This window comes from Janthinobacterium sp. PSPC3-1, assembly GCF_049896105.1.
Lineage (GTDB): Bacteria > Pseudomonadota > Gammaproteobacteria > Burkholderiales > Burkholderiaceae_D > Janthinobacterium.
Genome location: NZ_JAFCTQ010000017.1, coordinates 1 through 55,292, shown reverse-complemented (window position 1 = coordinate 55,292; position 55,292 = coordinate 1). Strand labels below are relative to the sequence as shown.

General features: G+C 64.8%; 53 protein-coding genes and 1 pseudogene (1 of these 54 running past the window's edge). 30 read left to right on the top strand and 24 right to left on the bottom strand.

The window, feature by feature from the left end:
• Together ACP7B7_RS18120 and ACP7B7_RS18115 are read left to right on the top strand one after the other, a co-directional pair.
• Positions 1-1,996: the 3' portion of a methyl-accepting chemotaxis protein gene (locus ACP7B7_RS18120; RefSeq protein WP_426077565.1), read on the top strand. The gene continues 233 nt to the left of window position 1, outside the view; 1,996 of the gene's 2,229 nt are visible here — the last part of the coding sequence; its start codon lies beyond the left edge, outside the window; its stop codon occupies positions 1,994-1,996.
• Between the two features lie 55 nt (positions 1,997-2,051).
• Positions 2,052-7,394, top strand: coding sequence for an Hpt domain-containing protein (locus ACP7B7_RS18115; protein ID WP_426077564.1), 5,343 nt, complete (start codon positions 2,052-2,054; stop codon positions 7,392-7,394).
• Here the strand turns inward: ACP7B7_RS18115 and ACP7B7_RS18110 are convergent.
• On the bottom strand, positions 7,361-8,827 hold the full coding sequence (locus ACP7B7_RS18110) for a cryptochrome/photolyase family protein (protein ID WP_426077563.1): 1,467 nt from the start codon (positions 8,825-8,827) through the stop codon (positions 7,361-7,363). The genes ACP7B7_RS18115 and ACP7B7_RS18110 overlap by 34 nt on opposite strands.
• A 289-nt stretch (positions 8,828-9,116) precedes the next feature.
• Between ACP7B7_RS18110 and ACP7B7_RS18105 the strand changes: the two genes are divergently transcribed.
• From ACP7B7_RS18105 to ACP7B7_RS18080, 6 genes are read left to right on the top strand one after another with little or no spacing between them, the layout of a single operon-like run.
• The gene (locus ACP7B7_RS18105; RefSeq protein ID WP_374694251.1) at positions 9,117-9,764 is read left to right on the top strand and encodes a YqgE/AlgH family protein; all 648 of its coding nucleotides are present in this window, start codon (positions 9,117-9,119) and stop codon (positions 9,762-9,764) included.
• Entirely contained in the window at positions 9,761-10,159 is a 399-nt protein-coding gene (gene ruvX / locus ACP7B7_RS18100; RefSeq protein WP_308924496.1) for a Holliday junction resolvase RuvX, read from the top strand. Before ACP7B7_RS18105 ends, ruvX begins: the two co-directional genes overlap by 4 nt.
• Before the next feature lie 27 nt (positions 10,160-10,186).
• Complete coding sequence (pyrR, locus tag ACP7B7_RS18095) at positions 10,187-10,708, top strand: bifunctional pyr operon transcriptional regulator/uracil phosphoribosyltransferase PyrR (RefSeq protein ID WP_426077562.1); 522 nt, start codon at positions 10,187-10,189, stop codon at positions 10,706-10,708.
• Positions 10,701-11,666 (top strand): aspartate carbamoyltransferase catalytic subunit, encoded by a 966-nt coding sequence (locus ACP7B7_RS18090; protein ID WP_034746695.1) that lies wholly within the window; start codon positions 10,701-10,703, stop codon positions 11,664-11,666. The genes pyrR and ACP7B7_RS18090 overlap by 8 nt, the downstream gene beginning before the upstream one ends.
• A 23-nt stretch (positions 11,667-11,689) precedes the next feature.
• Complete coding sequence (locus ACP7B7_RS18085; RefSeq protein WP_426077561.1) at positions 11,690-12,991, top strand: dihydroorotase; 1,302 nt, start codon at positions 11,690-11,692, stop codon at positions 12,989-12,991.
• A 60-nt stretch (positions 12,992-13,051) separates the two neighbouring features.
• Entirely contained in the window at positions 13,052-13,798 is a 747-nt protein-coding gene (locus tag ACP7B7_RS18080; RefSeq protein ID WP_426077560.1) for a lysophospholipid acyltransferase family protein, read from the top strand.
• On the opposite strand, the gene ACP7B7_RS18075 is transcribed toward ACP7B7_RS18080, so the two are convergent.
• From ACP7B7_RS18075 to ACP7B7_RS18045, 7 genes are all read right to left on the bottom strand, one after another.
• Complete coding sequence (locus ACP7B7_RS18075) at positions 13,788-14,552, bottom strand: ABC transporter permease (RefSeq protein WP_426077559.1); 765 nt, start codon at positions 14,550-14,552, stop codon at positions 13,788-13,790. The two genes, ACP7B7_RS18080 and ACP7B7_RS18075, sit on opposite strands and share 11 nt — an antisense overlap.
• 2 nt (positions 14,553-14,554) lie before the next feature.
• On the bottom strand, positions 14,555-15,799 hold the full coding sequence (locus tag ACP7B7_RS18070) for an ABC transporter substrate-binding protein (protein WP_426077558.1): 1,245 nt from the start codon (positions 15,797-15,799) through the stop codon (positions 14,555-14,557).
• A 16-nt stretch (positions 15,800-15,815) separates the two neighbouring features.
• Positions 15,816-16,601, bottom strand: coding sequence for an ABC transporter ATP-binding protein (locus ACP7B7_RS18065; protein ID WP_426077557.1), 786 nt, complete (start codon positions 16,599-16,601; stop codon positions 15,816-15,818).
• Positions 16,598-17,680: an acyl-CoA dehydrogenase family protein gene (locus ACP7B7_RS18060; protein ID WP_426077556.1), complete on the bottom strand. Its 1,083-nt coding sequence runs from the start codon at positions 17,678-17,680 to the stop codon at positions 16,598-16,600. The genes ACP7B7_RS18065 and ACP7B7_RS18060 overlap by 4 nt, the downstream gene beginning before the upstream one ends.
• A 13-nt stretch (positions 17,681-17,693) precedes the next feature.
• Positions 17,694-18,248 carry a carboxymuconolactone decarboxylase family protein gene (locus ACP7B7_RS18055; protein WP_426077555.1) on the bottom strand — a complete coding sequence of 185 codons (555 nt, stop codon included), beginning with the start codon at positions 18,246-18,248 and terminating at the stop codon, positions 17,694-17,696.
• Between the two features lie 118 nt (positions 18,249-18,366).
• Entirely contained in the window at positions 18,367-19,287 is a 921-nt protein-coding gene (locus ACP7B7_RS18050) for an AraC family transcriptional regulator (RefSeq protein WP_426077554.1), read from the bottom strand.
• A gap of 78 nt (positions 19,288-19,365) precedes the next feature.
• The gene (locus tag ACP7B7_RS18045; RefSeq protein WP_308924505.1) at positions 19,366-20,211 is read right to left on the bottom strand and encodes a symmetrical bis(5'-nucleosyl)-tetraphosphatase; all 846 of its coding nucleotides are present in this window, start codon (positions 20,209-20,211) and stop codon (positions 19,366-19,368) included.
• 276 nt (positions 20,212-20,487) lie between these two features.
• Between ACP7B7_RS18045 and ACP7B7_RS18040 the strand changes: the two genes are divergently transcribed.
• The 5 genes from ACP7B7_RS18040 (at position 20,488) to waaA (ending at position 25,732) form a co-directional block, all read left to right on the top strand.
• Complete coding sequence (locus tag ACP7B7_RS18040) at positions 20,488-21,582, top strand: MraY family glycosyltransferase (protein WP_426077553.1); 1,095 nt, start codon at positions 20,488-20,490, stop codon at positions 21,580-21,582.
• Positions 21,583-21,691: 109 nt separating this feature from the next.
• Positions 21,692-21,961, top strand: a complete 270-nt coding sequence (locus ACP7B7_RS18035) for an H-NS family nucleoid-associated regulatory protein (RefSeq protein WP_426077552.1) — start codon at positions 21,692-21,694, stop codon at positions 21,959-21,961.
• A 73-nt stretch (positions 21,962-22,034) separates the two neighbouring features.
• A complete protein-coding gene (locus ACP7B7_RS18030) occupies positions 22,035-23,417 on the top strand; it encodes a phosphomannomutase/phosphoglucomutase (RefSeq protein WP_426077551.1) in 1,383 nt (460 codons plus the stop codon).
• Positions 23,418-23,450: 33 nt separating this feature from the next.
• Complete coding sequence (gene waaC / locus ACP7B7_RS18025) at positions 23,451-24,431, top strand: lipopolysaccharide heptosyltransferase I (protein WP_426077550.1); 981 nt, start codon at positions 23,451-23,453, stop codon at positions 24,429-24,431.
• Positions 24,432-24,457: 26 nt separating this feature from the next.
• A complete protein-coding gene (waaA, locus tag ACP7B7_RS18020) occupies positions 24,458-25,732 on the top strand; it encodes a lipid IV(A) 3-deoxy-D-manno-octulosonic acid transferase (protein ID WP_426077549.1) in 1,275 nt (424 codons plus the stop codon).
• Between the two features lie 109 nt (positions 25,733-25,841).
• Here waaA and ACP7B7_RS18015 read toward each other — a convergent pair whose 3' ends face one another.
• From ACP7B7_RS18015 to ACP7B7_RS17975, 9 genes are all read right to left on the bottom strand, one after another.
• Positions 25,842-26,786 (bottom strand): M48 family metallopeptidase, encoded by a 945-nt coding sequence (locus ACP7B7_RS18015; protein WP_426077610.1) that lies wholly within the window; start codon positions 26,784-26,786, stop codon positions 25,842-25,844.
• Positions 26,787-26,830: 44 nt separating this feature from the next.
• Positions 26,831-27,571: a lysophospholipid acyltransferase family protein gene (locus ACP7B7_RS18010; protein WP_308924511.1), complete on the bottom strand. Its 741-nt coding sequence runs from the start codon at positions 27,569-27,571 to the stop codon at positions 26,831-26,833.
• A 14-nt stretch (positions 27,572-27,585) separates the two neighbouring features.
• Positions 27,586-28,164, bottom strand: coding sequence for a D-glycero-beta-D-manno-heptose 1,7-bisphosphate 7-phosphatase (gene gmhB, locus ACP7B7_RS18005; protein WP_426077548.1), 579 nt, complete (start codon positions 28,162-28,164; stop codon positions 27,586-27,588).
• 14 nt (positions 28,165-28,178) lie between these two features.
• Positions 28,179-30,281 (bottom strand): glycine--tRNA ligase subunit beta, encoded by a 2,103-nt coding sequence (glyS, locus tag ACP7B7_RS18000; protein ID WP_308924513.1) that lies wholly within the window; start codon positions 30,279-30,281, stop codon positions 28,179-28,181.
• A 26-nt stretch (positions 30,282-30,307) separates the two neighbouring features.
• Positions 30,308-31,240, bottom strand: a complete 933-nt coding sequence (gene glyQ, locus ACP7B7_RS17995; protein WP_426077547.1) for a glycine--tRNA ligase subunit alpha — start codon at positions 31,238-31,240, stop codon at positions 30,308-30,310.
• Between the two features lie 156 nt (positions 31,241-31,396).
• Positions 31,397-32,971: an apolipoprotein N-acyltransferase gene (gene lnt, locus ACP7B7_RS17990; protein ID WP_426077546.1), complete on the bottom strand. Its 1,575-nt coding sequence runs from the start codon at positions 32,969-32,971 to the stop codon at positions 31,397-31,399.
• 16 nt (positions 32,972-32,987) lie between these two features.
• Complete coding sequence (locus tag ACP7B7_RS17985; RefSeq protein ID WP_308924516.1) at positions 32,988-33,866, bottom strand: HlyC/CorC family transporter; 879 nt, start codon at positions 33,864-33,866, stop codon at positions 32,988-32,990.
• 107 nt (positions 33,867-33,973) lie between these two features.
• Positions 33,974-34,405 (bottom strand): DUF4259 domain-containing protein, encoded by a 432-nt coding sequence (locus ACP7B7_RS17980; protein WP_426077545.1) that lies wholly within the window; start codon positions 34,403-34,405, stop codon positions 33,974-33,976.
• 30 nt (positions 34,406-34,435) lie between these two features.
• Positions 34,436-35,371: a LysR family transcriptional regulator gene (locus ACP7B7_RS17975; protein WP_426077544.1), complete on the bottom strand. Its 936-nt coding sequence runs from the start codon at positions 35,369-35,371 to the stop codon at positions 34,436-34,438.
• Between the two features lie 71 nt (positions 35,372-35,442).
• Between ACP7B7_RS17975 and ACP7B7_RS17970 the strand changes: the two genes are divergently transcribed.
• Positions 35,443-36,402, top strand: a complete 960-nt coding sequence (locus ACP7B7_RS17970; RefSeq protein WP_426077543.1) for an MBL fold metallo-hydrolase — start codon at positions 35,443-35,445, stop codon at positions 36,400-36,402.
• Positions 36,403-36,438: 36 nt separating this feature from the next.
• On the opposite strand, the gene ybeY is transcribed toward ACP7B7_RS17970, so the two are convergent.
• Genes ybeY through miaB form a run of 3 tightly spaced genes read right to left on the bottom strand, consistent with a single transcriptional unit; the run spans position 36,439 to position 39,327 of the window.
• Complete coding sequence (gene ybeY / locus ACP7B7_RS17965; RefSeq protein ID WP_426077542.1) at positions 36,439-36,909, bottom strand: rRNA maturation RNase YbeY; 471 nt, start codon at positions 36,907-36,909, stop codon at positions 36,439-36,441.
• Positions 36,893-37,963 carry a PhoH family protein gene (locus ACP7B7_RS17960; protein ID WP_426077541.1) on the bottom strand — a complete coding sequence of 357 codons (1,071 nt, stop codon included), beginning with the start codon at positions 37,961-37,963 and terminating at the stop codon, positions 36,893-36,895. Before ACP7B7_RS17960 ends, ybeY begins: the two co-directional genes overlap by 17 nt.
• Positions 37,960-39,327, bottom strand: coding sequence for a tRNA (N6-isopentenyl adenosine(37)-C2)-methylthiotransferase MiaB (miaB, locus tag ACP7B7_RS17955; RefSeq protein WP_426077540.1), 1,368 nt, complete (start codon positions 39,325-39,327; stop codon positions 37,960-37,962). Before miaB ends, ACP7B7_RS17960 begins: the two co-directional genes overlap by 4 nt.
• A gap of 529 nt (positions 39,328-39,856) precedes the next feature.
• On the opposite strand from miaB, the gene ACP7B7_RS17950 reads away from it, so the two are divergent.
• Positions 39,857-40,186, top strand: coding sequence for a hypothetical protein (locus ACP7B7_RS17950; protein WP_308924523.1), 330 nt, complete (start codon positions 39,857-39,859; stop codon positions 40,184-40,186).
• 160 nt (positions 40,187-40,346) lie between these two features.
• Here the strand turns inward: ACP7B7_RS17950 and ACP7B7_RS17945 are convergent, their stop codons facing one another.
• Together ACP7B7_RS17945 and ACP7B7_RS17940 are read right to left on the bottom strand one after the other, a co-directional pair.
• On the bottom strand, positions 40,347-41,210 hold the full coding sequence (locus ACP7B7_RS17945) for an HDOD domain-containing protein (RefSeq protein WP_308924524.1): 864 nt from the start codon (positions 41,208-41,210) through the stop codon (positions 40,347-40,349).
• The gene (locus ACP7B7_RS17940; protein ID WP_308924525.1) at positions 41,207-41,539 is read right to left on the bottom strand and encodes a hypothetical protein; all 333 of its coding nucleotides are present in this window, start codon (positions 41,537-41,539) and stop codon (positions 41,207-41,209) included. The genes ACP7B7_RS17945 and ACP7B7_RS17940 overlap by 4 nt, the downstream gene beginning before the upstream one ends.
• Positions 41,540-41,757: 218 nt before the next feature.
• Between ACP7B7_RS17940 and ACP7B7_RS17935 the strand changes: the two genes are divergently transcribed.
• From ACP7B7_RS17935 to ACP7B7_RS17920, 4 genes and pseudogenes are all read left to right on the top strand, one after another.
• Entirely contained in the window at positions 41,758-43,374 is a 1,617-nt protein-coding gene (locus ACP7B7_RS17935; protein WP_426077609.1) for a sensor histidine kinase, read from the top strand.
• Positions 43,355-43,918: a DUF1697 domain-containing protein gene (locus ACP7B7_RS17930; protein WP_426077539.1), complete on the top strand. Its 564-nt coding sequence runs from the start codon at positions 43,355-43,357 to the stop codon at positions 43,916-43,918. The genes ACP7B7_RS17935 and ACP7B7_RS17930 overlap by 20 nt, the downstream gene beginning before the upstream one ends.
• A 34-nt stretch (positions 43,919-43,952) precedes the next feature.
• A pseudogene (locus tag ACP7B7_RS17925) lies at positions 43,953-44,123 on the top strand (DUF3224 domain-containing protein); the annotation flags it as partial.
• Positions 44,071-44,352 carry a DUF3224 domain-containing protein gene (locus ACP7B7_RS17920; protein ID WP_426077538.1) on the top strand — a complete coding sequence of 94 codons (282 nt, stop codon included), beginning with the start codon at positions 44,071-44,073 and terminating at the stop codon, positions 44,350-44,352. The pseudogene ACP7B7_RS17925 and the gene ACP7B7_RS17920, both read left to right, overlap by 53 nt.
• Before the next feature lie 7 nt (positions 44,353-44,359).
• Here the strand turns inward: ACP7B7_RS17920 and ACP7B7_RS17915 are convergent, their stop codons facing one another.
• Positions 44,360-44,734, bottom strand: coding sequence for a hypothetical protein (locus ACP7B7_RS17915; protein ID WP_426077537.1), 375 nt, complete (start codon positions 44,732-44,734; stop codon positions 44,360-44,362).
• 353 nt (positions 44,735-45,087) lie between these two features.
• Between ACP7B7_RS17915 and ACP7B7_RS17910 the strand changes: the two genes are divergently transcribed.
• The 4 genes from ACP7B7_RS17910 to ACP7B7_RS17895 are packed head-to-tail and all read left to right on the top strand — an operon-like array spanning position 45,088 to position 47,177.
• Complete coding sequence (locus ACP7B7_RS17910; RefSeq protein WP_426077608.1) at positions 45,088-45,396, top strand: ArsR/SmtB family transcription factor; 309 nt, start codon at positions 45,088-45,090, stop codon at positions 45,394-45,396.
• A 4-nt stretch (positions 45,397-45,400) separates the two neighbouring features.
• On the top strand, positions 45,401-45,832 hold the full coding sequence (locus ACP7B7_RS17905) for a YeeE/YedE family protein (RefSeq protein ID WP_426077536.1): 432 nt from the start codon (positions 45,401-45,403) through the stop codon (positions 45,830-45,832).
• A 3-nt stretch (positions 45,833-45,835) separates the two neighbouring features.
• Positions 45,836-46,267: a DUF6691 family protein gene (locus ACP7B7_RS17900; RefSeq protein WP_426077535.1), complete on the top strand. Its 432-nt coding sequence runs from the start codon at positions 45,836-45,838 to the stop codon at positions 46,265-46,267.
• A gap of 43 nt (positions 46,268-46,310) precedes the next feature.
• A complete protein-coding gene (locus ACP7B7_RS17895; RefSeq protein WP_426077534.1) occupies positions 46,311-47,177 on the top strand; it encodes a ChaN family lipoprotein in 867 nt (288 codons plus the stop codon).
• Here the strand turns inward: ACP7B7_RS17895 and ACP7B7_RS17890 are convergent, their stop codons facing one another.
• Positions 47,178-47,987, bottom strand: a complete 810-nt coding sequence (locus tag ACP7B7_RS17890; protein WP_426077533.1) for an IclR family transcriptional regulator domain-containing protein — start codon at positions 47,985-47,987, stop codon at positions 47,178-47,180.
• Positions 47,988-48,149: 162 nt separating this feature from the next.
• Between ACP7B7_RS17890 and ACP7B7_RS17885 the strand changes: the two genes are divergently transcribed.
• The 7 genes from ACP7B7_RS17885 (at position 48,150) to ACP7B7_RS17855 (ending at position 55,165) form a co-directional block, all read left to right on the top strand.
• Positions 48,150-48,848 (top strand): 3-oxoacid CoA-transferase subunit A, encoded by a 699-nt coding sequence (locus ACP7B7_RS17885; protein WP_426077532.1) that lies wholly within the window; start codon positions 48,150-48,152, stop codon positions 48,846-48,848.
• Between the two features lie 11 nt (positions 48,849-48,859).
• Positions 48,860-49,501, top strand: a complete 642-nt coding sequence (locus ACP7B7_RS17880) for a 3-oxoacid CoA-transferase subunit B (protein ID WP_426077531.1) — start codon at positions 48,860-48,862, stop codon at positions 49,499-49,501.
• Between the two features lie 32 nt (positions 49,502-49,533).
• Positions 49,534-50,736 carry a 3-oxoadipyl-CoA thiolase gene (gene pcaF, locus ACP7B7_RS17875; protein ID WP_426077530.1) on the top strand — a complete coding sequence of 401 codons (1,203 nt, stop codon included), beginning with the start codon at positions 49,534-49,536 and terminating at the stop codon, positions 50,734-50,736.
• Positions 50,737-50,879: 143 nt separating this feature from the next.
• A complete protein-coding gene (locus ACP7B7_RS17870) occupies positions 50,880-52,172 on the top strand; it encodes an MFS family transporter (RefSeq protein ID WP_308924538.1) in 1,293 nt (430 codons plus the stop codon).
• Between the two features lie 81 nt (positions 52,173-52,253).
• Complete coding sequence (locus tag ACP7B7_RS17865; RefSeq protein ID WP_426077529.1) at positions 52,254-52,949, top strand: fumarylacetoacetate hydrolase family protein; 696 nt, start codon at positions 52,254-52,256, stop codon at positions 52,947-52,949.
• Positions 52,950-53,027: 78 nt separating this feature from the next.
• Positions 53,028-53,348 carry a thioredoxin family protein gene (locus ACP7B7_RS17860; RefSeq protein WP_426077607.1) on the top strand — a complete coding sequence of 107 codons (321 nt, stop codon included), beginning with the start codon at positions 53,028-53,030 and terminating at the stop codon, positions 53,346-53,348.
• A 506-nt stretch (positions 53,349-53,854) separates the two neighbouring features.
• Positions 53,855-55,165, top strand: a complete 1,311-nt coding sequence (locus ACP7B7_RS17855) for an MFS transporter (protein ID WP_426077528.1) — start codon at positions 53,855-53,857, stop codon at positions 55,163-55,165.
• Positions 55,166-55,292: the final 127 nt, after the last annotated feature.

The window sequence follows — 55,292 nt, the reverse complement described above, 5'->3', positions numbered from 1 at the left end:
TGTCGGCCTCAATACCCGCAGCGGCAATATCGCCTCGGCCCAGACGCAGCTGGCCGGCGACGCCCTGATGCACTCGCAGCGCCTGGGGAAAGCGGCGCCGAACGCGGTGCAGGGCAATCCCGAGGCCTTCCGCCAGCTGGAGGAAAGCCGCAATGAACTGAACCAGGATTTCCGCCTGATGGTGCGCGGCGGGACGTATCACGGCCGCGATATCGGCGAGTCGCGCGCCAGCCTGCTGGCGGCGGTGGCCGACGCGCGTAAAAAATGGGCCAGCAGCGACCGCGCGGCCGGCACCATCCTGCGCCTGAAGGCGGAACTGGGCCAGTTCGACCAGACCTTGCAGCAGTTGAATGCGCGCACGCCGGCGCTGCTGGCGCAGACCGAGGAAATCGCCGCGCTCAAGGTGCAGCGCGGCGGCAACGGGCGCGAGCTGGCCGTGATCGGCCGGCTGATGATGCTGACCCAGCGCATGAGCCGCAGCGCCAGCGGCTTTATCGGTTCCGGCAGCATCAGTTCGGAAACCGCCTTCGCGCTGGGCCGCGACACCACGTATTTCCGCGCCGCCGTCGACGGCCTGCTCAATGGCAGCGGCACCTTGCAGCTGGCGCCCACGCGCGACGCGCAGTTGCGCGAGCAGCTGGTGGCGCTCAAGGCCGGCTTCGACAGCTACCAGAAGCTGGTCTCTTCCTTGCTCGACGGGCTCGACAAATTCAGCGCGGCGAAAAGCGCCGAGCAGCTGATCTTCAGCGAAAACGAAGACCTGCGCCAGCGCCTGACCCTGCTGCAGCAGATGTACCATCTGAACCAGGAAACCTTGGGCGCGGCCTTCTGGCTGATGGTGGGCGGCGTGCTGCTGACGCTGGTGGCGGCGGCCGGCATGGGCCGCGTGCTGCTGCAGGACTCCGTCAACCGCACGCGCGACGCCGAGCGGCGGCGCCAGGAGGCCGAGATCCGCCGCCTGCTGTCGCAGGAAAAAGAGGAGGCGGCCAAGGCGCAGAACGACCAGAACCAGGCCGCCATTTTGCGCCTGATGAACGAACTGCAGAAGGTGGCCGACGGCGACCTGACGGTGCAGGCGACGGTGTCGGAAGACATCACGGGCGCAATCGCCGATTCGGTCAACTACACGGTCGAGGAATTGCGCGGCCTGGTGGGGCGGGTGACGGCGACGGCCGAACAGGTCAACCGCGCGTCGACCCAGGCCCAAAGCATCTCGAGCAAACTGCTGATCGCCTCGCAGCAGCAGTCGCGCGAAATCCAGGGCGTCAGCGCCACGGTGGTGAAGATGGCCAATGCGATTACCGAGGTGTCGAAGTCGGCCAGCGTCTCGGCCGACGTGGCGCGCCAGTCGGTGGCGGCGGCCCTGCAAGGCTCGACGGCGGTTGAAAACGCCATCAAGGGCATGCATGAAATCCGCGACCAGATCCAGGACACTTCCAAGCGCATCAAGCGCCTGGGCGAATCGTCGCAGGAAATCGGCGAGATCACCGAACTGATTTCCGACATCACCGAGCAGACCAATGTGCTGGCGCTGAACGCCGCCATCCAGGCGGCATCGGCCGGCGAGGCGGGGCGCGGCTTTTCGGTGGTGGCCGAGGAAGTGCAGCGCCTGGCCGAGCGTTCGGCGGGCGCGGCCAAGCAGATCGGCGCGCTGGTGCGCACCATCCAGGCCGATACCCAGGATGCGACGCGGGCGATGGAAAAATCGACCCAGGGCGTGGTCGAAGGCGCGCACCTGTCCGACGCGGCTGGCGCCGCCCTGAACGATATCAGCAAGGTGTCGAAACACCTGGCCGAACTGATCCAGGGCATGTCGTTCGCCACCGGCACGCAAGCCGGTTCGGCCAGCGGCGTGGCCCTGAATATCCAGCATATCCTGAGCGTGACGGAACAGACCCAGGATGGCACGCAGCAAACGGCGCAGTCGATCCACAAACTGTCGCTGCTGGCGCAGGAGCTGAAAAATTCGGTGTCGCGCTTCCGCGTCGCCGCGTGAGCCAGCGCCCGGCGCGTGCCGATTTTTGCGTTATGAATTCTTTACCGAGGCAGGCATGAGCACACCAGATAATCCGCAGCAGTCCAGGCCGCAGCAGTCCAAGCCGTTTGACAGCGAGCCCTTGTCCTGGGTGATGGTGGAAATCCGCGAAGCGCTGGCCCGTTCCCGCACCGCCTTGTTCGAGGCGGGCGGACGCGAGCGCGAGGAACGCGCCACCGCCCTGCAGCATGCGCGCTCGCACCTGCATCAGGCGCATGGCGCGCTGGTGATGGTCGACGTGGCCGGTGCCGGCCTGCTGACGGCGGGCGCGGAACAGGCGCTGACGCGTTTTCGCGACGGCACGCTGGAATATACGGTCGACCATGCGCAAGTGGTGGCCGAGCTGTACCAGGCCCTCACCGAATACCTGGAAGACCTGCTGGCCGGCACGCCGCCGCAGCCCACCCGCCTGTTCCCGTATTACCGCGCGCTGCAGACCATGCTGGGGGTGGAACGTGTGCATCCGGCCGAACTGTTTTTCCCGCCGTCCGTGGACCGGCACCACGCCATCGCGCTGGCCGAGCCGGTGATCGCCGCCGACTATCCGGCCTGGCGCAGCCGCTTTGAAAAGTCGCTGCTGCCGTTCCTGAGGGCGCCGGATGCCGAGGCGCGTCAGCCGCATGCGCAAGCCCTGCACGACACCTTGCAACTGGTGGCCGACGCGCAGGGCGAAGCGTCGGCGCGCACCTTCTGGTTCACCATGCAGGCCGTGGCCGGCCTGGCGGCCCAGGGCCATGGCGGCGACAGCCTGTACATGAAGCAGTTGTTCGGCCTGATCAACCTGCAATTGCGCCGCCTGGCGCAAGGCACGGCCGGCCTGCCCGACACCTTGCTGCGCGATGCGCTGTACCTGATCGCCGCCGCTGGCGAGCCCACGCCGGCGGCGCGCCAGCTGCGCCAGGCGTTCGAGCTCGATGGCCTGGTGGCCGAGGATGTGGAGGCGCGGCGCTATGGCCAGGTCGATCAGGCCGCCTTGCAGGGCGCGCGCGAGGCGCTGGTCCGCGCGCGCGCCAGCTGGCGCGACGCCGCGCCGGGCGAGGCTTTCAGCGAGGCGCTCGATGAGGTGGCGGCGCAGGCGGAGACCTTGAAAGTGCCGGCCCTGGCCAGCCTGCTGCGCCAGGGCGCCGACGTGGCGCGGCTGGCAGCCGCCAGCGGCCGCCACGCCGCGCTGGCGCAGGAAATGGAGACGGCGCTGCTGTTTGCCGAAACCGGCCTGGAACAGTTGCGCAGGCTGCCCGACGATTTCGCCAGCAATGCCGAAACCATCGCCGCGCGCTTGCAGGCGCTGCAGGACGGCGAGGCGCCATCGGCGCCGGCGCAGGGCGAATTGTCGCGCCAGATCGAACAGGGGCAAGTGGCGGGCGCGCTGGCCGAGTCCATGAAAGCGGGCTTGCGCCAGGTCGAGCAGCTGCTCAACGCCTATTACGCCGATATTGGCCGCCGTGCGGAACTGGCCGGCGTGGCGCCGCTGCTGCAGCCGATGCGGCAGACGCTGGAGGAACTGGGGCAGGCCGCCGCCAGCGCCGGCATGCAGCAGGTGGTCTCCAGCGTCCAGCTGCTGCTGGACGGCGACAGCCAGGCGCCGATGGAAGCGCTCGACGAGATCGCGCAAAACGTCAGCGCGCTGGGCTTTTTTGTCGACATGCTGGGGCGTAATCCCCAGGGGGCCGGCGCACGCTTCCATTTCGATGCCGCCAGCGGCGCCTTCCGCGCGCTGCCGTTTGAAAAAGTGGCGGCGGCCGGCGGCGTGCCGGTGCCGGTGCTCGATCATGCTTTGCCGCCGCAGTCGATCATGCCGCCAGCGGACAACGGCACAGCGGCCGGCGGCGATCTCGACGCCGAGATGCTCGATATTTTCCTGGCTGAGGCGCGCGAGGTGCTGGCCTTTGTGGAAACCAGCCTGGCCGCGCTGCGCGCCGAGGCGGGCGCCGGCAACGGCGAACACCTGGCCATGCTGCGCCGCTCGTATCACACCCTGAAGGGCAGCAGCCGCATGATCGGCCTGGCGCAGTTTGCCGAAGCGGCCGGCGCCATCGAAAAAGTGCTCAATACCTGGCTGGCCGAGGCGCGCCCGGCCAGCGATGATCTGTACACCCTGCTCAATTACGGCTGGTACCAATTGAGCGAATGGGTGGCCGAGCTGGAGGGGGGCGGCGCGCGCGGGCGCGAAGCGGGCATGTTGCCGGATGCGGCCGAGCGGGTGCGCGAAGGCGGGCCGTTCGAACTGCGCAAGCGGCGCCCTGCGGCCAAGGAGGCGCCGGCGCCGGCCACGGGCGGCAACGGCAATGTGATCGGCTTTCCGCCGGCCACCGCGCCAGCCCAGCACGAGGCGCCGGACGATAACCTGAAACATGTGGGCGAGCTGCGTATCAGCCTGCCGCTGTATAACATCTACCTGGCCGAAACCGACGAACTACTGCGCGTGCTTGAGCGCGACTTCGGCGAATGGCGCCATGAAGCGCGCGCCGTCAGCGCCGACGCGCTGCAGGCCGTGCATACCCTGGCCGGCAGCTCCGGCACCGTCGGCTTTAGCGCATTGCGCGACCTGGCGCACGCGCTGGAAATCGCCATCGAAACCGTGGTGGCGCCGCGCGCCGGGCTGGCCGACGCGCAGCACGACGTGCTGGAACACGCCACCGATGGCATCCGCCAGATGCTGCAGGCGTTCACCCTGGGCGACCTGGCGCCGGCGCAGCCGGCACTGATCGAGGAACTCAATACCCTGTGGCGCGCGCTGACGGCGCCGCCAGGGGAGACTGCGCCTGCACCTGAAAACAGCCTGGATGCCCTGTTCGCCGCCACCTATGCCAGCATCATGGACGACCGCGGCAAACCTGCCGAGAACGGCCTCGATGCGCTGTTTGCCGCCGCCTACGCCAGCATCGTCGCCGATGGACCAGGGCAGGGCCCCACCACGCTGGAGGAAACACCGCCAGCGCGCATGAAATTGCCGCCGGCGCCCGATACCAGCGCCATCGACGACCTGTTCGACTCCGTGTTCGATACGCCGCCAGCGGCAGCCGAGCCGGGACCGGAACCGGGACCGGAACCGGGACCGGAAACCGAACCGGAGACCGAGGCGCCGGCGATGGTGCCGGCCGACGCGCAGGCCCTGCTGGCTGCCAGCGCCGGCATTAGCGACGAGCTGGACCTGGACTTGCTGCCGGTGTTCCTGGAAGAGGGCGCCGATTTGCTGCCGCAGATCGGCGCGGCGCTGCGCAACTGGCAGCAGCAGCCGCAAGACAGCGGCCAGGCGCAGATGCTGCTGCGCACCCTGCACACGGTCAAGGGCAGCGCGCGCATGGCCGGCGCCATGCGCCTGGGCCAGCACGCGCATGAAATCGAAACGCATATCGAAAACATGCTGCACGCGGGCACGGCCACGCCGCAGGCTTTCGAGGAATTGCTGGCCCATTACGACCATGCGCTGCATCTGTTCGAGCAGTTGCAGCAACCTTTGCTGCCGCTGCCGGGCATGGAAGACATGCCGCCGCCGGAACCGAAGGCGGCGCTGGTGCGCGTGCGCGCCGACATCCTCGACCGCCTGGTGAACCAGGCCGGCGAAGTGTCGATCACGCGCTCGAAAATCGAAAACGAAGTGGGCGTGCTGGGCGCCTCGCTGGGCGAGTTTTCCGACAACCTGGCGCGCTTGCGGCGCCAGCTGCGCGAAGTGGAAATGCAGGCCGAATCGCAGATCGCCTCGCGCATGGCGGTGGGCAGCGAGCGCGATTTCGATCCGCTCGAATTCGACCGTTTTACGCGCCTGCAGGAACTGACGCGCATGATGGCCGAAAGCGTCAACGACGTCGCCTCCTTCCATGAACACCTGAGCCAGAGCGTGGGCACGGTGGGCGACGACCTGGTGCTGCAGGCGCGCCTGACGCGCGAACTGCAGCGCGACCTGATGCAGATCCGCATGGTGCCGTTTGCCAGCATCGCCGAACGGCTGTTCCGCGTGGCGCGGCAAAGCGCCAAGGAAGTCGACAAGCGGGTCAACCTCGATATCCGTGGTGGCAATGTGGAGATCGATCGCAGCGTGCTCGAACGCATGGCCGCACCGTTCGAACACCTGCTGCGCAACGCGATCGCGCATGGCATCGAACCGCGCGAGGCGCGCCTGGCGGCGGGCAAGAGCGAAACGGGCGAGTTGCTGGTGCAGGTCAGCCAGCAGGGCAATGAAGTGGCGATCGCCTTTTCCGACGATGGCGCCGGGCTGGACCTGGACCGCATCCGCGCCAGGGCGCGCAGCGCCGGCCTGGTCGCGCCGGACGCCGAGGTCAGCGATGCGCAGGCGGCCGAACTGATCTTCGCGCCCGGCCTGTCGACCGCCGACAGCCTGACCGAACTGGCGGGCCGCGGCTTCGGCATGGATATCGTGCGCTCGGAAGCGCTGGCGCTGGGCGGGCGGGTCGACACCGCGACCGAAGCGGGCCAGGGCATCCGTTTTACCATCCATTTGCCCCTGACGCTGGCGGTGACACAGGTGGTGCTGCTGGCGGCCAATGGCAAGACCTATGCCTTGCCGTCGGTGCTGGTCGAGCAGGTGCTGCACCTGAAGGGCGAGCAGCTGGAGCAGGTGACAGCATCGGGCCAGATCGATGCGCACGGCCAGCTGCTGGCGCTGCACCAGTTGTCGACCATGCTGGGCGACCCGCCGGTGGCGCCCGCTACCCAGCGCCATGCGCCGGTGCTGCTGCTACGCAACGGCAACGACAGGCTGGCGCTGCAGGTCGACGATGTGCTGGGCAACCGCGAAGTGGTGGTCAAGCATGTGGGGCCGCAACTGGCGCGCATGCCGGGCATTGCCGGCGCCACCGTGCTGGGCACCGGCGACATCGTGCTGATACTGAATCCGGTGGCGCTGGCGCAGCACCTGGCCCACCACCCGGAACTGCTGGCGCAGTATGCGGCCGCCGCCGGCGAAGGCCGCGTGGCGCTGCCCGCGCCGCGCGCCTGCGTGATGGTGGTCGACGATTCGCTGACCGTGCGCCGCGTGATGCAGCGGCTGTTCGAGCGCGAAGGCTACCTGGTGCTGCTGGCCAAGGACGGCGTCGACGCGCTCGAGCAATTGCATGAACTCGAACCGGCCGCGCTGCCGGCGCTGCTGCTGGTCGACGTCGAAATGCCGCGCATGGACGGTTTTGACTTGACGCGCAATGTGCGCAGCGACGAACGCACGCGCGCCATTCCCCTGATCATGATCACCTCGCGCAGCGCCGACAAGCACCGCCAGCACGCCCTGGAACTGGGCGTGAATGCCTATTTCGGCAAACCGTTCCAGGAAGAGGAGTTGCTGGCGGAGGTGGATCGGCTGCTGACGGGGAATCAGGCGACCTTGACGACTTTGACCACCTCGTAACGCTCGAGCGTCTCTTTCCTCGCCTCGTCATGCTGCACGATGGGTGCCGGATAATCGCGGCCCAGCACGATGTTTTTTTGATCGAGCAGCATGCGCGGCACCAGCCACGGCGCGTGGATTTCCTTGTCGCCCAGCGCTTTCAGCTGCGGCAGGTAACGGCGGATAAAGCGGCCGTTGGCGTCGAATTTTTCCGACTGGGTGATCGGGTTGAAGATGCGGAAATAGGGCTGGGCGTCGCAGCCCGACGACGAGGCCCACTGCCAGCCGCCGTTGTTCGAAGCCAGGTCGAAGTCGTTCAGGTGCAGCGCGAAATAGGCTTCGCCGCGGCGCCAGTCGATGCCGAGGTCCTTGATCAGGAAGCAGGCCGTGACCATGCGCAGGCGGTTGTGCATGTAGCCGGTCTGGTTCAGCTGCAGCATGGCCGCGTCCACCAGCGGATAGCCGGTGCGGCCCTCGCACCAGGCGGCAAATGCGTCGTCGGCCAGTGTTCCCGTTTCCCAGGCGATGGCGTCGTAGGCGGGCTTGAAGGCGCCATGTTCCACGTGCGGATTCTGGTACAAAATCATGGCGTAGAAGTCGCGCCAGATCAGTTCGGCCAGCCAGACGGGCGCGCCGTCGCCACCGCCGCCGCGTTCCATCAGGTCGACCATGGTGCGTACCAGGTAGCGCAGCGACACGGTGCCGAAGCGCAGATGCAGCGACAGGTAGGACGGCCCTTTCAGCGCAGGAAAATCGCGCGCCACATCGTATTTGTCGACGCGTTTCAAAAAGTCGTCAAACAGCTGCGCGCCGCCCGACATGCCGGTGGGAATCGCCAGCTCGGCCAGGTTGCTGGGTTCGAAACCCAGCTGCTCAAGCGTGGGCAGGGCGGCCTGCTTGCCGCGCGGCGGCGCCAGCGTGGCCGCGTGCGGCTCGATATCGTACGGCGCCAGGCACGATGGATCGGCGCGCATTTTTTTCAGCCAGGCATTTTTGTATGGCGTGTAGACGGTATACGGCTTGTCGGACAGGGTCAGCACTTCGTCTTTTTCAAAGATCACCTGGTCCTTGAAGCTGAACCACAGGCGGGCGTCCGCCGTCAGCGCGTCGGCAACTGCGGCGTCGCGGGTGATCGCCTGCGGCTCGTAGTCGTGGTTGGCGAACACGGCGTCGGCCTTCAGTTCGGCCGCCAGGCGCGGGATTTCGGTGGCGGCATTGCCGTGCAGCACGATCAGGTCGCCACCGAGCTGGCGCAGTTCGGCGGCCAGTTCGGCGATGCTGGCGTGAATGAAGTCGACACGGCGGTCGCGGCGCGGCAGGCTGGCCAAAATGGCCGTGTCGTAGACGAAGACGCAGTGCACGGCCTGGCTTTGGCGCAACGCATGGTGCAGTGCAGCATGGTCAAACGCGCGCAGGTCGCGGCGGAACCAGACCAGGGAGGTAGGAAGTGTCATGGTGGCGGATGGGCGTATTGTCGTTGTAAAAGGTCAAGAAAGGGCGATTTTTCGCCGCTTGCGGCGCATTATGCCTGCCCGCGCCGCGCCTTGGGCGTCGCCGGCATGGCAATTCAGTGTAAACTAGCGCCTGATTTCGCAGTGCTTACGCGTGCGCCAGCAGAACGGTAACGATTTTACAATCGACCTCCCCACGCAAGCCACGCGCACCGGCAACCGCATCTTACAAATAATAACGACAGCAGGGGTAAAGTGTCTTGCCAGCAAGCCCACAGAGAGAGCAACGCGTATGAAAAAGAGTAAAATCGACCACACGCTCCCGGGACATCGTTTGATGCAGAGCGCCAGCGAAGGCGCCGCCACCGGTTCGTCCACCTTGAATCTGGCCAACCATTTTCTGATCGCCATGCCGGCGATGCAAGACCCGATCTTCGGCGGCACCGTTGTGTATGTGTGCGAACACAATGAAAACGGCGTGCTGGGCGTGGTCATCAACAAACCGACCGACATGACGATGGATGTGCTGTTCGAACGCATCGACCTGAAACTGGCGGCCGGCAGCGACGCACCCATCGTCAATGAACCGATCATGTTCGGCGGCCCGGTGCAAGACGACCGCGGCTTCGTGCTGCACACGCCCGGCGCGCGCTATTCCTCGTCGCTGACGGTGACCGACGAAGTGGCGTTTACCACCTCGATCGACGTGCTCGAAGCCGTCGCCAAAGGCGAAGGCCCGCAGCGCATGCTGGTCTCCATCGGCTATTCGGGCTGGAGCCCGGGCCAGCTGGAAGACGAGATCGGCCGCAATGGCTGGCTGACGGTCGGCGCCTCGGCCGATATCCTGTTCGATTTCCCGATCGCCGAGCGCTACGTGGCGGCCATCAAGCTGCTGGGCATCGATCCGCTGATGCTGGCGAGCGAGGCTGGCCACGCATGAACGGTGAGGCCATCGACACCATCCTCGCTTTTGACTTTGGCCTGAAACGCATCGGCGTGGCCATCGGTAACACCATGATCTGCCAGGCCAAGCCGCTCAGCGTGATCACGGCGATCGCCAACGAACCGAAGTTTGCCGCCATCGCCGCCTTGATCAAGGAATGGGGCGCGACCCGCATCGTGGTGGGCTTGCCCAGCCACCCGGACGGCACCGAACACGAGATGAGCGCGCGCTGCCGGCGCTTCGCCAACCAAATGCACGGCCGCTTCGGCCTGCCGGTGGAACTGGTCGACGAACGCTATTCCTCGGCCGTGATTGCCGCCAAACGCGGCGAGGTGATCGATGACCGCGCCGCCGCCGTGATCCTGCAGCAATATTTCGACGCGCAGTCCTGAACCGTTTTTTTGACTACTTCTCCACTTATGTCCAATCTTGTGAATCCCTCCCAACTCGACGCCGAGGCCCTGTACGGGGTCCTGCTGGAGCAAGTGCGCAGCGGCCTGGCCGGCGCCAGCAACGTGGCCATCGTCGGCATCCACTCGGGCGGCGCCTGGCTGGCCGAGCGCCTGGCGCGCGACCTGGACCTGACGGCCCGCCTGGGCGTGCTCGACGTGTCCTTCTATCGCGACGACTTCGCGCAGAAGGGCCTGCACGCCGACGTCAAGCCGACGCAAATCGCGTTTGACGTGGCCGGCGCCACCATCCTGCTGGTCGACGACGTGCTGTACACGGGCCGCACCACGCGCGCGGCCATCAACGAGTTGTTCGATTACGGCCGTCCGGCCAAGATCATGCTGGCCGCCCTGGTAGACCGGGGCGAGCGCCAGTTGCCGGTGGCCGCCGATTTCGTGGCCGCCTTTACCGCCGTGCCGCCGGGCCAGGCGCTGGTCCTGAAGCAGGCCGGCGATAAATTCACGCTCACCATAGATACCCACCATGCTTAATCCGCAACTGAATAAACACGGCGAACTGCAGCATCTGTTGACTATCGAAGGCTTGCCGAAGTCTATCGTCAACCATATCCTCGACACGGCTTCCTCGTTCGTCGGCATCTCCGACCGCGATGTGAAAAAAGTGCCGCTGATGCGCGGCAAAAGCGTTTTCAATCTGTTTTTTGAAAACTCCACGCGCACCCGCACCACCTTCGAGATCGCCTCGAAGCGCCTGTCGGCCGACGTCATCAACCTGAACATCCAGGCCTCGTCGGCCAGCAAGGGCGAGTCCCTGCTCGACACCATCGACAACCTGTCGGCCATGCATGCCGACATGTTCGTCGTGCGCCATGCGCAGTCGGGCGCGCCGTACCTGATCGCCAAGCACCTGATCGACACCAAACAGCCGCATGTCCACGTGGTCAACGCCGGCGACGGCCGCCACGCGCACCCGACCCAGGGCCTGCTCGACATGTACACGATCCGCCACTACAAGAAGGATTTCACCAACCTGACGGTGGCCATCGTCGGCGACATCCTGCATAGCCGCGTGGCGCGTTCCGACATCCATGCCCTGACCACCCTGGGCGTGCCCGAAGTGCGCGCCATCGGCCCGCACACGCTGCTGCCGGGCGGCCTGGAGCAGATGGGCGTGCGCACCTTCACCAACATGGATGAAGGCCTGAAAGGCGTCGACGTGATCATCATGCTGCGCCTGCAGAACGAGCGCATGAGCGGCGCGCTGCTGCCGTCGGCGCAGGAATACTTCAAGAGCTACGGCCTGACGCCGGAGCGCCTGGCGCTGGCGAAACCGGACGCCATCGTGATGCACCCGGGGCCGATGAACCGCGGCGTCGAGATCGATTCGGCCGTGGCCGACGGCCCGCAGGCGGTGATCCTGCCGCAGGTGACCTTCGGTATCGCCGTGCGCATGGCGGTGATGAGTATTTTGGCTGGTAATCAGGGCTGATGGCCCAAGGACGAGAAGCAAGCATGACGACACTACATATCAAGAATGGCCATCTGATCGACCCTGCCAACGGCATCGACGGCCTGCAGGACCTGTTTATCGCCGACGGCAAGGTCCTCGCCGTGGGCAGCGCACCGGCCGGCTTCGTGGCCGACACCACCTTTGACGCGGCCGGCCTGGTGGTTTCCCCTGGCCTGGTCGACCTGTCCGCGCGCCTGCGCGAGCCGGGTTACGAATACAAGGCCACGCTGGAATCCGAATTGCAGGCGGCGCTGCAGGGCGGCGTGACCAGCCTGGTGTGCCCGCCCGACACCGATCCCGTGCTCGATGAGCCTGGCCTGGTGGAAATGCTGAAATACCGCGCCAAGACGCAGGACAAGGCGCATGTGCACCCGCTGGGCGCGCTGACCATGGGCCTGAAAGGCCAGTCGCTGACGGAAATGGCGGAACTGACGGAAGCGGGCTGCATCGGCTTTGCGCAGGCCGAGGAACCGATCGAAGACACCACCGTGCTGCTGCGCGCGATGCAGTATGCGAACACCTTTGGCTACACCGTGTGGCTGCGCCCGCAGGACCCGCATATCGGCCGCGGCGGCATCGCCCACAGCGGCCCGCTGGCCTCGCGCCTGGGCTTGTCGGGCGTGCCGGTGATGTCCGAAACCATCGCGCTGCACACGATTTTCGAACTGATGCGCGCCAGCCGCGCGCGCGTGCACCTGTGCCGCATTTCGTCCGCCGCCGGCCTGGAGCTGATCCGCGCCGCCAAGGCCGAAGGCCTGCCGGTCACCTGCGACGTGGGCGTGCACCATGTGCACCTGACCGATGCCGATATCGGCTTCTTTGATCCGAACGCGCGCGTCACGCCGCCATTCCGCAGCCAGCGCGACCGCGACGCGATCCGTGCGGCCCTGTTCGACGGCACCGTCGACGCCATGTGCTCGGACCATACGCCGGTCGACGACGATGAAAAACTGCTGCCCTTCGGCGAAGCGTCGCCTGGCGCCACCGGCCTGGAACTGCTGCTGTCGCTGGCCCTGAAATGGGCCGACGACTACGCGCTGGCCCAGCCGCAAGCCGGTGCGCGTCCGCTGGCGCGCGCCGTGGCCAAGGTCACGGCCGATGCCGCCAAGGTGGCCGGCATCCCGGCCGGCAGCCTGGCCATCGGCGCAGCGGCCGATATCTGCGTGTTCGACCCCGCCGCGCGCTGGACCGTGTCGTCGTCCTCGCTGGCCAGCCAGGGCAAGCACACGCCCTTCCTCGGCTATGAACTGAGCGGCGTCGTCAAGGCAACCATCGTGGCTGGACGGGTGGCGTTTCAGCGTTAATCTGTAGTTTGATTGCCGGCGGGCGGCTGCGGCTGCTCCCGGCACTTGATTTGGTGTCATTTGAAACTTCTGCTTACCTGGCGCCTCGCGCGCGTCGCCCTGCATCTTGCCATCGGCATGACCAAGAGCCTGCTGCTGTTTCCCTGGCTGGACGTGGAGGGGCGCAACCGGCGCATCCGCGCCTGGTCGCGCCAGCTGCTGGTTATCTGTAATGTCACCGTGGAGGCGTCCGCCAGCCATGCGCTGGCGCTCGACCATTGCCTGGTGGTGGCCAATCACGTTTCCTGGCTCGATATCTTTGTCATCGACGCGGTTCACCCTTGCCGCTTTGTCGCCAAGGCCGAGATCCGCTCATGGCCGATTTTGGGCTGGCTGGCGGCGCGCGCCGGCACGATCTTTATTTCACGCGGCAACAAGCGCGATTTGCGCAAGATCTTCCAGGGGCTGGTCGACAAACTGCAACAGGGCGAACGGATCGGCGTATTCCCCGAAGGGACCACGGCCGCACAGGGAAACCTGCTGCCGTTTCACGCCAATCTGTTCGAGGCGGCGATCGACGCGCAGGCGCCGGTGCAGCCGTTTGCCGTGTCCTACGTGGATGCGGCGGGCGTGCCGCACGATTCCATCGACTTTATCGGCGAGATGACGTTCGCGCAAAGCATGGTGCGCATCCTTAGTGGCAAGCCCGTCATCGCGCGCCTGGCGTGCCTGGCGCCGATCACCACGGTCGGCGCGCACCGGCGCGAACTGGCGCTGGCGGCGCATGCCGCCGTCGCGGGTTCTTTAGGCGTCAGCACTAGCGTTTGACATGCAGCCAGCGCGCATGCGCGCTCCTGGCCAGGTAGTCGAGCATGAAACCCAGTATGCCGATCAGCACGATGGCCGCCATCAGTTCCGAATACGCCAGGCGGTCGCGCGTATCGAGGATAAAGTAGCCGAGGCCGGCCGACACGCCCAGCATTTCGGCCGGCACCAGCACGATCCAGATAATGCCGATGGCCAGGCGCACGCCTGTCAGAATGTCCGCCGTAATGCCTGGCAAAATCACCTTGAAGACGATCTCGCCACGCGTGGCCGACAGGCTGCGCGCCAGCAGCAGCCAGTTCGGATCGAGCCGCGCCACGCCGGCCGCCGTATTGAGCAGGATCGGCCAGACGGCCGCAAACGCCAGCAGGAAGTAGACCGGCGCGTCACCGACACCCAGCACCATCACGGCAATCGGCATCCACGACAGCGGCGAAATCATGCGCAGCAGCTGGAACAGCGGCATGGCGGCGCCCGAAAAACTTTTCGACATCGCCACCAGCACGCCGAGCGGCACGCCGATCACGATCGCCAGGCCCAGGCCGACGGCCACCCTTTGCAAACTGAGCGTCACATGCAGCCAGATGTCGGCGCCCGCCAGCATGTCCCTGAATGCCAGCGCGGTGGGCAGCGGCGCAAAGGCGGTGGCGATCGGCGTGGATTTTTCCAGTTGCCACACACCGAGCGACCACAGTAACAAGGCGCCGGCCAGCCCCACCAGCGGCAGGCCCAGGCGCATGAACCACGTTCTTGCCATCGTCAGACCGCCACGGTTTCGCTGCGCAGCAGGTTGGCCGGCAGGCCGAAGGCGGCCGGGCCGCCGACCGCGTTGATCGCCTTGCGCACGAAGCGGTCATCAACCAGGTCGCGCGCGGCGAACTTCGGATCGAGGCTGGCCAAAAAGCGCGTATCGCCCTCCACCTTGGTGCGGCCGATCGCCCGTACCAGTTCTTCCGTGTACGAAGCAAACGGATACGGCTGGAAGTCGATGCGGCGCTGCTGCCAGTTTTTGTGCACGATCAGGCCCTGTTTTTCATAGGTGGCGTAATCGGTGGTGGCCAGCACTTTCGTCAATACCTGCAGCGGATGCGGCGTATAGCGGTGTTCGCCCACGTTCGACAGCAGCTTGGCCGTGTCGACCTGGTTCGAACGCGTCCACAGCTGTGCCTTGACGATGGCGTTGGTGACTTTTTGCGCCCATTCGGGACGGGTATTGATGTCGCGCTCGGACAAAAAGGTCACGCAGCAGGCATGGTTCTTCCACACATCGCCCGAGAAGCGCAATATCTTGCCGATGCCGGCGTTTTCGGCCGCCGCATTGAACGGCTCGGCCACGATATAGCCGGCGATCGCCTTGCTGGCCAGGGCCGAGACCATTTCGGCCGGCGCCAGCACGATCAAATTCACTTCGTTCGGCTTGATGGCCGCATTGCGCGCGCGTGTGACGGGCGTCAAGCCGTTGGCCGACAGAATCTGCTGCAGCAGGATATTGTGGATCGAGTACCAGAACGGAATCGCCACCGTGCGCCCGCCCAGGTCCTGCACCTTGCCGATCTCGTTGGCCACCGTCAGCGCCGAGCCGTTGACGTGGTTCCAGGCCACCACTTTTGCCGGGAACTTGGCGCCATAGCGCACCCACAGGGTGGCCGGCGACAGCAGGTGGATCACGTTGACCTGGCCGGCGACGAACGCTTCGATGATCTGCGCCCAGCTGCGGAACAGGCGCGGCGTTTCCGCCTGCAGGCCTTCGGCCTCGAACAGCTTGCGCGCGTGCGCCACCAGCAAGGGTGTCGCGTCGGTGATCGGCAGGTAGCCGATCTTCACGGGCTGGTCGTCGCCCTTCGGTCCCTGCTGGGCCATGGCGTCGCCGGCGAACAGCAGCGGCGAGGCCACGCTGGCCGTGGCCAGCGCCGACATGCGCAGGAAGTCGCGGCGCGTCAGGCCGCAATCGCAGTCGGACGAGGCGCAGATATGCAGGGGGGAGTTCTCTTTTTGGAAGGACATGCGATGCTCCGTTCGATTAAAGGGGGAGGGCAGGTTGCGGTTTTTGCAGCGACTGCAGGGCGTCGAGGATCTCCATCTTGAGGGCGATCACGCCGGCGCCATGGCTGATACGGGGCTGGGCGATATCGACCGGCCACTCGCGCACGATATTGCCCGGCTTGCCGCCCATCAGCAGGATGCGGTCGGCCACCAGGATCGCTTCATCGATATCGTGGGTGACCAGCAGCACGGCCGTGTGCCAGCGGTGCACCACCTCGACCAGCAGCGACTGCATCTCGGCGCGCGTAATGGCGTCCAGGGCCGAAAACGGCTCGTCGGCGAACAGCAGTTCCGGCTCGCGCGCCAGGGCGCGCGCCAATGCCACGCGCTGCGCCATGCCGCCCGACAGCGCTGATGGATACAATTTTTCGCGGCCCTGCAAACCGACCGCCTCGATCGCCTGCGCCACGCGCGCTGCGTGCGCTTCGCGGCTCAGTTTTGGCTGGTGCTTGAAGTCGAGGCCAAAGCCGGCATTGCCGGTGACGTTCAGCCAGGGCAGCAAGCTGGCCTGCTGGAACACCAGCGCGCTGCGCGGATCGGGTTCGCGCATCGGCGCGCCGAGGAAATCGATGGCGCCGCCGGACGGCGCCTGCAAGCCGGCCAGCACGCGCAGCAAGCTCGATTTGCCGCAGCCGCTGCCGCCCAGCAGGCAGACGATCTCGCGCTTGCGCACGCCCAGCGAGACATCCTGGAACACGGGCGGCAAGCCCGGATAGGCATAGGAAAGTCCCTGCGCCTGCAGCGCCCAGTCAGCCATCGTCATGGCTGGCCTGCCGCTTTGGCGGCCTGCTGGCTGTCGAACTGCTGCAGCGCCGACTGCAGTTGCGTCAGGCTGGGCGTAACGATGGGAATAAAGGCCGATTCGCGCCAGCGGCGGGCAAAGCCCTGCTGCTGGGTGCTCAGGTAAGCGCGCCCGCCCATTGCCTGCAGTTCCAGCATCATGGCTTGCTGCAGCAGCTCGGCCAGCTGTATGCGCAGGCGGAACATGGCCGGCGCCTGCTTGACGAAGCGGCCATCGTGCACGCCGGCCAGCAGGGTGGCGGTGGCGAGTTCCAGTGTTTCCTTCAGCGCGGCGATGCGCGGCGTGAGGGCGTTGCGCGAACCTTGCGAAATCAGCGCCGCCTGCGCCAGGCTGGCGCGCGCGAGACCGATCGACATGCCGCACTGCATGCCGAGGAAGGCCGGGCGCACCTGCGGCAGCCAGGCCGGCGCATTGTCGCTGATGATATCGTCCGCTGAAATCGACACGTGGGTCAGCTTGACCGATGCCGTATTGCTGCCGCGCAGGGCGATCAGGTCCAGGTCGGCATTGCGCTGCACGCCGGCCAGCTGGCTGTCGAAGGCGACGATCACCGGTGGCGCGCCGTCATTTGGCGCGACCGCGGCGGCGGCGACAAAACCGGCTTTGCGCAAGTTGGTGACCCAGGCCAGGGCGCCGTCGACCAGCAGGCCATCGCCCTGGCGCGCGGCCGTGATTTGCAGCTGCTCGATGCCGGACAAGAATTTCATGGCGTTCGACAGGCCGCTGGCGCCGGCCTGCGTGCCGGCCAGCAGCGCCGGCAGGCGGCGTTCGGCCAGTGCGCGGTTCGGGCTTTGCAGCATGAATTCGATAAAGCAGCGCTGGCCCCAGAACACAAAGGCGCTGGTCAGCGACAGTTCGGCCACCTTGGCGATCGCTTCGATGGCGTCGCGCACGTCGCCGCCCGCGCCGCCGTGTTCCTGCGGCACGCCGGTCGCCAGCAGCCGGTCGCCGGCCAGCGCCGGCAGCACGCTTTCAGCCAGTTCGTTCGATTCGTCGAGCCGGTCGGCATGCAGGTGCAGCCAGTGCACGAGGTTGGGCATCAGATTCGCCATCTCAGACGGCGCCTGGCAGGTAAGGCGTCAGTTGCGGATTGACGGGGGTGCCGGCCAGGCTGTTGGAGAAATTGCACAGGGTGGCCAGGCTGATGCCGAGCACCACTTCCAGCGCCTGCTGTTCGTTGTAGCCGGCTGCCAGGAAGGCCTGGTATTCAGGGTCGGCGACGGCGCCACGGGTGGCGATGACGGCGCCGGCAAAGGCGGCCACGGCGTCGAGTTTTGCGTCGCCGGTGAGCTGGCCATGCTGCAGGGCGCGCACGGTGTCGGGTGTCTGGCCCGCTTTTTTCAAGGAGATGGCGCTATGGCCGGCGATGCAGAAATCGCAGCCATGGATGCGCGCGGCCGTGATCTGCACCACTTCGCGCTCCATCAGGCTCAGGCTGGCGCGGCCATTGATGCCCGAGACGGTCAGATAGGTTTCCAGCGCCAGCGGCGCATTGGCCAGCACGCCGATCAGGTTGGGCAGGAAGCCATTGTTGGCGATCGCCTTTTCCACGAAAGGGCGGCTCTCGGCCGGGGCGGTGTCTATCGTATGCAGCGTCAGTCGGGACATCGGAAGCCTTGCCAGGGTGGTTGATCACCAACTGATTATATCGGCCCCCCCAGATGCATAACAGACGCCAACGTCGCCATTTTCTGCTCATTCGTCTGCGATGTTGAAATCCTTGATCTCAGTTCGATAGCTGCCGCTGGCGCTGGTCGCGGCGGTAGGCGCCGGGCTGCTCGCCGGTGGCGCGCTTGAAGGCGCGCGTGAAGGCTGCATGCGAGCGGTAGCCGACCAGTTCGGCCACCCGTTCCACCGAGGCGCCGTCGTGCAGGCGGCGCGCGGCGATCTTCATGCGCAGCAGGAGCAGGAACTGCGCCGGCGAGTGGCCGCTGGCGCTGGCGAAGTGCTTGCAGAAGCTGGCGCGCGACATGCACGCGGCCTTGGCCATGTTTTCGATCGACCAGTCGGCGGCGGGCGCGTCCAGCATGCGTTCGAGCAGCGGCGCAAATTCGGCCCGGTGCAGCAGCGACAGCAGGCCGCCCGCCACTTGCTCGCCCTGCGCCACATGGCGGATCAGGTAGAAGAACAGCAGCTCGACCAGGCGCGCCATCAAGGGGGAGGGTTGTTCCGGGTCGCCGCCCGCCTCCTGCAGGATCAGGTCGAACAGCGCGGCGGCGGCGGCAAACGCGGGCGCGCCGCCGCGGATCAGCAAATAGGGCGGAAACGAGTCGACGATCAGCTTCGAGGCCGCGCCCTGGAACTGGAAAAAGCCGCAGGCCAGCGCGGTGGCAGGGCTGTCGCTGGGGGTATGCAAGGGGCGCATCGCTTGCGCGCCGGCCGTCTGCAGCGGGTCAATGTCGGGGCTGAGAAAGTGCGGCAGGTCGCGCAGCAGGAAGACGCCGTCGCGCGGTCCCAGCGCCACCGGCGGCGCGCCATCGACGTGCAGATAGCAATGACCGTCGAGCACCAGGTGAAAGCTGCCCAGTTCCCGTCCGGCCGTGGAAGCGCGCCAGCGGCCGCAATACTGGCCCGCGTGCAGCACCGCCGTGTCCAGTTGCAGGCTGCCCAGCAGCCAGCGCGCCAGCTGGTCGGTATCAGGAGTCATCGGGTCGCACAGGCAAAAGCATGATCATACGATGCGTGCCGGTGGGGGCAAACGACCGATTCCGAGCAAGCATATGCGTTATCTGGCGGCCTTGCCGGCGGGCTGCCGGAAGGCCGGACAGTCGACCTGGATCAGGCTGCGGTCCTCCAGGCAGACGGCGGACAGTTTGCCGCCCCAGACGCAGCCGCTATCGAGGCCGATCAAGCGGGGGCCCAGCATCAGGCCCAGCGCCGACCAGTGGCCAAATACCACCGTCTCGCCGGCGCTTTGCCTGTCCGGCACGTCGAACCAGGGCATCAGGCCGGAGCCCTGTGGCGCACTGCCGCTTTCCTTCATCTTGAAGTCCATGCGGCCTTCGTCGGTGCAAAAACGCAGCCGCGTCATGGCGTTGATGATGCAGCGCAGGCGGTCGGCGCCGCGCAGGTCATCGCTCCAGATGGCCGGCTCGTTGCCGTACATGCTGCGCAGGAAGTCCACCCAGCCGTCGCTGGCAAGCATGGCGGACACTTCCTCGGCCAGCGACAGGGCCTGTGCCACGCTCCATTGCGGCAGCAGGCCCGCGTGCACCAGCAGATGGCCGTCGTGGCGCAGCGCCAGCGGACGGCGGCGCAGCCAATCTATCAGTACATCGCGATCGGGCGCGGCCAGGATACCGGACAGCGTGTCGGACGCGTGCTGGGGACGGATGCCGTTGACGACGGCCAGCAAGTGCAGGTCGTGATTGCCCAGCACGCTATCGGCCAGGCCCTGTTGCGCCAGTGTATGGACCAGCCGCAAGGTCGCCAGCGAATCGGGGCCACGATTGATCAGGTCGCCGGCAAACAGCAGGCGGTAAGGCCCGTTTGCCGTCTTGGCGATACGGGCCAGCAAATCCAGCGTCTGGTCGTGGCAGCCCTGCAGGTCGCCGATAAAGTAAGTTTTCATGGGGTGGTGGATAGTGATCTCTGCATGATCGTAACAGACGATTTGCTTGCACCACATCATGCCTGAAGTGAGACCTGCGGTGCGGGGCATATGATTTATCGCAAACAAGTTAAAGCTAGTTGCTGTTTCGCTTGCCAAAAAAGCCAGCGGCTGTGTATCAATGGTAAATGGACTGAACAATCATGGGATGTTGCTCTGCCGTTTGGCTCATGCCAGGAGCATGGCATTCCCCATTTTTTAAATGGATACATTCACACGATCTTTGATTGATTAAAAATGTTTTCTTTCATCGTGAGCTTTGTTGTATCCGCCTTGTTGACCTTGTTAATCATAAAGCAGGTGCATTTGCATAAGTCCGCGCTCGATTCGGATTTTCATGGCGTACAAAAAGTGCATTCGCATCTGGTGGCGCGTATCGGCGGCCTGGCGATTTTCCTGGCTGTGTTGCTGGGTGCCACAGTGTCGATCTGGCGCCTGCCGGCCATGGCTTGCTGGATGACCGGGCTGCTGCTGTGCTCGGGCATTGCCTTTGTCGGCGGCATTGTCGAGGATTTCACGGGCAAGGTCAGCCCCATCGGCCGCTTGCTGCTGACCATGGCCGGCGCCCTGCTGGCGTATTACCTGGTCGACGCGCGCATCGATCGCATCGACTGGCTGTTTTCCAGCTGGGCCATCCCCTTTATCTGGCTCAGCTTGCCGATCACGGTACTGGCCGTGGCGGGTATCGCCAACGCCATCAATATCATCGATGGCTTCAATGGCCTGGCCAGCGTGGTGTCGATCTGCATGTTGTTGTCGCTGGCCTATGTGGCCTTGCAGGTCAACGATTCGTTTATCCTGGTCACCGCGCTGCTGGTGGCGGGCGCGATCACCGGTTTCCTGATCTGGAACTATCCGGTCGGCCTGATCTTTCTCGGCGATGGCGGCGCCTATTTCATCGGTTTCATGCTGGGCGAACTGACCTTGCTGCTGGTGATGCGCAATCCGGAAGTGTCGACCTGGTATGCCGTATTGCTGCTGATTTATCCGACCTTTGAAACCCTGTTTTCCGCCTACCGCCGTGCCTTCATTCAAGGTAAATCACCGGTCATGCCCGATGGCATACATTTGCACAGCCTGATTTTCCGCCGTATCGTGCGATGGACAGTGGGTCGCAAGGAAGCGCGCGCGCTGATGCGCCGCAATTCGCTGACGTCGCCGTATCTGTGGCTGTTTTCACTGATGGCGGTGATACCCGCATCGTTATTCTGGCGCCATAGCTGGCTGCTGATTTGCTGCTCCCTGATATTTATTGCCACTTATATCTGGTTATATCTTCGCATTATTCGTTTCAAATCACCGCGCTGGATGATAGTGCGCAAGAAGAGTTAATATGTTTTCACGAATCGGTGTATATTCCATGGGTTTTTGATGCGCATATTAATTTTTCAGAAAGTGAAGCATGAATTTATCGATATTGACCATGGCAGAATTATGCAATTTGGCGGAGAAGGTCCAGCAGGAAGTCAGCCATCGTGAACGCGATGACTTGAACAAGGCGCGCGAACAGATCATGGCGATCGCCCAGCAGGCCGGCATTCCACTGAAACAGCTGATCCTCGATGGCCTGCAGCCGCGCGCGGGCAAGGTGGCGGTACAGTATCGCAATCCCGATAATGCCAGCGAGCAGTGGACAGGCCGCGGCCGCCAGCCACTGTGGGTCAGGTACTGGGTCGAGTCGGGCAAGTCGATCGATCTGCTGCGCGTATAATTCGGTATGTCGTTGGCGCAGTGGCAAGCCCGCTGCGCCGATTTTCTACCCTCTTCATTTTTACGCCCAGACCATGCTTCCACTGTCAAAAACGATTTTCAAAGCTTATGATATTCGCGGCATCATCGACAAAACCCTCGATGCCAGCATAGCGAGAAAGATCGGACAGGCCTTTGGCCAGGCCGCCCTGGCCAAGGGCGAAAAAAGCGTGGTGATCGGCCGCGATGGCCGCCTGTCGGGTCCGGCACTGGCCGCGGCGCTGGCGCAAGGCCTGCAAGCGGCCGGCGTCGACGTGATCGACCTGGGCGTGGTGGCCACGCCGATGGTGTACTTCGGCACCAATGTGCTCGACACGAAGTCGGGCATCATGGTCACCGGCAGCCACAATCCACCCGACTACAACGGTTTCAAGATGGTGCTGGCCGGCGAAGCGATCCATGGCGAAGCGATCCTGGCGCTGTACCGGAGCATCGTCGACCACGACGGCAGCGACAGCGCCACTCCTGGCGGCTATGCCACGCATGACATCCGCGCCGCCTACATCGACCGCATCCTGGGCGACGTGACCCTGGCGCGCCCGATCAGGATCGCCGTCGACTGCGGCAATGGCGTGGCCGGCGCGTTTGCCGGTGACCTGTTCCGCGGCATGGGCTGCGAGGTGATCGAACTGTTCTGCGAAGTCGATGGCAATTTCCCGAATCACCATCCGGACCCGGCCCACCCTGAAAACCTGCAGGACCTGATCCGCTGCCTGGCCGAGAGCGACGCTGAAATCGGCATCGCCTTTGACGGCGACGGCGACCGCCTGGGCGTGGTCACCAAGGATGGCCAGATCATCTATCCGGATCGCCAGATGATGCTGTTCGCCGCCGACGTGCTGACGCGCCATCCGGGCCAGCAAATTCTGTATGACGTGAAATGCACGCGGCACCTGGCGCCGTGGATCACCAAGCATGGCGGCGTGCCGCTGATGTGCAAGACCGGCCATTCGCTGGTCAAGGCCGAGCTGCGTGCGACGGGCGCTCCGCTGGGTGGCGAAATGAGCGGCCATATCTTCTTCAAGGACCGCTGGTACGGTTTCGACGACGGCCTGTATGCGGGCGCGCGCCTGCTGGAAATCCTGACCCGCGAAAGCGATCCCTCGGCACTGCTGAACGCTTTGCCGCAATCGGACAGCACGCCCGAGCTGCACCTGGAACTGAAGGAAGGCGAAAACGTCGCGCTGATGGACATGCTGCGCCGCGACGCTGTTTTTCCTGGCAATGAACGCATCATCACCATCGACGGCCTGCGCGTGGAATACGCGGACGGCTTCGGCCTGGCCCGCTCGTCGAACACCACGCCGGTGATCGTGATGCGCTTCGAAGCGGAAACGCCGGCAGCGCTGGCGCGCATCCAGGGCCAGTTCCGGCGCGTGATCCTGGCTGCCAAGCCTGACGCCGTCTTGCCGTTCTGACGCGTGGCCGGCCATGCTGGCGCGCGGGCGCCCTTGAAAATCCTGCTGGTGCGCGTTTCCTCGCTGGGCGACGTGCTGCACAACCTGCCGATGGTGGCCGACATTGCCCGCCATTATCCCGACGCCACCATCGACTGGGTGGTGGAAGAGGGCTATACCAGCCTGGTGCGTCTGAACCCGCGCGTCGGCACCATCTTTCCGTTCGCGCTGCGGCGCTGGCGCAAGAGCCTGGGCAAGAAGGAGACGCGCGCCGAAATCGCCGCCTTCTTCCGCACCCTGCGCCAGACCCGCTACGACTATGTGTTCGACACCCAGGGCCTGCTGAAAACCGGCATCATCATGGGCGCGGCACGTCTGGCGCCCGGTGGCCAGAAGGTGGGCCTGGCCAATGGCAGCGAAGGCTCGGGCTACGAAGGCATTTCTCGCCTGTTCCATACCAACAGCATCCCGCTCGATCCGCGCACCCATGCGGTGGCGCGCGGTCGCCTGGTCGCCGCCGCGGCGCTCGGTTATGCGGTCGACACGCCGGCCGATTTCGGCCTGCCCGCATTGTCCGCCGCTGACGCACGTCCCGAGTGGATGGGCGCGGCGCCCTATGCCGTGTATTTCCACGGCACCGCGCGCGACGCCAAGAAATGGGCGCCCGAAAACTGGATCGCCCTGGGCCAGGCCCTGTCACCGATGACCATCCTGCTGCCCTGGGGTTCGCCCAAGGAAAAGCTGGAAGCGGAAGTGCTGGCGGCCAGCCTGCCGAACGCGCGCGTGCTGCCGAAGCTGTCGATGGCCGATGCGACCTTGCTGGCGCGCCATGCGGCGCTGGTGGTCGGCGTCGACACCGGCCTGACCCATATCGCCGCCGCCTTCGTGCGCCCGACGGTGGAAATCTACGCCGATTCGCCGCTGTGGAAAACTGAGGGCAACTGGTCGAACAACATCATCAACCTGGGCGACCAGGGCCAGCCGCCCGGCGTGCCGGAAGTGCTGGCCGCGGCCAGGTTGCTGCTGGCCGACTGACGGCCAGGCTTATTCAAGGTTTATTCATGCGACTACTCTATACCCTGGCCTGGTGGCTGGCCCTGCCGCTGGTGCTGGCGCGCCTGTGGCTGCGCGGGCGCCAGGAACCGGGCTACCGCCAGCACTGGGGCGAACGCCTGGGCTTTTACGGCCGCAAGGCGCCGGCCAGCCCCATGACCATCTGGCTGCACGCCGTCTCGGTCGGCGAAACGCGCGCGGCTGAACCGCTGGTCGACGCGCTGCTGGCCGAGTGGCCCGGCTGCCGCATCGTGCTGACGCACATGACACCCACCGGCCGCGCCACCGGCAAGGCGCTGTTTGCCAAACACGGCGCGCGCCTGGTGCAAAGCTATCTGCCATACGACACGGGCGCCATGCCGGCACGCTTTATCCGTCACTACGCGCCGCGCATCTGCATCCTGATGGAGACCGAAGTGTGGCCCAACCTGATCCACCAGTGCCGGCGTTACCGGGTGCCGGTGGTGCTGGCCAATGCGCGCCTGTCGCAGCGTTCATTGAAGAAGGCGCAGCGCCTGGGCCGGTTGATCCTTGAGGCCGCGCGCGCCATCAGCCTGGTCGCGGCGCAAACGCCGGACGACGCCGCGCGCGTGCGCCAGCTCGGTGTGCCGGACGTGGCGGTCACCGGCAGCATCAAGTTCGACGTGGTGGTGCCTGCTAGCGCACTGGCCACCGGCGCCTGGCTGCGCGCGGCGATTGGCCAGCGCCCGGTGCTGCTGTGCGCCAGCACGCGCGAAGGAGAAGAGGAGCTGATTCTCGACGCCATTGCCCGCGCCAGCCTGCCGGCGAACACCTTGCTGCTGCTGGTGCCGCGCCATCCGCAGCGTTTCGACGAAGTGGAAAAGCTGGTCGCCGCGCGCGGCCTGGCGCTGCAGCGCCGTTCAATCCTGGCAGGTAGCGCCGTGGTGGCGCCTGCCACCCAGGTGTTGCTGGGCGACTCGATGGGCGAGATGTTTGCCTATTACGCGGCCTGCGACTGCGCCTTTGTCGGCGGCAGCCTGCTGCCGCTCGGCGGGCAGAACCTGATCGAACCGGCAGCGCTGGGCAAGCCGGTGCTGATCGGCCCGCACACCTTCAATTTTGCGCTGGTGACCGAGCAGGCGATCGAGGCCGGCGGCGCCGCGCTGGTGGCGGACGCCGATGCGCTGATGGCGCAGGCGACTGAACTGTTGCAGGATGCGCCGCGCCTGGCGGCGATGGGTGAACAAGCGCTGGCGTTTGCGGCGCAGCACCGTGGCGCCACGCCGCGCACGATTGCGGCGATCAAACCCCTGTTGCCTTGATCATGTAACAACCGTAGGTCGGATTAGCGCTACGCGCGTAATCCGACAACAGTGTTGGCTCTGACCCTGGTGGTGTCGGATTACGCTACGCTAATCCGACCTACCCGACCTACCCAAACAGGACGGGCAGCTCCTGCGAGCGCTTCCTGAGCGCCTGCTTGGCGCCATCGTAGTCGGGATAGATCGACTCCACCGTGGCCCAGAAGCGGGGGCTGTGGTTCATTTCCAGCAGGTGCGACAGTTCGTGCGCCACCACGTAGTCGACCAGCGGCAGGGAGAAGTGGATCAGGCGCCAGTTCAGGCGGATTTTTCGCTGCACGGTGCAACTGCCCCAGCGCGTGCCGGCCGACGACAGCGACAGGGAATCGTAGCGCACGCCCAGCCTGGCCGCATACAGGTCCAGCCGTTCCTCGAACAGCTGGCGCGCCTCGTGCTGGAACCAGGCTTTCACTTTCTCTTTCAATTGCTGCTCGGTGCCGGTTGGCGTGACCCACACATGCAGCTCACCGGTGTCGCGCTGGAAGCTGGCGCGGTGGCGCGCCGCCTGGTGCAGGCGCAGGGTGATCTCGCCGCCCAGGTAGGGCAGCACGGCGCCGTCGACCCACACCACGGGAGGGCGCTGCTGGCGCTGTACCTTGCGCTCGCCGCGTTCCTGCAATTTCGAGATAATCCAGCCCTGCTTGGCGCGGATGGCGTTGTCGATTTCGGCCAGGGTGACGCGCTTGGGCGCGGTCACGCGCAGGCCATTGTCGTCGATCATGAAGCCGATCGAGCGGCGCGTCGAGCGGCGCAGGGCGAATTCGAGCAGGTGGGGGCCAAGCTGCAACTGGCGCAGCGGCGGGCCGTCGGCGGTGCGGGGAGGGGAAGGAAGCGGAGGCAGGGAAGGTGGAGAAGGAACAGCGATGGGTGGTGCAACTGGCGGTAACGGGACCGGGACCGGTTCGGCAACGGGAAGCACCGGCGGCGCCGTGGGGCGCGCCACCGGGGGCGTGCTGGTCGAGACGTCATGCGCGAACAGATCCAGTTGCTGGTCGCCGACCCTGATGGTCTTCATCTGCTCGCGCAGGGTCGGCTCCTGGATGACCGCGCTGATGCCGTCTAGCCAGCGTTGTAGGCGTGAGGCGAAATGACGCGCATTTCTGATTCTATCCAATTTTCCACCTGTTGCATCATGCTGTCCGGGGTTTGCCCTTCCGGCGAAATCGGTTTGCCTATCGAGACCGTGATCACTCCCGGCCGCTTGAGAAATGACTGCTTGGGCCAGCACTCGCCCGAGTTATGGGCGATCGGCACCACCACCGCGCCGGTGGCAATCGCCAGGCGCGTGCCGCCGCTCTTGTACTTGCCTGCCTGGCCGACCGGGATGCGGGTGCCTTCGGGGAACATGATAATCCATTGGCCATCGGCGAGGCGGCGTTTTCCGTGCGCGACCACGCTTTTGAAGGCGTGCTTGCCCTGCTTGCGGTCGATCGGGATCATGCGCAGCAGCGCCATGGCCCAGCCGAAAAACGGAATGTACAGGATTTCCTTCTTGAAGACATACACCAGCGGGCGCGGCAGGCTGGGCAGCAGGAAGATGGTTTCCCAGGCCGACTGGTGTTTCGACAGCACGATGGCCGGCGCGTCGGGGAAGTTTTCGGCGCCCTTGACTTCATAGCGGATGCCGCAAATGACCTTGGCGCACCAGATGATGAACACGTTCCAGCGCGACGTGAACCAATAGCGCTTGTTATAACTGAATGGCGCGGCAAAAAAACAGGCGCAGGCCCAGATGATGGTGGCCACGATCATGATGACCATGAACAGCAGGGACCTGAGGAACAGGGAAATGGTACGCAAGCGGTTCTCCGGAGTTAAATACTGAATGCCACGGTGGGCGATGGCGCGGCGCTAGCCGGCGCCTTGAGCAGGTGGTTGACCATGGCGGCCAGGTCGGCGAAGACCTGGGTGCCGGGTGGCAGTCCGCCTGTTTCATTGGTGCTTGTGCCCTTGCCGGTCAGGACCAGGTAGGGCACGCAGCCGCTGATGAAGCCGGCCTGCAGGTCGCGCAGCGAATCGCCGACGGTCGGCACGCCTTTCAGGCTGGTGTTGTAGCGCTGCGAGATTTCATGGAACATGCCCGGCTTGGGCTTGCGGCAGTCGCAATTGTCGGCGCCCGCATGCGGGCAGAAGAAGATGGCGTCGATATCGGCGCCGACCTGCTGCGCCAGGGTGTGCATCTTCTGGTGGATCGCGTTGAGCACCGACATGTCGAAGTATTCGCGCGCGATGCCGGACTGGTTCGAGGCGATCACCACCCGGTAGCCGGCCTGGTTCAGGCGGGCGATCGCTTCGAGCGAGCCCGGTATCGGCAGCCATTCGGCCGGCGACTTGATGAAGTCCGGCGAATCATGATTGATGACGCCATCACGGTCGAGGATGATCAGTTTCATCGCCGGCGCGCCCATTATGCCGCCAGCTTGGAAATGTCGGCCACGCGGTTCATCATGCCGTGCAGCGACGACAGCAGGGCCAGGCGGTTGTTGCGCAGGGCGACATCCTCGGCCATCACCATCACGTCGTTGAAGAAGCCGTCGACATCGTCGCGCAGCTGCGCCAGCGTCTGCAGGGTGCCCGTGAAGTCGCCCCTGGCGAAGGCCGCGTCGACTTCCGGCTGCACGCGCGAGACGGCGGCGGCCAGTGTTTTCTCGGCCTCGTCCTGCAGCAGCGCCACGCTGACGCCATTATCGGCAACCAGCTTGAGTGCTTCCTCGTTCTTTTTCAGGATATTCGTGATGCGCTTGTTGGCCGCGGCCAGCGAGGCGCTTTCCGGCAGCGCGGCAAACGCCTGCACCGCTTCCAGGCGCTGCACGATATCGTCCAGGCGATCCGGGTTCTGCGCCACCACCGCTTCGATCTCGTTCGGCGAGAAACCGCGCTCGCGCAGGATGCCGCGCAGGCGGTCCAGCATGAAGGTGGTGACGTCGGCCACCGGGTCCTTGAAGCCGGGAACGGCTGCAAATTGCGCGGCGGCGTCCGCCAGCAAGCCCTGGATCGACAATGGCAGGCGTTTTTCCAGCAGCATGCGCAGCACGCCCAGCGCATGGCGGCGCAGCGCGAACGGGTCCTTGTCGCCGGTCGGCGCCAGGCCGATGGCCCAGATGCCGACCAGGGTTTCGAGCTTGTCGGCCAGCGCCACGGCCGTGCCGGTGGCGGTCGACGGCAGCGCGTCGCCGGCAAAACGGGGCTGGTAGTGCTCGGAGGCGGCCAGCGCCACTTCTTCCGGCTCGCCGTCATGGCGCGCGTAATAGGTGCCCATGATGCCTTGCAGCTCGGGGAATTCGCCGACCATGTCGGTCAGCAGATCGGCCTTGGCCAGCAGGGCGCCGCGTTTTGCCAGCTCGACGTCGCCACCTAATTTTGAAGCAATCGCGCCGGCAATCGCGGTGACGCGTTCCGTGCGCGCGGCTTGGGTGCCCAGCTTGTTGTGGTAGACCACATTGGCCAGCAGCGGCAGGCGCGATGCCAGCGTTTTCTTCTTGTCCTGTTCGAAGAAGAACTTGGCGTCGGACAGGCGCGGACGTACCACGCGCTCATTGCCGCCGATAATGTGCTCGGGCGTGTCGGTGGCGATGTTCGAGACGATCAGGAAGCGCGAGCGCAGCTTGCCATCCGCATCGGTCAGCGCAAAGTATTTCTGGTTGGTCTGCATGGTGAGGATCAAACATTCCTGCGGCACGGCCAGGAATTCTTCCTCGAAGTGGCACTCGTAGACCACCGGCCATTCGACCAGGGCGGTGACTTCATCGAGCAGCGATTCGGGCATCAGCACTTGATCGGCGCCGGCTTTTTCCAGCAGCTGGGCGCGGATGGTGGCCTTGCGTTCTTCGACGCTGGCGATCACGCTGGCGTCGAGGATCAGGCTGGCGGCATAGTTTTCCGCGTGCTTGATGGTGATCGGTTCGCCATTGGTCAGGAAGCGGTGGCCGAGGGTCTCGCGGCCGGCCGTCAAGCCTAGCAGGGTCAAGGGCAGCACGTTGATGCCGTGCAGCGCGATCAGGCTGTGGGCCGGGCGCACGAATTGCACGGTGCTGCCGTCGGGGCGCTGGTAGCTCATCAGTTTTGGAATCGGCAGCTTGGCAGCCGATTCTTGCAGCGCCGCCTGCGCGCCGGTGGCCAACTGGCTGCCCGGCGCCGTATGCGTGTAGAAAAAGCTCTCGGCCTTGCCGTCGGCGGCGCGTTCCAGGTCCGCCACCGCCAGGTCGGGAAAGCCCAGCGCGGCCAGTTTTTTCGCCAGCGGCGCGGTGCCGTTGCCGTTCGCGTCCAGCGCCACCGAGACCGGCAGCACTTTTTCGCGGATCGATTTGTCGGGCGAGACTTCGCGCACATTGGTGATCGAGACGGCCAGGCGGCGCGGCGAGGCGTAGCTGGTGGCGACGCTGTCTTCTTCCAGGAAGTCGCGCGATTTGAGGCCGTTGACGATGCCGGCGGCAAAGGCGGCGCCCAGCTTGGCCAGCGCTTTCGGCGGCAGTTCTTCGGTCAGCAGTTCAATAAGCAGTGTTTGGTTCATGGTGTTCTTGTCTGGTACGGCGTCAGTTAGGCGGCAGGAGCGGCAGGGGCTTCGGTACGTTCGGCGGCTGGCAGCATCGGGAAGCCGAGGCGCTCGCGCGAGTCGTAATAGGCCTGGGCGACCAGGCGCGACAGGGTGCGCACGCGGCCGATATAGGCGGCGCGCTCCGTCACCGAGATGGCGCCGCGCGCATCGAGCATATTGAAGCTGTGCGAGGCCTTCATGATTTTTTCGTAGGCCGGCAGGGTCAGTTGCAGCTCGATCAGGCGCTTGGCTTCGGCTTCGTAGTTGCCAAACTGTTCGAACAGCAGCTCGGTGTTGGCGTGCTCGAAGTTGTAGGTCGACTGCTCCACTTCGTTCTGGTGGAACACGTCGCCGTAGGTCAGTTTTTTCGTCGTGCCGTTTTCTTCCCACTCGGTCCAGACCAGGTCATACACGTTTTCCACGCCCTGCAGATACATCGCCAGGCGTTCGATGCCGTAGGTGATCTCGCCCAGCACCGGCTTGCAATCGAGGCCGCCCACTTGCTGGAAGTAGGTGAACTGCGTCACTTCCATGCCGTTCAGCCAGACTTCCCAGCCCAGGCCCCAGGCGCCCAGGGTCGGGCTTTCCCAGTCGTCTTCGACAAAGCGCACGTCGTTCTGCTTCAGGTCCAGGCCCAGCGCGGCCAGCGAACCGAGATACAGGTCGAGGATGTTTTCCGGCGCCGGTTTCAATACCACCTGGTACTGGTAGTAGTGCTGCATGCGATTCGGGTTTTCGCCATAGCGGCCATCTTTCGGGCGGCGCGACGGCTGCACATACGCGGCGCGCCATGGTTCCGGACCGATCGCGCGCAGGAAGGTACCGGTGTGGAAGGTACCGGCGCCGACTTCCATGTCGTAGGGCTGGAGCAGGGCGCAACCTTGCTTGTCCCAATAGGTTTGCAAGGTCAGGATAATTTGTTGAAATGTGAGCATCGTATGGGTTCGCCGCGCGAAAAGCTGCGCTTTGTTAAGGTTTGCTTGAAGCCCGGACGCCTGCGCTGCAAGGCAGGCAGGCGTCCGGGCCGGGATTTTGCTAATTTTAGCGGGTTTTATGACGCTACTGTGACTCTTGTGTCAATTCGCCTTTGCTCACAGCTTGCGGGCGCGGCGGCCCAGCAGGAAGGCGGCGAGCAAGGCCAGCGCGTTCAGGGCCAGCATCAGTTTGTTGCCGTACAAGATATACGGCGTCATGCCGCCCATGCCCTGCACCGTGGCCGCCAGGGTGCCTTGCTGCGCCGGTGGCAGCAGGCTCACCACCACGCCCTTGCCGTCGATCACGGCGGTGGCGCCGGTATTGGTCGAACGCAGCATCGGCCGGCCCGTCTCCAGGCTGCGCATCTGCGAAATCTGCAAATGCTGGGGAATCGCGATCGAGTCGCCGAACCAGGCCAGGTTCGAGATATTCAGCAGCACCGACGCCGATTGCTTGCCATGGCGGTGGGCATTGGCCAACTGGCCGGCGATCTCTTCGCCGAACAGGTCTTCGTAGCAGATATTCGGCAGCACCAGCTGGTCGCGTACCTGCAACGGCGGCTGCACGCGCGCGCCACGGCCCATGTCACCGAGGGGAATCGCCATCATGGCGACAAACCAGTGCAGGCCGGGCGGCACGAATTCGCCGAACGGCACCAGATGGTGCTTGCGGTACTGGTAGTAGGGACCCGGCGCGCCATTCGGCGTGATGCCGACCGCCGCATTGTAGAAACGGCGTTCTTCGTCGAGTACCGGCATGCCGACCAAGAGCGTGCTGCCGGTCTGCCGGGCATACGCGCCCAGGCCTTCCAGGTAGCCGTCTGGCAGCTGATGCGGCAGCACCGTGACGGCCGTTTCCGGCGTGGCGATCAGGTCGGCCGGCGCGCTGGTGATCGCCTGCTGGTACATCCGCAGGGCGCCCAGCACGAAGGCGGGATCGAATTTCTGCTGCTGCGGCACATTGCCCTGCAACAGGCGCACCGTGATCGGGCGGCCCACCGCATGCGTCCAGTCGACATGACGCAGGCCGATGCCGGCGCCATACAGGGCCAGCACGCCGGCGAGGGCGATCCAGCGCGTGCGCGGCAGCGGATGCGTCAGCAGCAGCAGGGCGCCGGCGGACAGCGCCGCCAGCCAGCCCAGGCCATACGAACCGATGAGGGGCGCAAAGCCGCCCAGGGGGCTGGCATTGTGGGCGTAGCCGGTGGCCAGCCACGGAAAGCCCGTAAACAGCCAGCCGCGCGTCCATTCGAACAGGGTCCACATGGCAGGTAACACCAGCAGCGTCATGGCCGGCAGGGACAAGACCCAGCGGCGGCGCAGCCAGGCGGCCGCGCCCATCGCCAGCGCCACGTAGATCGCCATCAGCAGCGCCAGCAAGGCGACGGCGATGACGGCCAGCGGCGCGGCCATGTCGCCATAGCGGTGCAGCGAGATATACAGCCAGTGGGTGCCGGCGCCGCACCAGCCGAAGCCGTAGGCCCAGCCGACGCGCGCGCTGCTCTTGATGTCGGCCGCGCGCAGCACCTGGTAGAACAGCACGGCCAGGCTGATGATTTGCAGCGGCCAGTAGCCGAATGGTGCAAACGCCAGCACCGCCACCGCGCCGGCAATGGCGGCGATCAGCATGCGCGAACCCGTGCTGCGGGGCGGCTTGGCGGCGGCGTTGGGATCAACGCGTCGGAAACGCATCTACAGCACGCGCATGTCAGAGTTCCAGTTCCGGCACGTCGGGCAGGCGCTCGACCAGCAGCACGTGCACCTGGCGCGCGTCTGCGCGCAGCACCTCGAAGCGCAAGTCGCCCAGGTCGAAGATATCGCCCTTGTGCGCCATGCGGCCCAGATGCTTGGAGACCAGGCCGCCGATGGTGTCGACATCATCGTCCGACAGGCGGCAACCGAGTTCCTGGTTGAACTGCTCGATCTCGGTCAAGGCCTTGACGCGCCAGCGCGGGCCGAACTGGCCTTCCCTGAGCGACAGGATATTGTCCTCGGCTTCGTCGAAGTCGTATTCGTCCTCGATATCGCCGACGATCTGTTCCAGCACGTCTTCGATGGTGATCAGGCCGGCAACGCCGCTGTATTCATCGACCACGATGGCCATGTGATTGTGGTTGGCGCGGAAGTCGCGCAGCAGCACATTCAGGCGTTTCGATTCGGGGATGAAAATGGCGGGGCGCAGCATCTCGCGCACGTCGAAGGACTCTTCCGCGTAGTAGCGCAGCAGGTCTTTCGCCAGCAGGATGCCGATGACCTTGTCGCGTTCGCCCTCGATCGCGGGAAAACGCGAGTGGGCGGTCGACAGGACTTCCGGCATCCATTCCTCGATCGGCTTGCTGATGTCGATGACATCCATTTGCGAACGGGGAATCATGATGTCGCGCGCGCAGAGATCCGACACCTGGAACACGCCTTCGATCATCGACAGGGCGTCGGCGTCGATCAGCTTGCGTTCGTGCGCATCGTGTAGAACCTCGAGCAATTCTGCACGGTTCTCTGGCTCGGGGGAAATGAGTGCGGTCAGGCGTTCAAACAGTGACCGGTGGGGCTTGACGTCAGTTCTGACGCCACTAGGATGCTCGGGCATAGGAGGCGTGAGCCGTTGTTGCGAAGGGATACAGGATACACCAAAAGCGGCCGGATGCCGATATTCCGCGCTTTTGGTGTGAATTTACTACGTTTATTGCCGACGTTTCAGGCAGCTGGCGCGGCGGATACACCGAGCACGCGCAGCCGCAAGGCGGCCACCTCGGCCTGCCATTCCGCGAAATGTTCGCTTTCCTGCCACAACTGGCGCAGCTCCGACGACTCCGAGACGATGCGCTCGAAAGCCAGGCGCGCCTTGTCCAGCAGTGGCGGCGTGATCTTCTTCTTGCAGGCGGCCACCCATTCGTCCACTTCTTGCATGGCGGGATCCGGTGCGCCGGGCTTTCCCGCCAGGCGCGCGATCACGTCCAGCGCGGCCAGCGCTTCGGCGGCGAATGGCGCTTCCAGTTCTTCTTCGGTGCTGTCGATCACGTTGTCGAGCGTGGTCTCGACCAGTTCCAGCGTCCTGTATTCCTGCAGATCCTGCGCCCAGTCCATGGCGTAGTCGTTGCCGAAGGCGTCCAGTGCCCAGGTGCCCATAGTGTGTCCTTGCGTGGTTGTTTGATGCCGCTATTGTGGCATGCCCGGGCTGCTTGCCACCACTTGCTCGCGCAGCCAGCGCAAACCCGCATCGTGCTCGCTGCGCGGATGCCAGGCCAGCGACAGGTCCAGCGCCGGCACGCGCAAGGGCAAGTCAAACGTGTCGAGCTGGCCTTCAAAGCGCTCCAGGAAGCGCGACGGCAGCGTGCAGACCAGATCCGTGGCCGCCAGCATTGGCGGCACCAGGTTGTACTGGGCCACGGCGATCGCCACGCTGCGCGCGCGGCCTTCCCGCGCCAGCATCTCGTCCATAAAGGCGTGAAAGCTGCCGTTGGTCGAGACGACGATATGGCGCAGCGCGCAATAGCTGTCCAGGTCCAGCGGCGCCACGCCGCGCGGATGGCCCTTGCGCTGCGCCATGCGGTGCTCGACCAGCAGCACCGGACTCTTGTGCAAGGTGGCGGGGACGAAGCGGCTGCCGCCGACCAGCAGGTCGATCTCGCCGCGTTCCATCTGCCCGGCCAGCTGTGCCGGTTCGGGCGTGCGAAACGCCAGTTTCAGCCCTGGCCCGCCGATTGCCGCCACCTGTTGCACCACCGGCAGCATCAGCATCAGCACGGCGTTGTCGTTGCCGGCGATATGAAAGGTGCGTTCGGCCGTGCGCGGATCGAATGGTGGCGCATCGCGGCGCACGGCTTGCCCCAGCATCGCCAGCGCCGCACGTAGCGGCGCCTGCAATTGAAGCGCGCGCGGCGTGGCCAGCATGCCGCGCCCGGAGTCGGCCGGCACCAGCAGGGCGTCGTCGAACAGCGCGCGCAGCCGGGCCAGCTGGGCCGACATGGCGGGCTGGCTCAGGTGCAAGCGGACGGCCGCGCGCGTCACGTGTTTTTCGTCCAGCAGCACGTCGAGCGACACCAGCAGGGGCAGGTCGACGCCACGGATATCCAGCATTTGGATGCCTTTCATTCAAATAATCAATTTCATTTATATATGGGAAAGGAGTCTACTGCGGTATCGCTTCTTTTGAAAGGTCTTCCATGTTTGCTCGCAAAACCCTGGCCGCCGTTGTCGCCGGCCTGACGCTGTCCCACGCGGCGCTGGCCGCCGCGCCGTTCGACCAGACGCCGGCGCCGGGCATCTATCGCATGATGCTGGGCCAGTTCCAGGTCACGGCCCTGTCCGACGGCACCGTCACCATCCCGCTCGACAAGCTGCTGACCGAGATCAAGCCGGCCACCCTGGCCGCCAGCCTGCGCGAGGCACACTTGCAACCGATGACGGAAACCTCGATCAATGCCTTTTTGATCAATACCGGCAAGCAGCTGGTGCTGGTCGATACGGGCGCGGGCGACCTGTTTGGCCTGCCCAGGGGCGCCCAGGCGGGCCGCTTGCAGCGCAGCCTGCGCAATGCCGGCTACGCGCCCGAACAGATCGATGCGGTGCTGCTCACGCATATTCACGCCGACCATTCGGGCGGCCTGTCGCATGACGGCCAGCGGCTGTTTCCGAACGCGCAAGTGTATGTGGACCGGCACGACAGCGACTTCTGGCTGAACCGCGCCAACCAGGCCGGTGCCGCCGAAGGCCAGCGCCATGGTTTTGACGAAGCGCAGGCGATGCTGGCGCCGTATGTGGCGGCGGGCAAGCTGACACCGTTCCAGGGCGGCGCCGAGATCGTGCCCGGCATCCGCGCGGTGGCGGCCCCTGGCCATACGCCGGGCCACAGCTACTATGCGGTGGAAAGCGGCGGGCAGAAATTGCTGCTGCTGGGCGACATGCTGCATGCGGGCGCGGTGCAATTCCCGCATCCCGGCACCACCATCCGTTTCGATGTCGATGCGGCCGCGGCGAAAGCGCAGCGCGCCGGCGAGCTGGCCGATGCGGCGAAAAACGGTTACTGGGTCGGCGCGGCGCACCTGAGCTTTCCCGGCATCGGCCATATCGCCAAAGAGGGTAACGGCTACCGCTGGCTGCCGGCCAATTACAGCGCGTGGTGATGCCGTAAAAAAAGCCGGCATGTGCCGGCTTTGCGATTACTTCTGGTCCGCGTACGGGTCGCCGATGCCCAGCGTCGCCAGGATCTCCGTTTCCAGCCCTTCCATCTCGGCCGCCTCCTCGTCATCCATGTGGTCGTAGCCCTGGGCATGCAGCACGCCGTGCACGATCAGGTGGGCGGTGTGCTCTTCCACGCTTTTCTGTTGCTCCGCCGCTTCCTTTTCCAGCACGTCGGTGCACAGGATGATGTCGGCGCGGGTCGGCTCGTCGTCGCTCAGCTCTTCGCCTTCGTTGTAGGCAAACGTCAGCACATTGGTGGCGTAGTCTTTTTCGCGGTAGTCGCGATTGAGCGTACGGCCTTCCTCCGCGTCGACAAAGCGGATCGTCAGTTCGGCCGGCGCCAGCAGGGCCGCCTGGACCCAGCGCCGGATCTTCGGGCGCGTGATCACGGTGGCCAGGCGGGTGTCCGGGTATTGCACGGACAGGGACAGTTTATTTTTTTCGGACATTTTTGGCGGCAGCTGGTTTCAATAGGGGGACGATGGTGGCATTGGTATCGGCCGCCTGCGCCGTTTCATAGGCGTCGACGATGCGGGCCACGAGCGGATGGCGCACCACGTCGGTACTGTTAAATTGCGTGAAGCCGATGCCGCGCACGTCCTTCAATACCTGCACGGCGTCGATCAGGCCGCTCTTCTGGCTTTTCTGCAGGTCGACCTGGGTCACGTCGCCCGTCACCACGGCCTTGCTGCCAAAGCCGATGCGGGTCAAAAACATTTTCATCTGTTCGACGGTGGTGTTCTGCGCCTCGTCGAGAATCACGAAGGCGTGGTTCAGGGTGCGCCCGCGCATGTAGGCCAGCGGCGCGATCTCGATCACCTGTTTCTCGAACAGCTTTTGCGTGCGGTCAAAGCCCAGCAAATCGTACAGGGCGTCGTACAGCGGGCGCAGGTAAGGGTCGACCTTTTGCGCCAGGTCGCCCGGCAAAAAGCCCAGGCGCTCGCCCGCTTCGACGGCCGGGCGCGTCAAGATGATGCGCTTGACGGCGTCGCGTTCGAGCGCGTCCACTGCGCAGGCGACGGCCAGATAGGTCTTGCCGGTGCCGGCCGGTCCCACGCCGAAGCTGATGTCGTGTTCGAGGATGCTGCGCAGGTAGGCGATCTGGTGCGGCGTGCGCCCGCGCAGGTCGCTGCGGCGCGTTTTCAGCACCGGGCTGGCGATATCGGGTTCGACAAAGGTGGACGCGGGTGCATCGGCCTGGTGCGCATGGTGTTCCGACGCGGCCGACAGGCCGGCGCGCTGTTCCACCAGGGCCAGCTGCACTTCTTCCAGCGGCACGACCTTGTTGGCGATGGCGTAGAACTGCTCCAGGATTTCCACGGCGCGCCCGGCGTTGCTGCCGCCGACGATGAATTTTTCGCCGCGGCGGAAGATCGTCACGTCGAGGGCGGCGGAAATCTGGCGCAGGTTTTCATCGAGCGGCCCGCACAAATGCGCCAGGCGCGTGTTGTCGAGCGGCTCGGGAATGAAGTAGTGCGGCTGGATCGGGGCTTTGGTTTTCAACTGGCTCTTTTCAATGCGGTGGCGCCGGCGACGAGTTCGCCGCGCAGGGTGTAGGAATGGCTCTCGGTGATGCGCACCTCGACCAGCTGGCCGATCAGGTGCAGCCCATCGGGGCCGGCGTCGAAATTGACCACGCGGTTGTTCTCGGTGCGGCCTTGCAGTTCGCGATCAATCGTGTCCTTCTTCGAGCGGCCTTCGACCAGGATGGTCTGCACCGTGCCGACCATCGCCAGGCTGTACTTGCGCGTATTGGCGTCGATGGCCGCCTGCAGCTGCTGCAATCTGGCCAGCTTGACTTCATGCGGCGTGTCGTCTTCCAGGTTGGCGGCCGGCGTGCCGGGGCGCTTGCTGAAGATGAAGCTGTAGCTGTTGTCGAAACCGACATCAAGAATCAGTTTCATCATGGCGTCGAAGTCGGCTTGCGTCTCGCCCGGGAACCCCACGATGAAGTCCGACGAGATCGCCATGTTCGGGCGCACGGCGCGGATGCGGCGGATGATGGACTTGTATTCCAGCCCCGTGTAGCCGCGCTTCATGGCGCCGAGGATCTTGTCGGAGCCGTGCTGGGCCGGCAGGTACAGGTGGTCGACCAATTGCGGGATCTTGGCATAGGCTTCGATCAGGCGCTGGGTAAACTCCTTCGGGTGGCTGGTGACGAAGCGCATGCGCGCAATGCCGGGAATATCGGCCACGTATTCGAGCAGCAGTGCGAAGTCGGCGATCTCGCCGCCTTCCATCACGCCGCGGTAGGCGTTCACGTTCTGGCCCAGCAGGGTGATTTCCTTGACGCCCTGGGCGGCCAGGCCCGCCACTTCCGTCAGCACGTCTTCGAAGCGGCGCGACACTTCCTCGCCGCGCGTGTACGGCACCACGCAGTAGCTGCAGTATTTGCTGCAGCCTTCCATGATCGAGACGAAGGCCGAGGCGCCGTCGACCTTGGCCGGCGGCATATGGTCGAATTTTTCGATTTCCGGAAAGCTGATGTCGACCTGCGCGGCGCCGCTCGAGCGGCGCAGTTCCATCATCTGCGGCAGGCGGTGCAGGGTCTGCGGGCCGAACACCATGTCGACATACGGCGCGCGCTTGACGATGGCGTCGCCTTCCTGCGAGGCCACGCAGCCGCCCACGCCGATCAGCAGGTTGGGGTTGGCCAGCTTCAGTTCACGCAGCCGGCCCAGGTCCGAAAACACTTTTTCCTGCGCCTTTTCACGCACCGAGCAGGTATTGAGCAGGATCACGTCGGCGTCTTCCGGCGTGTCGGTACGCACCAGGCCATCGGAGGCGCCCAGCACGTCGGCCATCTTGTCCGAGTCGTACTCGTTCATCTGGCAGCCGAAGGTTTTAATGAATACTTTTTTCTGCATGGAGTCAGGCGCTTTAGCGGTAATGGGTGCGGGGGTGGATGCTGCGCAGAGCGGGCGCGGGCGCGGTACAGGTGCTGGTACGTCTCGGGCCGGGTCGTGCGGCGGCAGGCAAGCTGCGGTCAGGCGATAGTTTAACGTAAATTGCCGCGCCGGGCCATGGCGCGCTTGCCCCCGGGCAGGGGCGAGCCAGTTGGGTGCAAAGGCAACCATTGCCGTGTGTCACCATTGATTTGTAACAAGTTGCTGCAAAGCCTAGTGTGCGGCCGGTTCGCATCCTAATGTGTTGAAATGGCATCGTTGCAAAGGCAACCAGCAGCTTGATTGATATTTAACAATCGTGAGGGTTGCGTTGCGCGCGAGTGCTGGCGGTTTGAACTAGTATATTGCCTTATATGCAATTCATTCGGATTATCGAGTGTAGGGGATTGAGGGGAGGGAAAGGCTGGGACCGCGTTCTTTTGAAACACTCTAAGCCAGCCTTAAGTTCAGATCGGCATTATTTTCAACATTCACCAGACGAGGAAAAATCATGGCACATCATGCACTGGCATCTCAAGAAAGCTACAACCCCAACCACCTGCTCGACATTTTGCTGAGTAAGATGCAGCTGAAAAACGATGCAGCCTTGTCGCGTCTGCTGGAAGTGGCGCCACCGGTCATCAGCAAGATCCGCCACCACCGCTTGCCGGTCGGCGCCTCGCTGCTGATCCGCATGCACGAAGTGACGGGCATGAGCATCCGTGACCTGCGCGACCTGATGGGCGACCGCCGCACCAAGTACCGCCTGTCGGACGCCCAGGGCCGTCCAAAAGCGGAAGAGCGCGGTGATGCAAAAGAATCGAATTACGCGCATCACTGATGTGGCGCCTGGGCGCTGAGCGTGACGCTTGCAGCGCTGCAGGCGGCCACGCTCCAGCGGCAAGCGGGCGGCATGGGACCCTGCAGTACGGATAACGGCTTTCGCCTTGCGGCGCGAGCCGTTTGCGTTTGCGTGCCCGCTATTGATCAGCCTGCCTTATTCAGCCTGCCTGATTCAGCAGGGCGGCCGTGATTTCGTCATAGCGCAGCTCGGTTTCGCGGAACAGCTGCAAATACGTTTCTTCCGACAGCCCCAGCGCATTCCACGCCACCAGCGACACCTGCGGCACCATGTCGTCGCCGGCCTGCGCCAGATCCAGCGCGCAGACGATGGCGTTGGCCACATGGATTAGGGCGGCCAGGAAACCGGCGCCCGGCGCTTCCGGCGTCGGATAGTTGCCGATCGCCAGGCGCATGGTGTCGGAAAAATTCCAGCGCTCGGCCAGCGCCACGCCGGCCTGTACATGGTCCACGCCCAGCACCGTGCGCTCGGCTTCGAGCACGGTGCAATCGTGTTCGGTGCGGTACGCGATCACTTGCGCATACTGTTCCGGAAAGCTCGATACCAGCACCAGGCGGCCGATATTGTGCAACAGCCCGGCCGTAAACGCGTAATCCTGGTTGAAGCGGATCTGCCGCGCCAGCACCTTGGCGCAGGCGGCGGTGGCCACCGAGTGGCGCCAGAATTCCTTGTCGTCAAACCCCGCGCAGCGCCCTTCCGGAAAGCAGCCGGTAATCGCCGCCGACATGATCAGGCTGCGCGTGGTCTGGAAGCCCAGGTAGGTGATCGCCTGCTGGATGGTGGTCGCCTTGACCTGCAGGCCGTATTGCGACGAGTTCGCCAGGCGCAGGGTCTTGGCCGTCAGCGCCTGGTCATACGATACTTTTTTCGCCAGCACGGAAATATCGACGTCTTCCTGGTCTATGCTGTTGAGCAATTCCATCACCACCACCGGCAGCGACGGCAGGTCGTCGAGATGGGCCACGATATCGTCGGCCGTCAGCTGGGCCTGGCCGGGGTTCATGCCTGTGCTCCCAGTCGGTAGCTGCTGACATAGCTGTGCAGCATGCTGGTGGCCGCGTCGGCGGGATGGTCGGGGTCATACTTGCGGAACAGATAGTCCAGCCGCGCGCGGTGCGCTTCCTGCTGCTTTGCTTGCTCTTCCGGCGACATGCCGGGCGCGGCGATGGGCAGCATGTCGATGCCGTGGCGCGGCATCAGCGACAGCATGTTTTCCGTCAGGACCGCGCCTTGCGGCAGCAGGACTTGCCCGTGTGCATCGAGCAGCACATCGGACAAGATCATGCCCGGACGGACCTGGTCCAAGGGTAAATGTTGATGCGTGACCGCCATGACGACTCCTCCTGTGATGCACGATATTACCATTGCCGTGGCGCAATTAACCCTTTGTGGCCCCGGGTGATTCCGCAGCCATGCTACGCCTGGGGCGCGTTTGCTGTAAATCCCGCTTATTCTTGCCAATCTGCAGGCCATACCGTACATTTCACGGTGTCTGACGTCTCCATGCCCGCGCCGCGGGCCGCCAGACCAGGCCCTGGGAGTGTTGTTTGATGGTACGTATCCAAGTCCGGCTGACCTTGCTTTTCATCGTCATCGTTACCCTGGTGCTCGGCATTTCCGGCAGTTATACCCAATATACTCTCAGCAAGGAACTCGAAGCGGGCAGCACACGCTTGCGCAGCGGCGTGCTGACGCGCTTGCAGACCAGCTTGCCCTCGGCCCTGTGGGACCTCGACAAAACCAAGGTCGACAGCATCGTCGCGGCCGAAATGCTGCCGCCGGAACTGGTCGGCATCCGCGTGTACGACGCGTCGGTGGGGCTGTTCGCCGGCGAAATGCGCGACACCAGCGGCGCGCTGGCGCCCCTGGTGCGCGATGGGGCGATGGGCGGCACGGCGATCGAGGCGCCGCTGGTGTTTCGCGACGCGGTGGCCGCCGCCAGCGGCGGCACGCCGGTAATCGTGGGCAAGGTGGTGGTCAATTTCAGCCGCGAGCAGATCGATGCGGCGCTGCACGGCGAAGTGCGGCGCAAGGTGATCGAAGTGCTGCTGCTCGACGTGATCCTGGTGGTGGCGCTGGGCCTGAGCCTGCGCATCGTCTTCGGACCGCTGCGCCAGTTGCGCGACGGCCTGTTCGACCTGGCCACGCGCGGCAGCGACGAGGTCGAGGAATTGCCGGAAAGCCGGCGCGATGAACTGGGCGACGTGATCCGCGGCTTCAATGCGGTGCAGCGCAAGCTGAAATCGATTATCGAGCGCACGCGCCATGCGGAAGACGCGGCGCGGCGCTCGCAGCAGGAAACGGCGCAGGCCATGATGGATTTGCGCCGCACCCAGGAATCCCTGCTGCAGTCCGAACGGCTGGCCTCGCTGGGCAGCCTGGTGGCCGGCGTGGCGCATGAAATCAATACGCCGGTCGGCATCGCGCTGACCAGCGCCTCGGTGCTGAAGGAGGCGACCGATCATATCGGCGCGGCGGTGGCCACCGGCAATATCAAAAAGACCGATATCGTGCGCTACCTGGAAACGGCCAGCGAAAGTTCGCGCCTGATCATGAACAATGCCTACCGCGCCGCGCATCTGATCCACAGCTTCAAGCAGATCGCCGTCGATCAGGTCAGCGAGGCGCGCCGCGCGTTCGAGTTGCGCGCGTATATCGTCGAAGTGATGGACAGCCTGCAGCCGACCTTGAAAAAGACCCGCAGCGAAGTCATCATCGACTGCCCGTCCGGCATCGAGTTCGACAGCTACCCCGGCGCGCTGGCGCAGGTGCTGACCAACCTGGTCCTCAATTGCGTCGAGCACGCGTTCGACCCCGACACGGCCGGCACCATCCATATCGGCGTGCGCTGCGAGGCGGACGGAAACGCGGAGGGGGAACCGGACGCCAGGGCGGAGTGGATCATCATGCAGGTGCGCGACAATGGCCGCGGCATTGCGCCCGACCTGCTGGAACGCGTGTTCGACCCGTTTGTCACCACGCGGCGCGGCCAGGGCGGCACCGGTCTCGGTTTGAATATCGTGTTCAACTTGATTGCCAAGCAATTTGGCGGCACCATCACGGTCAGCAGCACGCTGGGCCAGGGCGCCACCTTTCTGTTGCGCCTGCCGCGCGTGACGCCATTGGCGCACAGCAAAGGAGAAGGGCATGGCGATCGAACACAATGAGCGGCAGGTGGCATTGCTGCGTGGCATCAATGTCGGCCGCGCCAAGCGCGTGGCGATGGCCGACCTGCGCAAGCTGCTGGCCGACCTGGGCTACGGCGAGGTGCGCACCGTCCTCAACAGCGGCAATGCCGTGTTCGAGGCTGACGGCGTGCCGCCGGCCACCTCGGCCACGCGCATCGAGGAAGCGCTGGTGCTGAAACTGGGCGTGGCCGCGCGGGTGACGGTATTGTCGGCCGGCCAGTTTGGCGAGCTGATGGCGCAAAACACCCTGGCGCCAATCAGTGATGCGTCCCGTCTGCTGGCGCTGGTGCTGAACAAGCCGGCCGACACCGCGCGCCTGGCGCCGCTGCTGGGCCAGCCCTGGCAACCGGAAGCGCTGGCCGTCGGCAGCTGGGCCGCGTATGCATGGTGTCCCGATGGCGTGCTGGCCAGCAAGGTGGTGGCCGCGCTCGGCATACTGCTGGGCGACGGCGTGACTTCGCGCAACTGGGCCACCATGCATAAACTCGCTGCCTTGCTGAACGGACCGGCAACGGCAGCGTGATCTACTTTCCACTTATTTCAGTACAGGAGACGGCATGCCACAGATCAGCGGACTATTTGACGTCACGATGGCCCCCGAAGCGCTGTCGGCCACGGCCGCGCAATCGGGACTGGGGCGCATGTCGCTCGACAAGCGCTATCACGGGCCGCTGGATGCCAGCGGCCACGGCGAAATGCTCAGCGTGCGCCAGCGAGCCGGGCTCGGCCGGTTATGTGGCGCTGGAACGGGTGCAGGGCAGCCTGGACGGGCGCCAGGGATCGTTTTATTTGCAGCACAGCGGCACCATGACGCGTGGCGCGCCCACCTTGTCGGTGACGGTGGTGCCGGACACGGGCACCGATGCCTTGCAGGGCTTGCAGGGCCAGCTGGCGATCCGCATCGAAAATGGCAAGCATTACTATGATTTCACGTACGACTTTGCGCCGGCGCCATAACGTGCGCTTATCGGCCCTGGTCGAACTTTTCCTGCTTGTCGCGCGGTACGCATAGCGCCAGCAAACCCAGGCCCACCAGCAGCATCGAGTACATGCTGGTCTCCGGCACGGGCGTGATGGTGCGGGCCTGCTGCGCTGGCGCGGCCGGATTGGCGCCGTGGCGCGCGTTGCCGGCCAAGCTCCAGTGCGGCGTTGACATTGGCGCCTGCGGACCAGCCAGCGGGCGCGCAGGCGGCAAGGCCGCTTCGCGCCACGGCGGCGTGTCGGTGATGCGCACGGTGTCATCGCGCATCACGCTGTCCTGCGCCGCCACTCCAGCCTGGACCGGCAGCATGCCCAGCATGGCCAGTGCGGCCGTTCCTGCGATGTGATGCATTTTCATCTTGTTCCCCTGGCTGCCTGCGGCATCGCGAACCATCCGCTGTTATGGCATATCAATATTAGACCACAAATCGTGATGATTTTTATATTTATATTTGCTTCTGGTTACGAATATTTAGTATTTTGATAGCTGTTTCACTATCGCCAGATGTCAAACCGGATGCCAGCGCTATGGCCGGAAAAAACGCTGTTGTTTTTTTGGCGCGCGTGGCAGCAGGAAAACACTATATCGATTAGCATATTGTTTCAGGGTCGCCCCGATTGGCGGCTCGCCGATGACGACCGCGCCTGTGGGAGGGCATGATGGAAACGCTGCAAGCACCTGATATATCCGTGCAATTGAATCTCGACGCCATGCGCGCGTCCGCCTACAAGGCCAGTTCCTTATTGAAGGCGATGGGCAATGCCGACCGCCTGATGCTGCTGTGCCAGTTGTCGCACGGCGAGCATTGCGTCAGCGACCTGGAACAGAAGACCGGCATCGGCCAGCCGAGCCTGTCGCAGCAGCTGGGCGTGCTGCGCGAAGACATGCTGGTCGCCACCCGCCGCGATGGCAAGCAAATCTATTACCGTGTCGCCAGCGCCGCCGTGCTGGCCGTGCTGCAGGTGCTGTACGCGCAATTTTGCACGCCGCGGCCACTGTTCAACGACGAAGCGGACTGACGCAATGCAGATCGCCTGGCAGCAGTTCACGCCGTGGGCCTCGCTGGCCGGCGGCATGCTGATCGGCCTGGCCGCCGCCATCTTGATCCTGTTCAATGGCCGCATCGCCGGCATCAGCGGCATTGCCGGTGGCCTGCTGCGTCCGCGCCACGGTGACGTGGCCTGGCGCCTGATCTTCTTGGCCGGCTTGCTGGCCAGCCCCTTGCTGTATCGCTTGTTCCATGCGCTGCCGGCGGTGCACATTGGCGCCGGCACGCCCGCCTTGATCGTGGCGGGCCTCTTGGTCGGGCTGGGCGTGCGCTATGGCGCCGGCTGCACCAGTGGCCACGGCGTGTGCGGCCTGTCGCGCTGGTCAGCCCGTTCGCTGGCGGCCACCATCGCCTTCATGGCGGCCGGCTTTGTCACCGTGTATCTGTTGCGCCATGCGCTGGGTTGACACATGAGACTGCTGTTTTCCCTGTTCAGCGGCCTGGTGTTCGGCACCGGTCTGTTGATTTCCGGCATGAGCGATCCGGCCAAGGTGCTCGCTTTCCTGGACCTGGCCGGCAGCTGGGACCCCTCGCTGGCGCTGGTCATGCTTGGCGCCATCCTGGTGGCCATGCCCGCCTTCTGGCTGGCGCGGCGGCGCCGCACGGCCTTGCTGGGCGATGTCATGCAGTTGCCCACCGCGCAAGGCATCGACCGCCGCTTGCTGCTGGGCAGCCTGGCGTTTGGCGCCGGCTGGGGCATCGCCGGCTTTTGCCCGGGGCCGGCGCTGGTATCGCTGCTGACCTTGTTGCCGCAGGCGTGGATCTTTGCTTGCGCCATGCTGGTGGGCATGCTGATCTTCGAAGCGCTGGAACGCCGCAAAGCTGCTCGCACCCCCGCCTGAGACGGTACAATCTGGCGCATCGCCATTCCAGGAATCCCCGACCATGAAGACCATGACGTTCCGTGCCACCGCGCGTACCGCCACGCGCGCCACCCTGTTGTGCGGCGTGCTGGCGCTGGCCTCCTGCGGCGGCTTGCTGAAAAAGTCGCCGCCGCCCGCGCCCGCGCCGGTGGCCGACAGCCTGCCCAATCCGCAAGTGCTGCTGCTGGGCGAAGTGCACGACAATGTGCAAGGCCACCGCCTGCGTTTCGAGGAATTGCAGCGCCGGGTCGCCGCCGGCTGGCGCCCTGCGATTGCCATGGAGCAGTTCGACCGCGAAACCCAGCCCCTGCTGACGCGCGCGGCCCGCGATTGCGCCGATCCCGAGTGCATCATCCGCGTGATGGAACAGCCGCGCTGGGACTGGAGCTTGTACCGCCCGGTGCTCGATCTCGTCATCAGCTACCAGTTGCCGCTGATCGCCGCCAACCTGTCGCGTTCTGATGCCTCGCGCACCGTGCGCGACGGCGTGAAGTGGTCGATGACGCCGGCCATGGTCGGCACCTACCTGGCCGCCCCCGTGCCGGCCGACATCCTCGCAGCGCAAAAGAAGGAAATCCAGGACGGCCATTGCGGCATGCTGCCCGACATGATGATCGGTGGCATGGTCGACGCCCAGGTGGCGCGCGATATCTGGATGGCCAAGGTGATCCGCGACCAGGCGCCGCGCGGCGTGGTGCTGTTTGCCGGCAATGGCCATGTGCGCAAGGACATCGGCGTGCCGCGCTGGCTGAAACTGGCCGACCCGGAGCTCAATGTGCGCACCATCGGCTACCTGGAGCCAGGCAGCAACTATCCGGGCGCCTTCGACCTGACGCAGACCATGCCGGCGCAGCCGCGGCCCGACCCGTGCGCCAAGTTTAAAAAATAACTATTGCTGCACGCGTATCAAGGCACTGACCCGGCTTGCCGTCTCCAGCAGTTTCGGCAAGCTGTGTTCCATCAGCTGCGCCACCGACGGCCCGGCCGTCTGGCCGCTGACATTGATCGCCGCGACGACCTTGCCGCTGCGGTCGAACACGGGCGCGGCCAGTGCGATCAATCCCTGTTCCAGTTCTTCCTGCACCAGGCACCAGCCCTGGCGCCGTACCTGGGCGATCTCTTCCATCAGCGCTTCGATATCGACTTTGGTGGCCGGCGTGATTTTCAATAACGCCATTTTCGACAGCCGCGCGCGCAATGCGTCGGGCGCCAGGCCTGAGAGCAGCACGCGGCCCATCGAGGTGCAGTAGGCGGGCAGGCGGCTGCCGATGCCCAGGTTGATCGACATGGTGCGGTGCGCCGACAGCCGCACCACGTAGACGATATCGTCGCCGTCGAGCACGGTGGCCGAGCACGACTGGCGCAGCGCCTGCATCAATTCCTCCAGCAGCGGCTGGGCCTGGGTCCACACGGGCAAGGAGGACAGATAGGCGTAGCCAAGGTCGAGCACCTTGGGCGTCAGGCGGAACAGCCGGCCGTCCGCTTCCACATAACCGAGTTGCAGCAGGGTCAGCAGGATGCGCCGCGCGCCGGCCCGCGTCAGCTGCGCCCGTTCCGCCACCTCGCTCAGGGTTTGCTGCGGCGCCTCGGCGCCAAAGCTGCGCAGCACGGCCAGTCCGCGCGCGAACGATTGCACATAACTGTCGCCGGGACGCGGGGTTTCTTCGGTGGCGAGGAGGGGCGTGCTGGGCTGGGTCATGGGCATTCCAGTTGATCAAGGTGGCAATTATAGCCATGCCTTAGTCATGAACGGCAAATTGACAAGCACGGCGAACAGGCATATTCTCATGAATATGTTCTAAATACGAATAATTGTTCGTCTAAAGAACAAATTTCACGGATTCCAACCAGGAGACAGCGCATGATCGATAAACTCCGTACCAGCGTGCTTGAGGCGCTGGCCGATATCCACGATGGCGCCACCGTCATGATTGGCGGCTTTGGCGGCGCCGGCCAGCCGGCCGAGCTGATCGACGGCCTGATCGCCCATGGCGCGCGCGACCTGGTGATCGTCAACAACAATGCGGGCAATGGCGACACCGGCCTGGCCGCGCTGCTGAAAAACGGGCAAGTGCGCAAGATCATCTGCTCGTTTCCGCGCCAGGCCGATTCGCACGTGTTCGACGCTTTGTACCGCGCCGGCAAGCTGGAACTCGAATTGGTGCCGCAGGGGAACCTGGCCGAGCGCATCCGCGCCGCCGGCGCCGGCATCGGCGGCTTCTTTACGCCCACCGGCTATGGCACCGACTTGGCCAAGGGCAAGGAGACGCGCGAGATCGACGGCCGCATGTATGTGTTCGAGTCGCCGATCCACGCCGACTTCGCGCTGATCAAGGCCGAACAGGGCGACCGCTGGGGCAATCTCACCTACCGCAAGACGGCGCGCAACTTCGGTCCCATCATGGCCATGGCCGCCAAGGTCAGCATCGCCTCCGTGCACGAGGTGGCCGAACTGGGCACCATCGATCCCGAACACGTGATCACGCCCGGCCTGTTCGTGCAGCGCATCGTGCAAGTGCCGCGCACCGCCACCGGCCCGGCCGGCTTCAAAGCTTCCTGAAGGAAACCAGCATGAACAAATGGAATCGAGACCAGATGGCGGCCCGCGTGGCGGCCGACATCCATGAAGGCTCAGTCGTCAACCTCGGCATCGGTTTGCCGACCCTGGTGGCCAACCACCTGCCGGCCGGCGCCGAAATCATTTTGCACAGCGAAAACGGCGTGATCGGCATGGGCCCGGCGCCCGCGCCCGGCGAGGAAGACTACGACCTGATCAACGCGGGCAAGCAGCCCGTCACCTTGCTGCCGGGCGGCAGCTACTTTCACCATGCCGACAGCTTTGCCATGATGCGCGGCGGCCACCTCGACATCTGCGTGCTGGGCGCCTTTCAAGTATCCGCCACCGGCGACCTGGCCAACTGGCACACGGGCGCGCCGGACGCGATTCCCGCCGTCGGCGGCGCGATGGACCTGGCCATCGGCGCGAAAAAGACCTGGGTCATGATGGAATTGCTGACCAAGGCCGGTGACAGCAAACTGGTGCAGGCATGCACCTATCCGCTGACCGGCGTTGGCTGCGTCAGCCGCATCTACAGCGACTTGGCCGTGATCGACCTGGGGCCGCAGGGCGCCAGCGTGATCGAACTGGTCGACGGCCTGAGCTTTGAACAATTGCAGGCCCTGACACCGGTCGCCCTGGCCGACGCCCGCTGATTTTTTAGTACCCTTTCTTGGAGGAAAGTAACATGACCGCAGCTTTTATTTGTGACGCCCAGCGCACCGCCTTCGGCCGCTACGGCGGGGCCCTGTCCGGCGTGCGCGCCGATGACCTGGGCGCCGTGCCGATCCGCGCCCTGATGGCGCGCAATCCGAACGTCGACTGGGATGCCGTCACCGACGTGCTGTACGGCAGCGCCAACCAGGCCGGCGAAGACAACCGCAACGTGGCGCGCATGGTGGCCTTGCTGGCCGGCCTGCCCATCTCGGTGCCGGGCGCCACCCTGAACCGGCTGTGCGGCTCGGGCCTGGATGCCGTCGGCAGCGCCGCGCGCTTTATCAAGAGCGGCGAAGCGGGCCTGATGATCGCCGGCGGCGTGGAAAGCATGAGCCGCGCGCCGTTCGTGATGGGCAAGGCCGACAGCGCTTTTTCGCGCGGCATGAAAATGGAAGACACCACCATCGGCTGGCGCTTCGTCAACCCCTTGATGAAAGCCCAGTACGGCGTCGACTCGATGCCGGAAACGGCGGAAAACGTGGCGACCGACTTTGGCATCAGCCGCGCGGACCAGGACCTGATGGCGCTGGCCAGTCAAACCAAGGCGCTGGCGGCGCAGCAGGCCGGCGTGTTCGACAGCGAAATCTGCCCGGTCACCATCGCACAAAAGAAGGGCGACCCGATCATCGTCAATCGCGACGAGCACCCGCGCGCCACCACCCTGGAAACGCTGGCGAAACTCAAACCCGTGGTGCGTCCTGACGGCACCGTGACGGCCGGCAATGCTTCCGGCGTCAACGACGGCGCGGTGGCGATGCTGCTGGCCGACGAAGCGAGCGCCGCCCGCCATGGCCTGACGCCGCGCGCGCGCGTGGTGGCGATGGCGACCGCCGGCGTGGCGCCGCGCATCATGGGCATCGGCCCGGCGCCCGCCACCCTGAAAGTGCTGGCCATGACGGGCCTCACCATGGCGGATTTCGACGTGATCGAGCTGAACGAAGCGTTTGCCGTACAGGGCCTGGCCGTGCTGCGCCAGCTGGGCGTGCGCGACGACGATCCGCGCGTCAACCCGAACGGCGGCGCGATTGCGCTCGGCCATCCGCTGGGCGCTTCGGGCGCACGGCTGGCCATGACGGCCGTCAACCAGCTGCACCGCACGGGCGGGCGCTACGCGCTGTGCACCATGTGCATCGGCGTCGGCCAGGGCATCGCGCTGGTATTGGAACGGATGTAATCGTTCTTTCGGCGTATTGCCTGCCATACGTATTTATGCGTATGACAGGCGGCCGCACAGCGCGTTTTCAGCGCGTATGATGTAAAGCCAGCCCCGCAACCCCGGGTTGGCGTTGGTTTTTTTACACGAACAAGAAGACTCATATGACACAAGACACACCGCATGATGTTTCGCAGCTGACATCGCAACAACGCATCAAGGCCATTATCGGCGCCTCTTCCGGCAACCTGGTGGAATGGTTCGACTTCTACATTTATTCCTTCTGTGCCCTGTATTTCTCGCACGCCTTTTTCCCTTCCGGTAACCCGACCACGCAGCTGCTGCAAACGGCCGGCATCTTTGCCGCCGGTTTCCTGATGCGTCCGGTCGGCGGCTGGCTGTTTGGCCGCATCGCCGACAAATACGGCCGCCGCCAGTCGATGATGATTTCCGTGCTGATGATGTGCGGCGGCTCGCTGATGATCGCCGTCATGCCCACCTACGACACCATCGGCGCCTTCGCGCCCTTCCTGCTGCTGGTGGCGCGTTTGTTCCAGGGCTTGTCGGTCGGCGGCGAATACGGCACCAGCGCCACCTACATGAGCGAAGTGTCGGAATCGGGCAAGCGCGGCTTCTTTGCCTCGTTCCAGTACGTGACCCTGATCGGCGGCCAATTGCTGGCCCTGCTGGTACTGGTGATCCTGCAGCAACTGCTGACCCTGGAAGAACTGCGTGCCTGGGGCTGGCGCATCCCGTTCGTGTTCGGCGCCCTGGCCGCACTGGTGTCGCTGAACCTGCGTAAATCCCTGACGGAAACCACCACCGCCAGCGAGCGCAAGGACAAGGACGCGGGCAGCCTGCGCGGCTTGCTCAAGCACAAGCGCGCGTTTATCACCGTGCTGGGCTTTACGGCCGGCGGTTCGCTGGTGTTCTACACCTTTACCACCTACATGCAGAAATACCTGGTCAACACGGCCGGCATGGACACCAAGACGGCCAGCGCCGTGATGACTTGCGCCTTGCTGGTCTACATGATCCTGCAACCCATCTTCGGCGCCCTGTCGGACCGTATCGGCCGCCGCACCTCGATGCTGTTCTTCGGCGGCCTGGCCACCCTGTGCGTGCTGCCGATCATGCATGCCCTGAAAGACATCAGCAGCCCGTACGCGGCGTTTGGCCTGATCATCATCGCGCTGGCCATCATCAGCTTCTATACCTCGATCAGCGGCCTGATCAAGGCAGAGATGTTCCCGGTCGAAGTGCGTGCGCTGGGCGTGGGCCTGTCGTATGCGGTGGCCAACGCCATGTTCGGCGGTTCGGCCGAATACGTGGCGCTGCAGTTCAAGGCCTGGCACGTGGAAGAGTATTTCTACTGGTACGTGACCGTCATGTGCCTGATCTCGTTCATCGTCGCCATCCGCATGCCGGACCCGAGCCGTTCGGGCCTGCTGAAATAAGGCAAACGTCGTAGAATAGGCATCCAGGAAATGGCAGCGTAATGGCTGCCATTTTTTTACCGATTTTTTCCAGGAGAGACCATGTCGTATGTTTTCGCCGCGCCCGTGCAGGCCGCCGTGCCCGTTAGCGGGCAGGACGCGCTGTTTCCCGTCCACCGCATCTATTGCGTGGGCCGCAACTATGTCGATCACGCCAAGGAAATGGGCCACACGGGCCGCGAGGCGCCGTTCTTCTTCATGAAGCCGGCCGACGCGGTGCTGCCGGTGGCCAGTGGCACGACCGGCCAGCTGTCGTACCCTGCGCAAACGGACGATTTCCAGCACGAGATGGAACTGGTGGTGGCGATCGGCAAGGGCGGCAGCGAGATCGCCGTGGAAGCCGCTCTCGAACACGTGTGGGGCTACGCCATCGGCCTGGACATGACGCGCCGCGACGTGCAGGGCGCGGCCAAAAAACTCGGCCGTCCCTGGGATACGGGCAAGGCCTTTGAACAGTCGGCGCCGATCGGCCCCATCACGCCAGCCGCCCAGGCCGGCGATATCGGCAGCGCCGCCATCACCTTGCAGGTCAATGGCGCCGTGCGCCAGAGCAGCACCATCGACATGCTGATCTGGAACGTGGCCGAAACCATCGCCGACCTGTCGAAGTACTTTACCTTGCAGCCGGGCGACCTGATCTACACTGGCACGCCGGCCGGCGTGGCGGCGGTGCGGCGTGGCGACGAACTGGCAGGGACCATCACGGGCCTGGGCGAACTGCGCCTCAAGGTGGTGTAAAAGCGGCCTGCCGCACAGCGCCGCCAGCCCGCCTGATGCATGCTCATCGTGCGGGCTTTTTTCAAGGAGACAGCGATGATGAGCAACACCTATGCCGTGGCCCAGCCCACGCGCGCCGAGATCGACGCCTTGCCGGGCGCTACCGTGCTGGAATTTGGCACCGGCTGGTGCGGCCACTGCCGCGCCACCGATGCGCCGCTGGCGGCTGCCTTCGAACAGCACCCCGACCTGCCACACCTGCGTGTGGAAGACGGCAGCGGCCGCGCGCTGGGCCGCTCGTTCAAGGTCAAGCTGTGGCCGACCCTGGTTTTCCTGAGGGACGGCCAGGAAGTGGCGCGCCTGGTGCGCCCGCTCGACAGCCGCGAGATCGGGCAGGCGATGGGGTTGATTGATGTGTAAGACGGCACAACTTTCTTGCCGCAGTGCACCACTGCGCGTATCATGAAACCATACAGCAAGATCAACCGCATCCTTCACCGGATGCTGGCGCGATCATCACGGCCCGCTACACCGCGAGCGGCCGCAGGCAAGGATTCACCACAAATGACCGATGCCGCGATGCCACGCGCGGGTCTGGTACGGAAATGCCTGGCAATAGCTGGGCGCTGACACACGTCCTCATCCCCTGACGCCCTTCCTGCCGTGCCCCGGAAAACCGGAAGGCGCACGACCGTTGTTACTCTGATCAGTCACTATCACGGCGCGTTGACGCGCGTTGCCGACAGTTCGCTACGGCAATGAAAACCGTTGTTTTTTTGTTTGCACATTTATTAGCAAATGCGCAGCAAACGCCTGCGCGCGCGGCTATGATATGCCAGCGACGCGTCGAGACAACGCGCCGTGCTGCTGCCTGAACAAACATCCAGAGAATGGCCTTTAGACACCCTCCCCAAGGAGCGCAGTACATGAGTTATACGCGGAGTAATACCACGAGCAATGCACCAAAGAAGAATTCACCGCGCACGGTGCTGTTCGCCAGCCTGATCGGCACCACCATCGAGTTCTTCGACTTCTATATCTACGCCACCGCCGCCGTGCTGGTGTTCCCGAAACTGTTCTTCCCCGCCGGCGACCCGTCGGCCGCCGTGCTGCAGTCGCTGGCCACCTTCGCCATCGCCTTTTTCGCGCGCCCGATCGGCTCGGCCGTGTTCGGCCACTACGGTGACCGCATCGGCCGCAAGGCGACCCTGGTGGCGGCCCTGCTGACGATGGGTATTTCCACCGTCATCATCGGTTTGCTGCCGACCTATGCCGCGATCGGCACGATGGCGCCGTTGCTGCTGGCGCTGTGCCGTTTCGGCCAGGGCCTGGGCCTCGGTGGTGAATGGGGCGGCGCGGTACTGTTGGCCACGGAAAACGCGCCACCGGGCAAGCGCGCCTGGTACGGCATGTTCCCGCAGCTGGGCGCACCGATCGGCTTCTTCCTGTCGGGCGGCATCTTCCTGCTGCTCAGCGAAACCCTGACCGAAGAGCAGTTCTTCAGCTACGGCTGGCGCATTCCCTTCCTGGCCAGCGCGCTGCTGGTGATCGTCGGCCTGTATGTGCGCTTGAAGATCACGGAAACGCCGGACTTCCAGAAAGTGCTCGACAAGAACGAGCGCGTCAAACTGCCGGTGGCCACCGTGTTCCGCCAGCACGGCCGCATGCTGTTCCTGGGCACCATCGTGGCGCTGGCCACCTTCGTCCTGTTCTACCTGATGACGGTGTTCGCATTGAGCTGGGGCACCACCAAGCTGGGCTTCACGCGCAAGGAATTCCTGATCGTGCAATTGTTCGCCGTGTTGTTCTTCGCGCTGACGATACCATTTTCCGCCATCCTGGCCGACCGCCGCGGCCGCCGCACGACCCTGATCTGGGTCTCGGTCGCCATCGCCGTCTTCGGCCTGGTGCTGGCGCCCATGTTCGGTTCGGGCGTGACCTGGGAAGTGACCGTGTTCATGGCCGTCGGCCTGGGCCTGATGGGCATGACCTACGGCCCGCTGGGCACCATGCTGTCGGAACTGTTCCCGCCGGAAGTGCGCTACACGGGCGCCTCGCTGACCTTCAACCTGGCCGGCATCCTCGGCGCCTCGCTGGCGCCGTATATCGCCACCTGGCTGGGCACCAACTACGGCCTGCAGTATGTGGGTTATTACCTGACCCTGGCAGCCTTGCTGACCCTGGGCGCCTTGCTGCTGGTGGGCAAACCGCGTCCGGGCAAGGAAGCGTGGGAGTAAGCATCGCGCTGAGCGCCACCTGATCGGACAGACCGCCAGTATTCGTGCTGGCGGTTTTTTTCTAGGGCGGCACATTCTGCTTACCTCTCCCGCGGGCACTATTGAAGCGCGTTGCTGTCCAAGGTCG

What these genes read in the sequence shown, in the direction of transcription:
- ACP7B7_RS18115 (WP_426077564.1), top strand. Translation starts at nt 2,052, where the DNA reads ATGAGCACACCAGATAATCCGCAGCAGTCCAGGCCGCAGCAGTCCAAG.
- ACP7B7_RS18110 (WP_426077563.1), bottom strand. Translation starts at nt 8,827, where the DNA reads ATGACACTTCCTACCTCCCTGGTCTGGTTCCGCCGCGACCTGCGCGCG.
- ACP7B7_RS18105 (WP_374694251.1), top strand. Translation starts at nt 9,117, where the DNA reads ATGAAAAAGAGTAAAATCGACCACACGCTCCCGGGACATCGTTTGATG.
- ruvX (WP_308924496.1), top strand. Translation starts at nt 9,761, where the DNA reads ATGAACGGTGAGGCCATCGACACCATCCTCGCTTTTGACTTTGGCCTG.
- pyrR (WP_426077562.1), top strand. Translation starts at nt 10,187, where the DNA reads ATGTCCAATCTTGTGAATCCCTCCCAACTCGACGCCGAGGCCCTGTAC.
- ACP7B7_RS18090 (WP_034746695.1), top strand. Translation starts at nt 10,701, where the DNA reads ATGCTTAATCCGCAACTGAATAAACACGGCGAACTGCAGCATCTGTTG.
- ACP7B7_RS18085 (WP_426077561.1), top strand. Translation starts at nt 11,690, where the DNA reads ATGACGACACTACATATCAAGAATGGCCATCTGATCGACCCTGCCAAC.
- ACP7B7_RS18075 (WP_426077559.1), bottom strand. Translation starts at nt 14,552, where the DNA reads ATGGCAAGAACGTGGTTCATGCGCCTGGGCCTGCCGCTGGTGGGGCTG.
- ACP7B7_RS18070 (WP_426077558.1), bottom strand. Translation starts at nt 15,799, where the DNA reads ATGTCCTTCCAAAAAGAGAACTCCCCCCTGCATATCTGCGCCTCGTCC.
- ACP7B7_RS18065 (WP_426077557.1), bottom strand. Translation starts at nt 16,601, where the DNA reads ATGACGATGGCTGACTGGGCGCTGCAGGCGCAGGGACTTTCCTATGCC.
- ACP7B7_RS18060 (WP_426077556.1), bottom strand. Translation starts at nt 17,680, where the DNA reads ATGCCCAACCTCGTGCACTGGCTGCACCTGCATGCCGACCGGCTCGAC.
- ACP7B7_RS18055 (WP_426077555.1), bottom strand. Translation starts at nt 18,248, where the DNA reads ATGTCCCGACTGACGCTGCATACGATAGACACCGCCCCGGCCGAGAGC.
- ACP7B7_RS18050 (WP_426077554.1), bottom strand. Translation starts at nt 19,287, where the DNA reads ATGACTCCTGATACCGACCAGCTGGCGCGCTGGCTGCTGGGCAGCCTG.
- ACP7B7_RS18045 (WP_308924505.1), bottom strand. Translation starts at nt 20,211, where the DNA reads ATGAAAACTTACTTTATCGGCGACCTGCAGGGCTGCCACGACCAGACG.
- ACP7B7_RS18040 (WP_426077553.1), top strand. Translation starts at nt 20,488, where the DNA reads ATGTTTTCTTTCATCGTGAGCTTTGTTGTATCCGCCTTGTTGACCTTG.
- ACP7B7_RS18030 (WP_426077551.1), top strand. Translation starts at nt 22,035, where the DNA reads ATGCTTCCACTGTCAAAAACGATTTTCAAAGCTTATGATATTCGCGGC.
- waaA (WP_426077549.1), top strand. Translation starts at nt 24,458, where the DNA reads ATGCGACTACTCTATACCCTGGCCTGGTGGCTGGCCCTGCCGCTGGTG.
- ACP7B7_RS18015 (WP_426077610.1), bottom strand. Translation starts at nt 26,786, where the DNA reads ATGAAGACCATCAGGGTCGGCGACCAGCAACTGGATCTGTTCGCGCAT.
- gmhB (WP_426077548.1), bottom strand. Translation starts at nt 28,164, where the DNA reads ATGAAACTGATCATCCTCGACCGTGATGGCGTCATCAATCATGATTCG.
- glyS (WP_308924513.1), bottom strand. Translation starts at nt 30,281, where the DNA reads ATGAACCAAACACTGCTTATTGAACTGCTGACCGAAGAACTGCCGCCG.
- glyQ (WP_426077547.1), bottom strand. Translation starts at nt 31,240, where the DNA reads ATGCTCACATTTCAACAAATTATCCTGACCTTGCAAACCTATTGGGAC.
- lnt (WP_426077546.1), bottom strand. Translation starts at nt 32,971, where the DNA reads ATGCGTTTCCGACGCGTTGATCCCAACGCCGCCGCCAAGCCGCCCCGC.
- ACP7B7_RS17985 (WP_308924516.1), bottom strand. Translation starts at nt 33,866, where the DNA reads ATGCCCGAGCATCCTAGTGGCGTCAGAACTGACGTCAAGCCCCACCGG.
- ACP7B7_RS17980 (WP_426077545.1), bottom strand. Translation starts at nt 34,405, where the DNA reads ATGGGCACCTGGGCACTGGACGCCTTCGGCAACGACTACGCCATGGAC.
- ACP7B7_RS17975 (WP_426077544.1), bottom strand. Translation starts at nt 35,371, where the DNA reads ATGAAAGGCATCCAAATGCTGGATATCCGTGGCGTCGACCTGCCCCTG.
- ACP7B7_RS17970 (WP_426077543.1), top strand. Translation starts at nt 35,443, where the DNA reads ATGTTTGCTCGCAAAACCCTGGCCGCCGTTGTCGCCGGCCTGACGCTG.
- ybeY (WP_426077542.1), bottom strand. Translation starts at nt 36,909, where the DNA reads ATGTCCGAAAAAAATAAACTGTCCCTGTCCGTGCAATACCCGGACACC.
- miaB (WP_426077540.1), bottom strand. Translation starts at nt 39,327, where the DNA reads ATGCAGAAAAAAGTATTCATTAAAACCTTCGGCTGCCAGATGAACGAG.
- ACP7B7_RS17950 (WP_308924523.1), top strand. Translation starts at nt 39,857, where the DNA reads ATGGCACATCATGCACTGGCATCTCAAGAAAGCTACAACCCCAACCAC.
- ACP7B7_RS17945 (WP_308924524.1), bottom strand. Translation starts at nt 41,210, where the DNA reads ATGAACCCCGGCCAGGCCCAGCTGACGGCCGACGATATCGTGGCCCAT.
- ACP7B7_RS17940 (WP_308924525.1), bottom strand. Translation starts at nt 41,539, where the DNA reads ATGGCGGTCACGCATCAACATTTACCCTTGGACCAGGTCCGTCCGGGC.
- ACP7B7_RS17935 (WP_426077609.1), top strand. Translation starts at nt 41,758, where the DNA reads ATGGTACGTATCCAAGTCCGGCTGACCTTGCTTTTCATCGTCATCGTT.
- ACP7B7_RS17930 (WP_426077539.1), top strand. Translation starts at nt 43,355, where the DNA reads ATGGCGATCGAACACAATGAGCGGCAGGTGGCATTGCTGCGTGGCATC.
- ACP7B7_RS17920 (WP_426077538.1), top strand. Translation starts at nt 44,071, where the DNA reads ATGCCAGCGGCCACGGCGAAATGCTCAGCGTGCGCCAGCGAGCCGGGC.
- ACP7B7_RS17915 (WP_426077537.1), bottom strand. Translation starts at nt 44,734, where the DNA reads ATGAAAATGCATCACATCGCAGGAACGGCCGCACTGGCCATGCTGGGC.
- ACP7B7_RS17910 (WP_426077608.1), top strand. Translation starts at nt 45,088, where the DNA reads ATGCGCGCGTCCGCCTACAAGGCCAGTTCCTTATTGAAGGCGATGGGC.
- ACP7B7_RS17905 (WP_426077536.1), top strand. Translation starts at nt 45,401, where the DNA reads ATGCAGATCGCCTGGCAGCAGTTCACGCCGTGGGCCTCGCTGGCCGGC.
- ACP7B7_RS17900 (WP_426077535.1), top strand. Translation starts at nt 45,836, where the DNA reads ATGAGACTGCTGTTTTCCCTGTTCAGCGGCCTGGTGTTCGGCACCGGT.
- ACP7B7_RS17895 (WP_426077534.1), top strand. Translation starts at nt 46,311, where the DNA reads ATGAAGACCATGACGTTCCGTGCCACCGCGCGTACCGCCACGCGCGCC.
- ACP7B7_RS17890 (WP_426077533.1), bottom strand. Translation starts at nt 47,987, where the DNA reads ATGACCCAGCCCAGCACGCCCCTCCTCGCCACCGAAGAAACCCCGCGT.
- ACP7B7_RS17885 (WP_426077532.1), top strand. Translation starts at nt 48,150, where the DNA reads ATGATCGATAAACTCCGTACCAGCGTGCTTGAGGCGCTGGCCGATATC.
- ACP7B7_RS17880 (WP_426077531.1), top strand. Translation starts at nt 48,860, where the DNA reads ATGAACAAATGGAATCGAGACCAGATGGCGGCCCGCGTGGCGGCCGAC.
- pcaF (WP_426077530.1), top strand. Translation starts at nt 49,534, where the DNA reads ATGACCGCAGCTTTTATTTGTGACGCCCAGCGCACCGCCTTCGGCCGC.
- ACP7B7_RS17870 (WP_308924538.1), top strand. Translation starts at nt 50,880, where the DNA reads ATGACACAAGACACACCGCATGATGTTTCGCAGCTGACATCGCAACAA.
- ACP7B7_RS17865 (WP_426077529.1), top strand. Translation starts at nt 52,254, where the DNA reads ATGTCGTATGTTTTCGCCGCGCCCGTGCAGGCCGCCGTGCCCGTTAGC.
- ACP7B7_RS17860 (WP_426077607.1), top strand. Translation starts at nt 53,028, where the DNA reads ATGAGCAACACCTATGCCGTGGCCCAGCCCACGCGCGCCGAGATCGAC.
- ACP7B7_RS17855 (WP_426077528.1), top strand. Translation starts at nt 53,855, where the DNA reads ATGAGTTATACGCGGAGTAATACCACGAGCAATGCACCAAAGAAGAAT.